This is a genomic window from Azospirillum brasilense (assembly GCF_001315015.1).
In the GTDB taxonomy this organism is placed as follows: Bacteria; Pseudomonadota; Alphaproteobacteria; order Azospirillales; family Azospirillaceae; genus Azospirillum; species Azospirillum brasilense.
In genome coordinates this window covers 732675-786199 of the sequence record NZ_CP012914.1, presented here as the reverse complement: position 1 = coordinate 786199, position 53525 = coordinate 732675, and the positions used below count along the sequence as shown (strand labels likewise).

58 protein-coding genes and 1 tRNA gene (2 of these 59 cut by a window edge) are annotated in these 53525 nt (G+C 68.5%); 32 read left to right on the top strand and 27 right to left on the bottom strand.

Going from position 1 to position 53525, the window contains the following annotated elements; genetic code table 11:
- The 3 genes from AMK58_RS03585 to AMK58_RS30820 all read right to left on the bottom strand — a co-directional run.
- Window positions 1-931, bottom strand: partial view of a hybrid sensor histidine kinase/response regulator gene (locus AMK58_RS03585; protein ID WP_059398628.1) — the 5' portion only. 632 nt of this gene lie to the left of the window's left edge; 931 of the gene's 1563 nt are visible here — the first part of the coding sequence; the start codon lies at window positions 929-931; its stop codon lies beyond the left edge, outside the window.
- A gap of 168 nt (window positions 932-1099) precedes the next feature.
- Window positions 1100-1951: a tRNA glutamyl-Q(34) synthetase GluQRS gene (gene gluQRS / locus AMK58_RS03580; RefSeq protein ID WP_035682332.1), complete on the bottom strand. Its 852-nt coding sequence runs from the start codon at window positions 1949-1951 to the stop codon at window positions 1100-1102.
- A 76-nt stretch (window positions 1952-2027) separates the two neighbouring features.
- The gene (locus tag AMK58_RS30820; protein WP_014241314.1) at window positions 2028-2195 is read right to left on the bottom strand and encodes a hypothetical protein; all 168 of its coding nucleotides are present in this window, start codon (window positions 2193-2195) and stop codon (window positions 2028-2030) included.
- A 332-nt stretch (window positions 2196-2527) separates the two neighbouring features.
- Here AMK58_RS30820 and AMK58_RS03575 point away from each other — a divergent pair, with 332 nt between their 5' ends.
- Entirely contained in the window at window positions 2528-3091 is a 564-nt protein-coding gene (locus AMK58_RS03575; RefSeq protein ID WP_014241315.1) for an HNH endonuclease, read from the top strand.
- A 42-nt stretch (window positions 3092-3133) separates the two neighbouring features.
- On the top strand, window positions 3134-3286 hold the full coding sequence (locus tag AMK58_RS29400; RefSeq protein ID WP_079285116.1) for a DUF1289 domain-containing protein: 153 nt from the start codon (window positions 3134-3136) through the stop codon (window positions 3284-3286).
- Between the two features lie 37 nt (window positions 3287-3323).
- Here AMK58_RS29400 and AMK58_RS03570 read toward each other — a convergent pair whose 3' ends face one another.
- Together AMK58_RS03570 and AMK58_RS03565 are read right to left on the bottom strand one after the other, a co-directional pair.
- The gene (locus AMK58_RS03570; protein WP_104675378.1) at window positions 3324-3938 is read right to left on the bottom strand and encodes a demethoxyubiquinone hydroxylase family protein; all 615 of its coding nucleotides are present in this window, start codon (window positions 3936-3938) and stop codon (window positions 3324-3326) included.
- The gene (locus AMK58_RS03565; protein ID WP_035682329.1) at window positions 3935-4465 is read right to left on the bottom strand and encodes a disulfide bond formation protein B; all 531 of its coding nucleotides are present in this window, start codon (window positions 4463-4465) and stop codon (window positions 3935-3937) included. Before AMK58_RS03565 ends, AMK58_RS03570 begins: the two co-directional genes overlap by 4 nt.
- A 137-nt stretch (window positions 4466-4602) precedes the next feature.
- On the opposite strand from AMK58_RS03565, the gene AMK58_RS03560 reads away from it, so the two are divergent.
- From AMK58_RS03560 to AMK58_RS03550, 3 genes are all read left to right on the top strand, one after another.
- Window positions 4603-4689 (top strand) — tRNA-Leu (locus AMK58_RS03560).
- A 109-nt stretch (window positions 4690-4798) separates the two neighbouring features.
- Entirely contained in the window at window positions 4799-5194 is a 396-nt protein-coding gene (locus tag AMK58_RS03555) for a (R)-mandelonitrile lyase (RefSeq protein ID WP_035682327.1), read from the top strand.
- 147 nt (window positions 5195-5341) lie between these two features.
- Window positions 5342-5734 carry a c-type cytochrome gene (locus AMK58_RS03550; protein WP_035682325.1) on the top strand — a complete coding sequence of 131 codons (393 nt, stop codon included), beginning with the start codon at window positions 5342-5344 and terminating at the stop codon, window positions 5732-5734.
- Window positions 5735-5749: 15 nt separating this feature from the next.
- Here the strand turns inward: AMK58_RS03550 and AMK58_RS03545 are convergent, their stop codons facing one another.
- A complete protein-coding gene (locus AMK58_RS03545; RefSeq protein ID WP_035682322.1) occupies window positions 5750-6337 on the bottom strand; it encodes a PQQ-dependent catabolism-associated CXXCW motif protein in 588 nt (195 codons plus the stop codon).
- 428 nt (window positions 6338-6765) lie between these two features.
- Here AMK58_RS03545 and AMK58_RS03540 point away from each other — a divergent pair, with 428 nt between their 5' ends.
- The 4 genes from AMK58_RS03540 (at window position 6766) to AMK58_RS03525 (ending at window position 9747) form a co-directional block, all read left to right on the top strand.
- Entirely contained in the window at window positions 6766-7752 is a 987-nt protein-coding gene (locus tag AMK58_RS03540; protein WP_079285117.1) for an ABC transporter substrate-binding protein, read from the top strand.
- Entirely contained in the window at window positions 7752-8510 is a 759-nt protein-coding gene (locus AMK58_RS03535; protein ID WP_059398627.1) for an ABC transporter permease, read from the top strand. Before AMK58_RS03540 ends, AMK58_RS03535 begins: the two co-directional genes overlap by 1 nt.
- On the top strand, window positions 8401-9210 hold the full coding sequence (locus AMK58_RS03530; protein ID WP_079285140.1) for an ABC transporter ATP-binding protein: 810 nt from the start codon (window positions 8401-8403) through the stop codon (window positions 9208-9210). The genes AMK58_RS03535 and AMK58_RS03530 overlap by 110 nt, the downstream gene beginning before the upstream one ends.
- A gap of 90 nt (window positions 9211-9300) precedes the next feature.
- Window positions 9301-9747, top strand: coding sequence for a hypothetical protein (locus AMK58_RS03525; RefSeq protein WP_035679537.1), 447 nt, complete (start codon window positions 9301-9303; stop codon window positions 9745-9747).
- A gap of 17 nt (window positions 9748-9764) precedes the next feature.
- On the opposite strand, the gene AMK58_RS03520 is transcribed toward AMK58_RS03525, so the two are convergent.
- From AMK58_RS03520 to pedF, 6 genes are all read right to left on the bottom strand, one after another.
- Complete coding sequence (locus AMK58_RS03520; RefSeq protein WP_014241328.1) at window positions 9765-10430, bottom strand: response regulator; 666 nt, start codon at window positions 10428-10430, stop codon at window positions 9765-9767.
- A 226-nt stretch (window positions 10431-10656) separates the two neighbouring features.
- Window positions 10657-12408, bottom strand: coding sequence for a methanol/ethanol family PQQ-dependent dehydrogenase (locus AMK58_RS03515; RefSeq protein ID WP_035679539.1), 1752 nt, complete (start codon window positions 12406-12408; stop codon window positions 10657-10659).
- A gap of 272 nt (window positions 12409-12680) precedes the next feature.
- Complete coding sequence (locus tag AMK58_RS03510; RefSeq protein ID WP_035679540.1) at window positions 12681-13610, bottom strand: quinoprotein relay system zinc metallohydrolase 1; 930 nt, start codon at window positions 13608-13610, stop codon at window positions 12681-12683.
- The gene (locus tag AMK58_RS03505) at window positions 13607-14407 is read right to left on the bottom strand and encodes a quinoprotein dehydrogenase-associated SoxYZ-like carrier (protein WP_035679541.1); all 801 of its coding nucleotides are present in this window, start codon (window positions 14405-14407) and stop codon (window positions 13607-13609) included. Before AMK58_RS03505 ends, AMK58_RS03510 begins: the two co-directional genes overlap by 4 nt.
- 160 nt (window positions 14408-14567) lie before the next feature.
- A complete protein-coding gene (locus AMK58_RS03500) occupies window positions 14568-15428 on the bottom strand; it encodes a transporter substrate-binding domain-containing protein (protein ID WP_035679542.1) in 861 nt (286 codons plus the stop codon).
- Complete coding sequence (gene pedF / locus AMK58_RS03495; protein ID WP_035679543.1) at window positions 15425-15868, bottom strand: cytochrome c-550 PedF; 444 nt, start codon at window positions 15866-15868, stop codon at window positions 15425-15427. Before pedF ends, AMK58_RS03500 begins: the two co-directional genes overlap by 4 nt.
- A gap of 264 nt (window positions 15869-16132) precedes the next feature.
- Between pedF and AMK58_RS03490 the strand changes: the two genes are divergently transcribed.
- The 4 genes from AMK58_RS03490 to AMK58_RS03475 are packed head-to-tail and all read left to right on the top strand — an operon-like array spanning window position 16133 to window position 19863.
- Window positions 16133-17305, top strand: coding sequence for an ABC transporter substrate-binding protein (locus tag AMK58_RS03490; RefSeq protein WP_079285118.1), 1173 nt, complete (start codon window positions 16133-16135; stop codon window positions 17303-17305).
- Window positions 17306-17343: 38 nt separating this feature from the next.
- Window positions 17344-18312, top strand: coding sequence for a YVTN family beta-propeller repeat protein (locus AMK58_RS03485; RefSeq protein ID WP_035679546.1), 969 nt, complete (start codon window positions 17344-17346; stop codon window positions 18310-18312).
- Window positions 18313-18316: 4 nt separating this feature from the next.
- A complete protein-coding gene (locus tag AMK58_RS03480) occupies window positions 18317-19057 on the top strand; it encodes an ABC transporter ATP-binding protein (protein WP_035679547.1) in 741 nt (246 codons plus the stop codon).
- A complete protein-coding gene (locus AMK58_RS03475) occupies window positions 19054-19863 on the top strand; it encodes an ABC transporter permease (RefSeq protein WP_035679548.1) in 810 nt (269 codons plus the stop codon). Before AMK58_RS03480 ends, AMK58_RS03475 begins: the two co-directional genes overlap by 4 nt.
- 95 nt (window positions 19864-19958) lie before the next feature.
- On the opposite strand, the gene AMK58_RS31220 is transcribed toward AMK58_RS03475, so the two are convergent.
- The 4 genes from AMK58_RS31220 to adh all read right to left on the bottom strand — a co-directional run bounded on the left by AMK58_RS31220 (window position 19959) and on the right by adh (window position 26257).
- Complete coding sequence (locus tag AMK58_RS31220; RefSeq protein WP_051140683.1) at window positions 19959-22676, bottom strand: NahK/ErcS family hybrid sensor histidine kinase/response regulator; 2718 nt, start codon at window positions 22674-22676, stop codon at window positions 19959-19961.
- A complete protein-coding gene (nosP, locus tag AMK58_RS03465; protein ID WP_051140684.1) occupies window positions 22673-23926 on the bottom strand; it encodes a nitric oxide-sensing protein NosP in 1254 nt (417 codons plus the stop codon). The genes AMK58_RS31220 and nosP overlap by 4 nt, the downstream gene beginning before the upstream one ends.
- A 328-nt stretch (window positions 23927-24254) precedes the next feature.
- Window positions 24255-24638 (bottom strand): DUF779 domain-containing protein, encoded by a 384-nt coding sequence (locus tag AMK58_RS03460; protein ID WP_035679549.1) that lies wholly within the window; start codon window positions 24636-24638, stop codon window positions 24255-24257.
- A 98-nt stretch (window positions 24639-24736) separates the two neighbouring features.
- Complete coding sequence (gene adh / locus AMK58_RS03455; protein WP_035679551.1) at window positions 24737-26257, bottom strand: aldehyde dehydrogenase; 1521 nt, start codon at window positions 26255-26257, stop codon at window positions 24737-24739.
- 253 nt (window positions 26258-26510) lie between these two features.
- On the opposite strand from adh, the gene AMK58_RS03450 reads away from it, so the two are divergent.
- The 6 genes from AMK58_RS03450 (at window position 26511) to AMK58_RS03425 (ending at window position 30368) form a co-directional block, all read left to right on the top strand.
- Window positions 26511-26918 carry a winged helix-turn-helix domain-containing protein gene (locus AMK58_RS03450; RefSeq protein ID WP_035679552.1) on the top strand — a complete coding sequence of 136 codons (408 nt, stop codon included), beginning with the start codon at window positions 26511-26513 and terminating at the stop codon, window positions 26916-26918.
- Between the two features lie 57 nt (window positions 26919-26975).
- Entirely contained in the window at window positions 26976-27359 is a 384-nt protein-coding gene (locus tag AMK58_RS03445) for a c-type cytochrome (protein ID WP_035679554.1), read from the top strand.
- Between the two features lie 72 nt (window positions 27360-27431).
- On the top strand, window positions 27432-27677 hold the full coding sequence (locus tag AMK58_RS03440; RefSeq protein ID WP_035679556.1) for a hypothetical protein: 246 nt from the start codon (window positions 27432-27434) through the stop codon (window positions 27675-27677).
- Window positions 27678-27786: 109 nt separating this feature from the next.
- Window positions 27787-28365 (top strand): YqaA family protein, encoded by a 579-nt coding sequence (locus AMK58_RS03435; protein WP_014241343.1) that lies wholly within the window; start codon window positions 27787-27789, stop codon window positions 28363-28365.
- 85 nt (window positions 28366-28450) lie between these two features.
- Window positions 28451-29434 (top strand): SDR family oxidoreductase, encoded by a 984-nt coding sequence (locus AMK58_RS03430; protein ID WP_035679558.1) that lies wholly within the window; start codon window positions 28451-28453, stop codon window positions 29432-29434.
- A gap of 67 nt (window positions 29435-29501) precedes the next feature.
- A complete protein-coding gene (locus AMK58_RS03425; protein ID WP_059399035.1) occupies window positions 29502-30368 on the top strand; it encodes a TrmH family RNA methyltransferase in 867 nt (288 codons plus the stop codon).
- Window positions 30369-30380: 12 nt separating this feature from the next.
- Here AMK58_RS03425 and AMK58_RS03420 read toward each other — a convergent pair whose 3' ends face one another.
- Entirely contained in the window at window positions 30381-30830 is a 450-nt protein-coding gene (locus AMK58_RS03420) for a hypothetical protein (RefSeq protein ID WP_035679560.1), read from the bottom strand.
- Between the two features lie 165 nt (window positions 30831-30995).
- Here AMK58_RS03420 and msrA point away from each other — a divergent pair, with 165 nt between their 5' ends.
- Complete coding sequence (msrA, locus tag AMK58_RS03415; RefSeq protein WP_079285120.1) at window positions 30996-31637, top strand: peptide-methionine (S)-S-oxide reductase MsrA; 642 nt, start codon at window positions 30996-30998, stop codon at window positions 31635-31637.
- A gap of 54 nt (window positions 31638-31691) precedes the next feature.
- Here msrA and AMK58_RS03410 read toward each other — a convergent pair whose 3' ends face one another.
- Both AMK58_RS03410 and AMK58_RS03405 read right to left on the bottom strand, forming a co-directional pair.
- Entirely contained in the window at window positions 31692-32837 is a 1146-nt protein-coding gene (locus AMK58_RS03410) for a hypothetical protein (RefSeq protein WP_137165185.1), read from the bottom strand.
- A gap of 106 nt (window positions 32838-32943) precedes the next feature.
- Window positions 32944-34029 carry a hypothetical protein gene (locus AMK58_RS03405; RefSeq protein WP_035679562.1) on the bottom strand — a complete coding sequence of 362 codons (1086 nt, stop codon included), beginning with the start codon at window positions 34027-34029 and terminating at the stop codon, window positions 32944-32946.
- A gap of 11 nt (window positions 34030-34040) precedes the next feature.
- Here AMK58_RS03405 and AMK58_RS30285 point away from each other — a divergent pair, with 11 nt between their 5' ends.
- The 4 genes from AMK58_RS30285 to AMK58_RS03390 all read left to right on the top strand — a co-directional run bounded on the left by AMK58_RS30285 (window position 34041) and on the right by AMK58_RS03390 (window position 37883).
- Window positions 34041-34256 carry a hypothetical protein gene (locus AMK58_RS30285; RefSeq protein ID WP_137165184.1) on the top strand — a complete coding sequence of 72 codons (216 nt, stop codon included), beginning with the start codon at window positions 34041-34043 and terminating at the stop codon, window positions 34254-34256.
- Window positions 34257-34575: 319 nt separating this feature from the next.
- Window positions 34576-35289, top strand: coding sequence for a PAS domain-containing protein (locus tag AMK58_RS31085; RefSeq protein ID WP_196813192.1), 714 nt, complete (start codon window positions 34576-34578; stop codon window positions 35287-35289).
- The gene (locus AMK58_RS03395; RefSeq protein WP_059398626.1) at window positions 35286-37358 is read left to right on the top strand and encodes a DNA translocase FtsK; all 2073 of its coding nucleotides are present in this window, start codon (window positions 35286-35288) and stop codon (window positions 37356-37358) included. The genes AMK58_RS31085 and AMK58_RS03395 overlap by 4 nt, the downstream gene beginning before the upstream one ends.
- Before the next feature lie 33 nt (window positions 37359-37391).
- On the top strand, window positions 37392-37883 hold the full coding sequence (locus tag AMK58_RS03390; protein WP_035679565.1) for a DinB family protein: 492 nt from the start codon (window positions 37392-37394) through the stop codon (window positions 37881-37883).
- Window positions 37884-37897: 14 nt separating this feature from the next.
- Here AMK58_RS03390 and AMK58_RS03385 read toward each other — a convergent pair whose 3' ends face one another.
- The 3 genes from AMK58_RS03385 to AMK58_RS03375 all read right to left on the bottom strand — a co-directional run bounded on the left by AMK58_RS03385 (window position 37898) and on the right by AMK58_RS03375 (window position 39911).
- Window positions 37898-38626 carry an MgtC/SapB family protein gene (locus AMK58_RS03385; protein ID WP_035679566.1) on the bottom strand — a complete coding sequence of 243 codons (729 nt, stop codon included), beginning with the start codon at window positions 38624-38626 and terminating at the stop codon, window positions 37898-37900.
- Window positions 38627-38694: 68 nt separating this feature from the next.
- Window positions 38695-39045 carry a hypothetical protein gene (locus AMK58_RS03380; RefSeq protein WP_059398625.1) on the bottom strand — a complete coding sequence of 117 codons (351 nt, stop codon included), beginning with the start codon at window positions 39043-39045 and terminating at the stop codon, window positions 38695-38697.
- A 59-nt stretch (window positions 39046-39104) separates the two neighbouring features.
- Window positions 39105-39911 (bottom strand): PAS domain-containing protein, encoded by an 807-nt coding sequence (locus tag AMK58_RS03375; RefSeq protein ID WP_059398624.1) that lies wholly within the window; start codon window positions 39909-39911, stop codon window positions 39105-39107.
- Window positions 39912-40242: 331 nt separating this feature from the next.
- On the opposite strand from AMK58_RS03375, the gene carB reads away from it, so the two are divergent.
- Together carB and greA are read left to right on the top strand one after the other, a co-directional pair.
- Complete coding sequence (carB, locus tag AMK58_RS03370) at window positions 40243-43494, top strand: carbamoyl-phosphate synthase large subunit (RefSeq protein WP_059398623.1); 3252 nt, start codon at window positions 40243-40245, stop codon at window positions 43492-43494.
- An 82-nt stretch (window positions 43495-43576) separates the two neighbouring features.
- Entirely contained in the window at window positions 43577-44050 is a 474-nt protein-coding gene (gene greA, locus AMK58_RS03365) for a transcription elongation factor GreA (protein WP_079285121.1), read from the top strand.
- A gap of 122 nt (window positions 44051-44172) precedes the next feature.
- Here greA and AMK58_RS03360 read toward each other — a convergent pair whose 3' ends face one another.
- Together AMK58_RS03360 and AMK58_RS03355 are read right to left on the bottom strand one after the other, a co-directional pair.
- Complete coding sequence (locus tag AMK58_RS03360) at window positions 44173-45087, bottom strand: dienelactone hydrolase family protein (protein ID WP_236778166.1); 915 nt, start codon at window positions 45085-45087, stop codon at window positions 44173-44175.
- A gap of 238 nt (window positions 45088-45325) precedes the next feature.
- Window positions 45326-45880, bottom strand: a complete 555-nt coding sequence (locus tag AMK58_RS03355; RefSeq protein WP_035675586.1) for an Lrp/AsnC family transcriptional regulator — start codon at window positions 45878-45880, stop codon at window positions 45326-45328.
- Window positions 45881-46056: 176 nt separating this feature from the next.
- On the opposite strand from AMK58_RS03355, the gene AMK58_RS03350 reads away from it, so the two are divergent.
- From AMK58_RS03350 to trxB, 4 genes are all read left to right on the top strand, one after another.
- Window positions 46057-47046 carry a mitochondrial fission ELM1 family protein gene (locus AMK58_RS03350; protein WP_035675589.1) on the top strand — a complete coding sequence of 330 codons (990 nt, stop codon included), beginning with the start codon at window positions 46057-46059 and terminating at the stop codon, window positions 47044-47046.
- A gap of 164 nt (window positions 47047-47210) precedes the next feature.
- On the top strand, window positions 47211-47867 hold the full coding sequence (locus AMK58_RS03345; protein WP_035675591.1) for a 2OG-Fe(II) oxygenase: 657 nt from the start codon (window positions 47211-47213) through the stop codon (window positions 47865-47867).
- 37 nt (window positions 47868-47904) lie between these two features.
- Entirely contained in the window at window positions 47905-48549 is a 645-nt protein-coding gene (locus tag AMK58_RS03340; protein WP_035675594.1) for a 2OG-Fe(II) oxygenase, read from the top strand.
- Window positions 48550-48708: 159 nt separating this feature from the next.
- Window positions 48709-49695 carry a thioredoxin-disulfide reductase gene (gene trxB, locus AMK58_RS03335; protein ID WP_035675595.1) on the top strand — a complete coding sequence of 329 codons (987 nt, stop codon included), beginning with the start codon at window positions 48709-48711 and terminating at the stop codon, window positions 49693-49695.
- Window positions 49696-49747: 52 nt separating this feature from the next.
- On the opposite strand, the gene AMK58_RS03330 is transcribed toward trxB, so the two are convergent.
- The 3 genes from AMK58_RS03330 to AMK58_RS03320 all read right to left on the bottom strand — a co-directional run bounded on the left by AMK58_RS03330 (window position 49748) and on the right by AMK58_RS03320 (window position 51578).
- Window positions 49748-50224, bottom strand: coding sequence for a DoxX family protein (locus AMK58_RS03330; RefSeq protein WP_236778165.1), 477 nt, complete (start codon window positions 50222-50224; stop codon window positions 49748-49750).
- A gap of 142 nt (window positions 50225-50366) precedes the next feature.
- Window positions 50367-50834 carry a Dps family protein gene (locus AMK58_RS03325; protein WP_035675596.1) on the bottom strand — a complete coding sequence of 156 codons (468 nt, stop codon included), beginning with the start codon at window positions 50832-50834 and terminating at the stop codon, window positions 50367-50369.
- A 252-nt stretch (window positions 50835-51086) separates the two neighbouring features.
- Complete coding sequence (locus AMK58_RS03320; protein ID WP_035675598.1) at window positions 51087-51578, bottom strand: cache domain-containing protein; 492 nt, start codon at window positions 51576-51578, stop codon at window positions 51087-51089.
- 244 nt (window positions 51579-51822) lie between these two features.
- Here AMK58_RS03320 and AMK58_RS03315 point away from each other — a divergent pair, with 244 nt between their 5' ends.
- Complete coding sequence (locus AMK58_RS03315; protein WP_014241373.1) at window positions 51823-52746, top strand: ketopantoate reductase family protein; 924 nt, start codon at window positions 51823-51825, stop codon at window positions 52744-52746.
- Between the two features lie 246 nt (window positions 52747-52992).
- Window positions 52993-53525, top strand: the start of a protein-coding gene (locus tag AMK58_RS03310) for an elongation factor G (protein ID WP_035675599.1). The gene runs 1507 nt beyond the window's last position; the window shows 533 of its 2040 coding nt (coding positions 1-533); it begins with the start codon at window positions 52993-52995; its stop codon lies beyond the right edge, outside the window.

Below are 53525 nucleotides of genomic sequence, written 5' to 3'. Positions count from 1 at the left end.
TGCCCGTGTCCGCCACCTCGATGCACAGCATCATCCCCCGCCGCCGGCACCCCAGGAGGACGCCACCGGACGCCGTGTAGCGCACCGCATTGTCGAGCAGGTGACGCAACAGCCGTTCCAGCAGGGCGGCGTCGCTGCGGACCTGCGCCTTCAGCGGGCGCACCCGCAGCTTCAGTCCTTTGGCGGCCGCGCGCGGGCTGTAGTCGGCCTTCAGACGCTCCATCATTTCGGCCACCGCGAAAGGCGCCATGTCGGGCGAGACGATCCCGGAGTCGAGCCGGGACACGTCCAGCAACGCGTCGAGCAGGCCGCGCATCGCCTCGATCGCCCGGTTCATCGTCTGGACCAGCGGCAACTGCGGATGATCGGCCAGCCGTTCCGCCAGGACCGCGCCGAACAGGGTGAGCGACTGGGCAGGCTGGCGCAGGTCATGGCTGGCTGCCGCCAGGAAGCGCACCTTGGTCTGGCCGGCGCGCTTCACCTCGTCCTGCGCGGCGCGCAGGCGATCCTCCTGTCCGCGCAGCCGTGCCTCCACGCCCATGCGGCGGTTGGCGTCCGCCGCGGTCATGACGATGCCGGTGGGCTCGCCACCGGGCTCCGCCGTCAGCGGCGTCAGCGCGATGTCGAACCAGTTTCCGTCACCCGTCAGGCTCAGTTCCTGGACCAGCCCCCGCCCCGCGGCGGCCATCGCCTGGGCGAAGCGCTCCGCCGCGTCCTCCCGGCCGCCCCAGACGAACGCGCCGGCCATGGGTTGCCCGATCAGCAGATCTTGCGGGCATCCGATGGCGCGCAGCATCGCCGCGTTGAGATCGGCAATGCGTCCCTGGCGATCGAGCAGGGCGACCGCCACGCCGATCGCGTCGAAAACCCGCCGCAGTCCGGCGGAGGCGGCGGGACGACGGCCGTCCCCCGCCACATCCTCCTCTCGCATCGCTTGCCCCCTTCGGATTGCAAGCCGGCCGACCATTTGGCGCCAACCATTGGGAAGTGCAAACAATCGGTCGCGATTCAAAAGATACGTGCAAGAGGAAGGAGTTTCCAGGCGACCCGCCTCAAACGGATAGATTGGCAATCATTGTAATACACAGTTGGTGGTAGATCATAACTCTTCCGGAAAGCCGGCCGAGGCGCGCACCTCCGCCGCTGTCAGCCCTGATTCCCGAAGAGATCGCAAGGTCTTGGCGTTGTCCCGCTTGGCAAGACGCTCGCCCCGCTCATTCACCAGCAAAGAGTGATGTTCGTAATCGGGAGGGACGACTCGAAGAAGTTCTTGAAGAAGACGATGCACGTGCGTCGCGAAAAAAAGGTCCTCGCCGCGCGTCACCAGGGTCACGCCCTGGAGGTGATCGTCCACGGTAACCGCCAGATGATAGCTCGTCGGGGCGTCCTTGCGGGCCAGGACGACGTCGCCCAGGATGCCCGGCGTGGCGTCCTGCCAGCCGCGCCGCCGGTCGTGCCAGCGCAGCGGTCCAGTCATCGCCATGGCCTTCTCCACATCCAGCCGCAAGGCATAGGCTTGGCCCGCAGCGACGCGGTCTTCCCGCTCAAGTTCCGATAGACCACGGCAGGTACCCGGATAGAGCGGACCATCCGGCCCGTGCGGGGCATGGCCGGCGCGGGCGATCTCCGCAGCAATGTCCTTGCGGGTGCAGAAGCAGGGGTAGACGGCGCCCAGGCCACCGAGCCGCGCCAAGGCAGCGCGGTAATCGTCGAGATGCTCCGACTGGCGGCGCACCGGCTCTTCCCAGGTCAGGCCCAGCCAGGCCAGATCCTCGCGCAGGTCGCGGTCGAACTCGGAACGGCAGCGCTGCGGGTCGATGTCCTCGATGCGCAGCAGGAAGCGCCCTCCGGCCTTACGGGCGGTGGTCCAGCCAAACAGAGCGGAATGGGCGTGCCCGAGATGGAGATGGCCGGTCGGGCTCGGCGCAAAGCGGGTGACGACGTCGGTCATTCCCGCCTTATACCCCAACCGCGCCCGGCCCGCATGTGGGTCGGGCGCCGCGGATGGAGGACGCGGATGGCGGGGGTCAGATGTAGGGATTGTCCTTGATCGGCTCGACCGGGATGTCCTCGCCCTCCAGATACATGGCGAGGCGGCGGCGCAGTTCGCGGTCGAAGGCGTCAATGCGGCGCTGGCGGTCGCGCTCTTCGCGCTCGGCGCGTTTCTCGGCAAGGTCGATGATCGTGGCGCTCATGGATGTTCCCTTTGAAAGCGTCCCCCTAGGGCGCCGTCACCATCTCAGAGCATGGTTAACGCTCAGTAACCACGATGTCGGAAAATGCATGTTCAAGGCACCACAACCAAATGTCACAGGTATCCTGTCGCCCTGCCGGAAACGCCGGAGCCCTGCCCATCGAAAGGGTTACAGGATCGTGAAGAAATGACGCAGTGCGGCGCGACATATTGAGTTCGAAGCACAAATCAACTATGTATCTGGTGTTCCGGTCACCCGGCGGCGTGTCATCCCGCAAGGGGGAGCGGAACACCAGAAAGGTTCCAGACACGTCTCAGATAAGGGAGTGGCCATTGGCTCCACCACCCGATCACTGTCCGGCCCTGGTGCTGAACGCCGACTTTCGGCCGCTCAGCTACTTCCCTCTGTCGCTCTGGTCCTGGCAGGAGGCGGTCAAGGCCGTCTTTCTGGACCGGGTGAACATCATCTCCGAATATGATCGCGTCGTCCGCTCCCCCACTTTCGAGGTCAAGCTGCCGAGCGTCATTTCGTTGAAGGAGTTCATCCCGGCGACGCGGCGGCCGGCCTTCACCCGATTCAACGTTTTCCTGCGCGACCGCTTCACCTGCCAGTATTGCGGCCACCACTTTCCCACGCAGGAACTGACCTTCGACCACGTCATTCCACGGTCGCGCGGCGGGCGCACCACCTGGGACAACGTCGTCACCTCCTGCTCGGCCTGCAATCTGGCGAAGGGAAACAGGCTGCCGCACAGTTGCGGCATGATCCCCCTCAGTCCCCCGTTCCAGCCGAGTGCCTACCAGCTTCAAGAGAACGGACGTGCATTCCCGCCAAACTTCCTTCACGAAAGTTGGCGGGATTTTCTTTATTGGGACACCGAACTCGATCCGATATAGAAACGCCGCGATCGGGAAGACTGGACCGGGAAAGATTTGGGTATGGACGACGAGAATCCCTGCGTGGGCATCTGCATCATCGGCGAGGATGGCTATTGCGAAGGCTGCGGGCGGAGCGAGGACGAGATCTACGGCACGCCGCCCGCCCCGGCACCCATCCCGGCGGAAACCGGAGCGGACGGCAAAGCCGCCTGAGTCCGCTCCGCTCGCCCCCCGGTCACACCCGCGCCCGTCACACCCGTTCGGCCACCCAGATGACCGCCTTGGTGCCGGCCTTGATGGCGGCCGACAGCACCGGATAGGCTGGGGCCTGCTCCGCGCCGTTGAGCAGGCCAATGTCGCGATGCTCCACCTCTTCCGCCTGGAATTTGAGGATGGAGGTCTTCAACTCCTCCTCTTCCGGGCCGAGGTGCTTCAGCTGCGCCTCGTAATGGCCGTCGATGACCTGCTCGACGGCAACGGTGCAGGCCATGGCCGCCCGCTCGCCCATCACCGCGGTTCCAGCGCCCAGCAGGAAGCCGGCGACGTGCCACAGCGGCTGCAGCACGGTCGGGCGAACCTGACGGGCGACAAGCTGCTTTTCGAAATACTGGAGATGCTCCAGCTCCTGATCGGCCATGTGGCGCAGGGTCTTGGCGTGCCGGCCGCGGCCCATGACGGAGAGCTGGCCTTCGTAGATGCGCTTGGCCCCATACTCGCCGGCATGATCCACGCGCACGATCCGCGCCAGCCGCTGTTCCGGAGTCGGGTCGCCGGGCAGGCGCCCGCGCGGGCGGGGCCGCGGGGCGGGCGACTCGCCGGTGGGCGGGGTGGAAGCGGTGGCGGCAGTGGCGTCGAGCGGGGTCATGCGAAGGTCCTGGAAACCGAGGTCCGGATGTAGGCGGCACGGGCCGCCGCGAAGGCGAAGGCGGACAACGCCAGCGAAATCACGACGTTGTAGCCCGCCATCGAGATCCCGAACAGCGACCACGCCACTTCGTCGCAGCGGGTGACCGGGGCGGCGAGCACCTGGGCGCGCAACTCCTCCAGCGTCTGGGGCGCGCGTCCTCCGCCAGCGCCGCAGGCCGAGGTACCGGCCCACCAATGCTGCTCCACCCCCACATGGTAGGCGGCGATCCCGGCACCGGCCAGCAGGGCCAGCCCGCTCGCCACCAGCAGCGCGTCGCCCAGCCCGCGCCACTGGCGGAACAGCAGGGTCACGATGCCGAAGGCCATGACCGCGCCGTAGGGCACGCGCTGCCACAGGCACAGGACGCAGGGCTGGTAGCCCAGCACGAACTGGAAAAACAGCGCGGCGGCCAGCACGCCGGCGCTGGCGATGGCCAGAAGCCCGGCGGTGTAGCGCGGATCGTCGATGGGGAGGCGGTTCGTCATGAGGGTGAGATTAGCGCGCCCCACAGGCTTAGGCCAGACACGCCGACGCATCCGCACAAAACACTTTGTCCCAGGGCCATTTCCCCTCTATATAGCGGGCACCGGTCGCCGCGAGCGCCGGGTCCGGCAGGCACCGTGCGGGCGTGGCGGAATTGGTAGACGCAGCGGACTCAAAATCCGCCGTCCTCACGGATATGTCGGTTCGAGTCCGACCGCCCGCACCACCTCCCCTCCTGTGCCTGCTCCACGGACCGCCGAAAGGTCACATCCGCCCTCCCTGCCTGTTTCTGCCAGACGGCCCCGGACCTGGGGCAGCGAGCGGAGGATTTGACAATGGACATCACCCGGATTGGCACGCAGCCATCCGTCACCGGACCTGCCGACTGGTTCACCGGCACCGTCCGCATCGACCCCATCATCCAGGCCAGCGCTCCGGCCCGCACGGCGGCGGCCAGCGTCACCTTCGAACCCGGCGCCCGTACGGCGTGGCACACCCATCCGCTGGGGCAGACGCTGATCGTCACCGCCGGCTTCGGCCGGGTCCAGCATGAGGGCGGTCCCGTCGAGGAAATCCGCCCCGGCGATGTCGTCTGGTTTCCCCCCGGCGAGAAGCACTGGCACGGCGCGTCGCCGACCATGTTCATGACCCACATCGCCATCCAGGAGCAACTGGACGGCAAGGCGGTGGACTGGATGGAAAAGGTCACCGACGAGCAGTATGGGGGGTGAGGCAAGAGGACCAGCCCCAAAACCTCATTGCCTGTGCGGGCTTGTTCCAAAGTCCAATTCGGCCGCCCGACCCAGCCACCTAAAATGTGCGGCATCGACCGCCGCCGCGACCGGCGCCGCGGATTTCTGGCTGGGGAGCCATCTCACATGACCGTTTCCAGATTCGTCATCGTCGCCGCCCTTCTGCTTGCCGCCGGGACGGCCAACGCCGAAAGCGGACCCGAGCCCAAGACGGCCGAGGAGGCCGCCGGCAAGCAGGTCTTTCATCAGTGCGCGGCCTGCCATTCGCTGGATTCCAGTAAGAACGCCTTCGGCCCGAGCCTGTACAACGTCGTCGGGCGCAAGGCCGGCTCGATCCCGCGCTTCGACTATTCCAACGCGCTGAAGACGTCCAACATCACCTGGACCGAGGACAACCTGCGCCACTGGATCGCCGGCAACGACAACTTCGTGCCCGGCACCCGCATGCGGCACGTCGCCATCACCGACCCGGCGGAGCAGGACTATCTGATCGCCTTCCTGAAGTCGCTGAAGCAGTAAGCATCGAAAGGCCGGTTACGGTGCGGCGACCGCAACCGGCTTCCCGTTCTCGGTCGGCAGGCCGGCCTCGGCCCAGCCGTCCGCCCCGTCGCGGTACCAGTGGACGCGGCGGTAGCCCATCTCCAGGGCGCGCTTGCCCGCGTTCCACGACATCCAGCAATCCGCCAGACAGTAGAACAGCAGGCCGCGCCCGCGGTCGCCGCCGGTCAGCCGCTCCAGGTTGGACCGGAAATAGCCGTCCAGCTCCGGCGTCAGCGCGCCGAGCCCGACGTTGGGCAGCCAGACGCTGCCGGGGATCTGCGGAAAGGGCTTCGGAACCAGCCAGGGACCGCCGGGCAGCGTGCTGCGGTCCAGCTTCATCACGTTGATGGGAAGGGCCGCACCCGACTCCACCAGAGCGCGGGCCCGCACCGTGTCCACCGTCTCGGCCCCGGGCAACGACGCCGGGGTGGGCGACCGGTATTCGGCCATCCGGTAGCCATCGGGCACCGGAACCATGTCTGCCGCGACGTCTCCCGCCGGCCCGGCCAGCAACAGCGCCAGCCCGGCGGCGCCCAGCCATCCTGCGCGCACCACCTTCCCTCCCCGATTGTTCTGCGGCATCCACGAAATCCCCCCGTGCCCGACAGGGTCAAGTTGCCCGATAGTCGAATACCGGGGACCGGTGGGCGGGGCCTAAGCTCATTGTTCGCCATCGTGGAATTCCCGCGTTCCGCTGCGCCACCGCACCGCAGAGGCCTGCCTTGCAAACGACCGCAGGACGCATCATCATCAGGCTAGGGAGACAAGGGTGGCTAGACCCCTGCCTCCCGGCCCGATCCTTAGCGGTTCAGGAGATCAAGGATGCCCTTGATCACCCGAAGCAGCAGGATCAGGAGAGTGAGGATCTTTTCCATCCTCGACGCCTCCTTGTGATTGGACATGGGGTGATGGGACACGGGCGGTGGCCAATCCGCCGCCCTGTCCACCGCGCAACCATGACGCGCCCCAGCCTCCGTACATATGCAATTTTTGACGCAAGGGGCGGTGCCATGCGCCTGATGTCCCTCGTCCGGCTGTTTCTGGTCCTGGCGCTGGTCTGCGTCGCCTCCGTGACGCATGCGGCGGACCGGCCCACGGTGACCATCGGGGTGCTGAAATTCGGCACGGTCAGCTGGGAGCTGGACGTCATCCGCCACCACCGGCTGGACGAGGCCGCCGGCTTCGAGCTGAAGCAGATGGATCTGGCGAGCGGCCAAGCCGCCCAGATCGCCCTGCAGGGCGGGGCGGTGGACATGATCGCCAGCGATTGGCTGTGGGTGGCCCGCCAACGCGCGGCGGGGGCCGACCTGACCTTCATTCCCCATTCCGCGGCGGTCGGCGCGCTGATGGTGCCGGCGGCCTCTCCCATCGCCTCGGTCGCCGACCTGAAGGGCCGGCGCATCGGCGTCGCCGGAACCCCCATCGACAAGAGCTGGCTGCTGCTGAAGGCGTTGGCCCGCGACCGCTACGCGCTCGACCTCGACGCCGCGGCGACGCCGGTCTTCGTCGCCCCGCCCCTGCTGAACCAGAAGGCCGCGACGGGGGAGCTGGACGCGGTGCTGAATTTCTGGCCCTACGCCGCCCGTCTCCAGGCGGCGGGGATGCGGACGGTCATCGGGGTGGACGGGATGATGCGGGACCTCGGCCTGTCGGCCCAGGTGCCGGCGGTCGGCTTCGTCTTCCATGAGGGCTGGGCCAAGGCCAACCCGGCGGCGCTCGACGCCTTCGTCGCCGCCTCGCGCAAGGCCAAGGCGATCATGGCGCAATCGGACGCGGAGTGGGACCGGCTGCGCCCGCTGATGACGGCGGAGGACGAGGCCACCTGGGCGGCGCTGCGCGACCAGTTCCGCGCCGGCATCCCGAACCGCTGGACGGAGGAGGAGCGGGAGGCCGCGGCCAAACTCTACGGGCTGATGGCCAAGCTCGGCGGGCGGGAGCTGGTGGGCACCGCCATGGCCCTGCCGGACGGCACCTTCTGGCCGGGGGTCCATTTCTGATGCGGTGGCGGCGGCTGGCCCCGGTCCTGTCGCTGGCTCTGCTGGTCGGGCTGTGGGCCGTCGCCGCGGAGTTGGCGGCCAGCCGCAGCCTGCCCGGCCCCGCCGCCGTGCTGTCCGTGCTGGTCCGCGAGGCGGCGGACGGCGCGTTGTTCTATCATCTGGGGATCACGCTGGCGCGCATGGCCGCGGCCTTCGTCATCGCCATGTCCATCGGCTCGGCGCTGGGCATCCTGCTCGGCCGCTCGGCCACCGCCGACCGGCTGTTCGGACTGTGGCTGACCGTGTTCCTCAACATCCCGGCGCTGGTCGTGATCGTGCTCGCCTATGTCTGGTTCGGCCTGACCGAGGCGGCGGCGGTCGGCGCGGTCGCCGTCAACAAGATCCCCAACGTCGTGGTCGTCCTGCGCGAGGGGACGCGCGCCATCGACGAGCAGTATGTCGAGATGGCGCGGACCTTCCGCATGGCGCGGTCGGACGTGCTGCGCCATGTGCTGCTGCCCCAGCTCACCCCCTACTTCGCCGCGGCGGCGCGGTCCGGCCTTGCGCTGATCTGGAAGATCGTGCTGGTGGTCGAGCTTCTGGGCCGCAGCGACGGGGTGGGATTCCAGATCCACCTCTTTTTCCAGATGTTCGATGTGGCCGGCATTCTTGCGTACACCGTCGCCTTCGTGGCCGTCGTCCAACTTCTCGAGCTCTGCGTCCTGCAACCCGTCGAGCAGCGGCTCACCCGCTGGCGGCCGGTGCGCGCTGAGGCTTGATATCCGCTCCAAGCGCTTCGCCGGGCGGGAGGTCATCCGTGGCCTGTCGCTGACGGCCGCGCCGGGCGAATTCCTGGCGCTGGTCGGTCCGTCCGGCTGCGGCAAAACGACCGCTCTGACCATCGCCGCCGGGCTGGACCGTGATTTCGATGGAACGCTCGACTTCGGCGGGCCTGAGCCGGTGCTTGGCTGCGTGTTCCAGACGCCCCGCCTGCTGCCCTGGCGCACGGTGCGGCAGAATGTGGCGCTGGTGCTGCCCAAGGCGCGGCGGAGCGACGGCACGGCGGAACGCTGGCTGGCCGCCATGGGGCTGGAGGCGGTGGCCGACGAGTACCCGGCCCGCCTGTCCGGCGGCATGGCGCGGCGGGTGGCCCTGGCCCGCGCCTTCGCGGTCGAACCGGGCCTGCTGCTGATGGACGAGCCCTTCGTCTCGCTGGACGAGCCGACGGCGCAGCGGATGCGCGCCCTCCTCACGACGATGCTGGAGCGGTCCCCGGCCACGGTGCTGTTCGTCACCCACAATCTGCGCGAGGCGATCCAACTGGCCGACCGCATCCTGGTGATGGCCCCCGGTCCGACGCGGGTGGCGGCGGAGGTGCCGCTGGAAACGCCGCGCGCCTTGCGCGACGACGCGCTGGTCGAGCGCGTGCGGGCGGACCTGCTGACCCGGCCCGATCCGGCTTTCCGGCTGCTGGCCTGACTCTTTCGCCGAAACTGTGAAGCGGCTCACACCCGCCGCCGGCCGCCGGGCGCAGTCTGTCCCGCTGCGACGAAACCGGCGGAGACGACGATGCGCACCCTGTTGCTGCCCCTGTTCAGGCCCCTGCTTCTGCTGGGCGCCGGCCTGACGCTCCTGTCCGGCGCGGCGCGCGCCGGGGAGATCGTAATCCTCGACCAGCACGGTCCCGGTCCCAACCACGCCGACCGGTCGCGCGATCTGGCGATCATCGGCGATTCAGCCACCGGCTCTTCCATCGTCATCATCGAACGGACGACGCGCGACGAACAACTCGGGCGGCGGGACCCCGGCCTGGAGGCCCGGCGCGCCACGCGCAAGGCGGAGGCGAAGCGGCGCAGCAAGGACAAGGACTGGTCGGATTGGGCGGAGTTCGACGGCCACAGCCTGGACGGCTTCGGCTGGCTCGACGGCCCGGTGCCGCTCGGCTTCGGGCGGGGCGATCCGGGGCAGGAGGCGGCGCGCGCCGCCGCGGACGCGCGGCGGATGCGGAACCGCTGAAGGAACGGCCCGCCGGCTCAGATGCCGAAGCGGGCCTTTTCCAGTTGCAGGCGGTTGGCGAAGACCACGGCCTGGGTGCGGCTGTAGACCTTCAGTTTTTGCAGGATCGCCGAGACGTGGGCCTTCACGGTGGTTTCCGTGATGCTCAGCTCATAGGCGATTTCCTTGTTCAGCTTGCCGGTGCCCAGCATCTCCAGCACGCGGAGCTGCTGCGCCGTCAGGGTGGACAGGCGGCGGGCGATCTCCGCCGTCTCCTCGTCCTCCGCCGCGGCGCCCTCCTCGACCGAGGCGGGCAGGTAGACCTCCCCGGCCAGGATCTGGCGCAGCGCGCCGGCGATGGCGTCCCGCGGCGTCGATTTCGGGATGAAGCCGGCGGCGCCGCAACGCACCGCCTCCAGCATCACCTTGCGGTCCTCGTGCGCCGAGACGACGGCGACGGGGATGGCCGGGAAGCGGCGGCGCAGGGCGATCAGCCCGGTCAGTCCGTTCATGCCCGGCATGTTGAGGTCGAGCAGGACGAGGTCCGGCTCCCCCTTGCCGCCGTGCATGGAGTCGAGGATGGAGATGGTTTCGTCCAGGCAACCGGCCTCGTGGATCTCCTGCGCCTGGCAGGAGTAGAGGACGGCGCTGCGCAGGGCGTCGCGCACCAGCGGATGATCGTCCGCAATCAGAATTCGGCTCATGGCGTGGTTTCCACGCTCATTGTTTCGGGGCGTTTCCGATGGCGATCATGCCGGACCGTTCAAGAATGCGCAAGGACTGGAACGGGTATTCCCCAATTCAGCCAATCGTAGGCAATTCCGTTCCAAATCCCGTTCCAAATCCTGTTGCAAGCGATTCGCAAGAAAAGACGGCCCAAACCCTTCGGGCCGCCCTTTCCTGGTCCGGTCACGGCACGGGGTTTCCCCGTCAGGCCTTCGGCAGCTTGAAGACCCAGAGCGAGCCGCCCTGGTTGATGTCCTTGACCAGCTTGGCCACGTCGCCGCCCCACAGCGGCACCGCACCGCCCCAGCCGGAGACCACCGCCACATACTGCTCGCCGTCCTGCTCCCAGGTGACCGGGGAGCCGACGACGCCGGAGCCGGTGTTGAACTTCCAGACCTCCTTGCCGGACTTCGCGTCGAACGCCTTCAGGTAGCCTTCCGGCGTGCCGGTGAAGACGAGGTTGCCGCCGGTGGTCAGCACGCCGCCCCACAGCGGCGCCGGGTTCTTGTATTCCCAGACGATCTTGCCGGTCTTCGGGTCGATGGCGCGCAGCGCGCCGATGTAGTCGTCGTACAGCGGCTTGATGGTGAAGCCCGCGCCCAGATAGGCGGCACCCTTCTTGTAGGTGATCGGCTCGTTCCAGATGTCCATGCCCCACTCGTTGGCCGGGACGTAGAACAGCTCGGTCGCCGGGCTGTAGGCCATCGGCATCCAGTTCTTGGCGCCGAGGAAGGCCGGGGCGGCAAAGACCGACGTGCCCTTCTCCGCACCGACCGGAGTGCCCGGACGGTTGTCGTCGTTGTAGACCGGCCGCCCGGTCTTCACGTCGATCTCCTTGGCCCAGGTGATCTTGGTGACGAAGGGCGAGGCGCTGAGCAGCTTCCCGTTGGTGCGGTCGAGCACGTAGAAGAAGCCGTTGCGGTCGGCCTTGGCGCCGGCCTTGATGGTCTGGCCGTCCTTCTTCAGGTCGAAGGACACCAGCTCGTTCACGCCGTCGAAGTCCCAGCCGTCGTGCGGCGTGGTCTGATAGTGCCACTTGATGTCGCCGTTGGCCGGGTCGATGGCCAGCGTCGAGGAGGTGTAGAGGTTGTCGCCCGGACGCAGGTGCGAGTTCCAGGGCGCCGGGTTGCCGGTGCCGAAGAACAGCGTCTTGGTTTCCGGGTCGTAGGTGCCGCCCAGCCAGGTGGCGCCGCCGCCGGTCTTGTAGAGATCGCCTGACCAGCTCGCGTTCATCACGCCGGTCATGGTCGATTCCTTGCCATTGAGGGTGCCCATGTTGCCCTCGATGGTCGGGCGCTGCCAGACCAGCTCGCCCGTCTCGGCGTCGCGCGCCTCGACCATGCCGATGATGCCGAACTCGCCGCCGGAATTGCCGGTGATGACCTTGCCGTCGACGATCAGCGGGGCGGCGGTCGCCGAATAGCCGGCCTTGTAGTCCTCGATCTTCTTCGACCAGACGACCTTTCCGGTGTCCTTGTTGAGCGCGACCAGACGGGCGTCCAGCGTCGCGAAGTAGATCTTGTCCTTGTAAAGCGCGGCGCCACGGTTCACCACGTCGCAGCAGGGCATGATGCCTTCGGGCAGGCGGTGGTCGTACTGCCACTTCTTCTGCCCGGTCTTCACGTCCACCGCGTAGAGACGCGAGTAGGAGCCGGTGACGTAGATCGTGCCGTCATGGATGATCGGCTGCGACTCCTGCCCGCGCTGCTTCTCGCCGCCGAAGGAGAAGGACCACACCGGCACCAGCCCCTTGACGGTGTCCGGGTTCAGCTTGTCGAGCGGGCTGAAGCGCTGCGCCTGAGGACCCATGCCGTAGGTCAGGACGTCGCCCGTCGACTTGGCGTCGTTCAGCAGGTCGTCGTTGCTCGGCCCATCGGCTGCCAATGCGGGGCCGCTCAGGCCAAGGCCGGCGGCCATGGCGCTCGCAAGCAGGCAGGTGCGGAAGAGACGCTTCATGGTGCGGATACCTCCCAGGGGAATGGACAGCCGGAGGCGCGGGCAGAGATCATTCGCAGACGAATTGGCGGAATCCGTCTGCCTCGTCCACCCGCCTCGGCTTCTTTTCAGAACAATCAGGGGTTCGACGCAGGGGCGCCGCGGCATCGCGAAGCCCCTATCCTTCTGACAATAAAGCAGTTTACCGGCGCCCCAATTGGGGTCCATTGGCAAATAGTCGAATGGGGGGAGCGTTCTGCTGGACGACGGGAACCGTTTCATTACGAACGGCTTCAATTCACCCGTGGCAACACGGCCTTCTCGATCCGCGGCCAGAGATGCGAGACGGAGCGCCGGTACTCCTCGCGCAGCACGCCCATCCCGGCGAAGCGCTCGGGGATCGGCGCGTCGAGCAGTTCGGCCATATCGGCCCCGGCCTCCGCCCGCTCGCGCAGCGTGCGGTCCAGCCAGCTCAGCCAGTCGCGAGTCTGGGCGATGGCCGCCATGTCGGTGCGGATGCGCCCGTGGTTGGGCACCAGAACCGTCACGTCCAGCGCGTCAAGGGCATCCAGCGCCGCCAGCCATTGGCCGATGTCGGCGTGGGGCGTCGTCGGCGTCCGGTCGGAGAAGACGACTCCGCCGGCGAACAGCACGCCCGTCGTCTCATCCAGGATGGCGAGGTCGGCGGCGGTGTGGCCCTCCAGCGGGATCAGCCGCAGCCGGTGCGCGCCGAAGACGACGGTGGAACCGTAGACCGTCTCGGTCGGGACCAGCGGCTCGGTGCCGCGCATCCAGTCGCCGACGAGGCGGTACATGTTCTCGGTCATCCCTTGCCCCTCGGTCTTGATGCCCTCGATGGTGCCGGGGAGTGCGGCGATTGGAACGTCGGCGAAGGCGCGGTTGCCCAGCCAGTAGTCGGGGTGCAGGTTGCTGACGAAGACCTTGCGGATCGGCTTGTCGGTGACCGTGGCGATGGCCGCGCGCATCTCCTCGCCGAAGCGGCGCGACGGGCCGGTCTGGATCACGATCACCCCGTCGTCGGTCACGACGAAGCCGGGGTTGAGGATGTTGCCGCCGTTGGTTCGGGTGAAATGCTCCCGCGTGCCCTCGAAGACCCAGGTGTCAGGCGCGATGGCGACGGGCTTCAGATTGTAAGTCAGCGGGCCGGCGGCCCAGCCGGGCATGGCGGACAGAAGCAGAAACAGGCAGAGGATGAATCTCATGGCAGCGCTCCCTGCACCCAGGGCAGCGGGATGGGCGCCTTGACCTCGCCGCCCTGGTTGTCGCGCCCATCGAGCGTCAGGCTGCGCGCGCCCGCTGCGGGCTGCACCTCCAACGTGAAGACGGGGTTCTCGGACAGCGGCTCCGCCGTCTGGAGCCGGGCCAGCGCCCGCCCGTCGGCGTCGCGCAGGGTCAGCGCCTCAATGAAATAGGCGGGGATGCCGGCGACCAGCCCGGTGTCCATGGGGTGGCGGACGAGGAAGCGGACGCGCGTCGCCTTGTCTTCCCCTGTCGGCGCCCAGGCGCGGCCTTGCACCTCCCCCACATGGTCGGCCCAGTCGGCGGCGGCGTAGGTCGCGGGCGGCGCGGTGCAGCCGCCGCCCGCCGCGTCGAGCAGCTTGCCGCCGATGTGCCACACCCCGTCCGGCGTGCGCGCGGCGGCGCGCAGCGGTGTCGCCTGCTGCACCTTGAAGCGCGTGGCGATCACCGGCTTCGCGGCCAGCGGCTGGAAGCGCAGGATGACCGGGAAGGGGTTGAGGTCGGCGAACAGCACCATCTCCTCCACCGCGCCCAGCGCCGTGGCGTCGGCCATCACCGGGACGGCGGCGGCGTTCTCCGCGTTGTCGGGGGCGGTGACGGTCACGCGGTCGTCGAATTGCACGGGGGCCATTCCGAACAGCTCCGGCCGCAGCACGTCCCACATGACGGAGGCCAGTGGGTCGGCGGGCTCCGGCGGGTTGGCATAAGCCGGGCTGGAGAGCGCGGCCAGGAGCGCCGCGGCGGCGAGATGGCGGTTCATGGCGGTTTTCCCCCCTCCCTTGCATCGTTGTTCTTGTGTGGGCGCTTGCCCCCTCCCTAACCCTCCCCCGCCTTTGGCGAGGGAGGGGATTTGGCAAAGGCGGCGGCAGTCCCCTCTCCCGCGAAAGCGGGGGAGGGTTAGGGAGGGGGCCGCAGCCGCATCACTCCACCGGAATCGCGTTGTGCGTCACCCCATGTTTCCGGAAAATCTCCGGCAGCGTCCCGTCCTCCAGCAGAGCGGTCACCGCGTCGCCCACCGCGTAGGCGAGATCGCGGGAGTTCTCCTTCACCGCCATGCCGATGTCCCAGCTCGATGCCATCATGCCGGGGAAGGTCACGGGCGTGATGGGGAAGCCGGCGGCGCGGTCGCCCAGCGCCGCCTCCACCTGGCTCTGCGTCGCGACGACGGCGGCGACGTCGCCCTTGACCAGGGCCTCGACCGCCTCGGGGATCGTCATGTAATGGACCAGCCGCTCGCGCAGCCGTCCGCCGAAGGCTCCCAGCAGGTAAAAGTCGGGGATGCTGTCGATCTCCACCCCCACCGGCTCGTCGGGCAGGGAGGCCAGCATCGGCTGGGTCATGCGCATCGGGTTGCGGGCCAGCGCGAAGCCCTCCCGCTGGTAGGGGCCGAACAGCACGGCTTCCGGGTTGCGCAGCCCGAACTCCTTCTGATAGGGCACATGCATCATCACGTCGGCCACGCCGCCCCCGACGACCGGGCCGCGCCACACCGCGTTGCGCAGGTCGTCCGACACGGCCTCCCCGGCGGTCAGTTCCATGAACTCGACGCCGACGCCCAGCCGCCCGGCGATGGCGCGGGCAAGGTCCACGTCCACGCCGACCAGGGCGCCGCCCTTGCGATAGGAGAAGGGCGGGTTGTCGCGGTAGACCGCGACCATCAGCCGCCCGGCGGCCACCACATCGTCCAACGGGCGCGCGCCGGCGCGCCGGGGGAGAACCCCGGCGGCCAGCGCGGCGGCGGCGAAGGACAGCAGGTGGCGCCGCGTCGGAAACGCCGTCATTCCTCGTGCACCGTCTCCAGCCACGACCGGATGGCCCACAGCGCCTCCTGGCCCAGCGCCTCGCCGAAGCGCGGCATGTAGGTGACGCCGTTGCGGATCGAGCCGTTGGTCACCCGCTCCTTGAACCACTCGTCCCCGGCATCGCCCTTTTCCAGATAGCGCAGGTCCGGGGCGATGCCGCCCGACACCGCGCCCAGCCCGTGGCAGCGCGCGCAGTTCTGGTTGAAGGCGGAGGCGCCGATCTCGATCGCCCGCGGGTTGCCGCGATAGGGATTCGCGTCGCGCCAGTCCTCGCCCAGCTTGTCGAGGCCGGTGGTGTCCACCGCCTGGGGGGTCACGTCGCCGTGGGCGAAGGCCACCGTGGGGACAACCGTGGAGGCGACGGCGGCCGCGCCGGTCAGGAAACCGGCCATCGCGAGCCGGAGAAGCCGTGCGTTCATAAGGGGCGTCCTCATTCAGAGAAGATGCGAAGGGAGCGTTGTCCGTTGCCCCGGAGCATAGCGGGCGGTCCGTGCCGCCAATAATTGGACTTTGGTAGCAACCGTGCGTCGAGCCCGCCGCGATCGGATCGAAACGCCATTTTCCGCCCGCGCAATCGTACCAAAGTTGCATTCCGGGACGCCGCCCGGCGGGGATACCCTGGTCTCCCGAAACCAGGCGAGTGCAAACCCGCGATGCGTTTCAGCCTTTGGTTACCCTCCTTGATGCAGATCGCCTTGCTGGCCGGCGGGCTGTGCGCCTCGCCGGCCGCCTTTTCGCAGGAGGCGGCGCCCGCGGACCACTCCACCGTCCGCATCGCCTACCTGACGCAGGAGGTCGAGCATCCCCCCGCCCTGTCCAACCTCGACGAACCGCCCGCCGACGAAGGGTTGGCCGGCGCCCGTCTCGCCGTGGCCGACAACAATTCCACGGGCCGCTTCCTCAAGCAGGGCTTCGCGCTGGAGGCGGTGACCGTCCCCATCGACGGCGACCCGGCGCAGGCGCTGCGCGACCTCGCCGCCGCCGGGCACCGCATCGTCGTGCTGGACCTGCCCGGCGAGACGCCCGGCGCGCTGGCCCGCCTGCCCGAGGCGGCGAACCTACTGCTGTTCAACGCCGGCTCGACCGACGACAGCCTGCGCAACGCGCTGTGCGCGCCCAACCTGCTGCACACGGCGCCCGACCGCGCCATGCTGGCCGACGCGCTGGCCCAGTATCTGGCGGTCAAACGCTGGACGAAATGGCTGCTGATCGTCGGCACCCGGCCCGAGGACCGGCTCTACGCCGCCGCCGTCAAGCGGTCTGCCAAGCGCTTCGGCGCCGAGGTGGTCGAGGAGAAGACCTGGAGCGAGGACCACGACGCCCGCCGCACCGCCCAGGCCGAAATGCCGGTCTTCACCCAGGGCAAGCGCCACGACGTGGTGATCGTCGCCGACGAGACCGGCGACTTCGGCGACTATGTGCTGTACCGCACCTGGGAGCCGCGCCCGGTCGCCGGCACGCAGGGCCTCGTCCCCACCAACTGGCACCGCGCCCACGAGGCCTGGGGGGCGGCGCAGCTCCAGTCCCGCTTTAAGGCCGCCGCCCAGCGCGTCATGTCGCCCCGCGACCACGCCGTCTGGGCCGCCATCCGCGCGGTGGGCGAGGCGGCGACCCGCACCCGCTCCACCGATCCGGCGGCGCTGGCCGCCTACATCCGCGGGCCGGATTTCACGCTGGCCGCTTTCAAGGGCGTGCCGCTGTCCTTCCGCAGTTGGGACGGGCAGCTGCGCCAGCCCGTGCTTCTCGCCGCCGACCGCTCGCTGGTGTCCGTCTCGCCGCAGGACGGCTTCCTGCACCCCAAGACCGAACTCGACACGCTGGGCCACGACCAGCCCGAAACGGGCTGCCGTCGCTGATATTTCTCAATCATTTCCGCCAAGAGGACGCCGCCCCGATGACCACCGCCCGCTCCCTTCTCCTCGCCGCCCTGCTGGCCGGCTGCGCCGTTCCCGCCCTGGCGGAGACCGTCTATGTCTCGAACGAGAAGGACAACACCCTGTCCATCATCGACGGCGCGACCCTGACGGTGACGGAGACGGTGAAGGTCGGGCGGCGCCCCCGCGGCATCACGCTGAGCGCGGACGGCAAGCACCTCTACATCTGCGCCAGCGACGACGACACGGTGCAGGTGATGGACCTCGCGACGAAGAAGATCCTGCACAACCTGCCCTCGGGCGAGGACCCGGAGCTGTTCGCCCTTCACCCCGACGGCAAGCATCTGTTCATCGCCAACGAGGAGAGCAACGTCGTCACCATCGTGGACGTGCCCAGCCGCAAGGTCGCCTATCAGGTGGATGTCGGCGTGGAGCCGGAAGGCATGGCGGTCAGCCCCGACGGAAAATGGGCGGTGAACACGTCGGAGACGACGAACATGGTCCATTGGATCGACACCGAAAAGCGCGCCGTCGTCGACAACACGCTGGTCGACGCCCGCCCGCGCTACGCCCAGTTCAACAAGGACGGCAGCCGCCTGTGGGTGTCGGCGGAGATCGGCGGCACCCTGTCGGTGATCGACACGGCCGACCGCAAGGTGGCGCAGACCATCCGCTTCAAGATCAAGGGCGTGCCCCAGGACCGCATCCAGCCGGTGGGCATCAAGCTGACCGACGACGGGCGCTACGCCTTCGTGGCGCTCGGCCCGGCCAACCATGTCGCGGTGGTGGACGCCCAAACCTTCGCGGTGAAGGACTACCTCCTGGTCGGCCGCCGCGTCTGGCAGCTCGACCTGTCGCCCGACCAGAAGCGCCTCTACGCCACCAACGGCGTGTCGGGCGACGTGTCGGTGATCGATGTGGACAGCCTGAAGGTCGTCAAGTCGATCAAGGTCGGCCGCTACCCCTGGGGCGTCGCGGTGAAGGGATAACGGAATGGAAGCGCCCGCGCTGTCGGTCGAAGGGCTGACCTACGCCTACGGGCGCGGGGCCTTCGCGCTGAAGGACGTGTCGCTGGCGGTCGGGGCGGGGTCCTTCACCGCCCTGCTCGGCCCCAACGGGGCGGGCAAGACGACGCTGTTCGCGCTGGTCACCCGCCTGTTCGAATCGCCGGGCGGCACCATCCGCATCGGCGGCATCGACCTGCGGCGGGAGCCGGCCCGGGCGCTGGGCCGCATGGGCGTGGTGTTCCAGCAGCCCACCCTCGATCTCGACCTGACGGTGCGGCAGAATCTGCTCTATTTCGCGGCCCTGCATGGCATCCCCCGCCGCACCGCCGAGGCCCGCGCGCGGGAAGCGCTGGAGCGGCTCGGCATGGCGGAGCGCATCGGCGAGACGGTACGGGCGTTGAACGGCGGCCACCGCCGCCGGGTGGAACTGGCCCGCGCCCTGCTGCACGAGCCGGCCCTGCTGGTGCTGGACGAGCCGACCGTCGGGCTGGACGTCCCGGCGCGGCGCGCCATTGTCGAACATGTCCACGCGCTGTGCCGGGAACGCGGCATCGCCGTGCTCTGGGCCACCCATCTGATCGACGAGATCGGCGAGGGCGACCGCGTGGTGGTGATCCACCGCGGTCGGGTCCGCGCCGCCGGGCCGGTGACGGAGGTGAACCGCGCGACCGGGGCGGACACCCTGACCGAGAGCTTCACCCGGCTGACCGCGAAGGAGGCGGCGTGACGGCTTTTGCCCATTACGCGCGCGCGCTCGGCGGGATCGTCGGGCGCGAGGTGCTGCGCTTCGTCCACCAGCGGGAGCGCTTCCTGTCGGCCCTGGTCCGCCCGCTGCTCTGGCTGTTCGTCTTCGCGGCGGGCTTCCGCGCGGCGCTGGGCATCGCAATCACCCCGCCCTACGAGACCTACATCCCCTACGAGGTCTACATCGTCCCGGGCCTCGCCGGGATGGTCCAGCTGTTCAACGGGATGCAAAGCTCGCTGTCGATGGTCTACGACCGCGAGATGGGCAGCATGCGGATGCTGCTGGTCAGCCCCCTGCCCCGCTGGTTCCTGCTGACGGCGAAGCTCCTGGCCGGGACGGCGGTGTCGATCCTCCAGGTCTATGCCTTCCTCGCCGTCGCCTGGATCTATGGGGTGCAGGCGCCGCCGCTCGGCTACGTGACGGTCCTGCCGGCGCTGGTGGTCAGCGGGCTGATGCTGGGCGCGCTTGGGATGCTTTTGTCCTCGGCCATCCGGCAGTTGGAGAATTTCGCGGGCGTGATGAACTTCGTCATCTTCCCGACCTTCTTCCTGTCCACCGCGCTCTATCCGCTGTGGAAGATGCAGGAGGCGGGGGAGCTGCTGTACTTTCTGTGCACCGTCAACCCCTTCAGCCAAGCGGTCGAGCTGATCCGATTCGCGCTGTATCTGGACGTGAATCTGCCGGCGCTGGGCTGGACGGTGCTGGCGCTGGCGGTGTTCCTGGGCGGGGCGGTCTACGGCTACAACCCGGCGCGGGGATTCCTGGCGCGCAAGGCGGGCGGGGAGTAGCGTTTTCCCCCTCCCCGACCCTCCCCCGCTGCGCGGGAGAGGGAGTTTGTCCCCTCCCTCGCCAAAGGCGGGGGAGGGTTAGGGAGGGGGCACGGCTACCCCAGCAACCCCGTCATCACCGCCCGCAGCTGGGCCGGCCGCACCGGCTTGTTCAGCACATGGCAGCCCTTGGCCTGCGCCTCCTCCACCACCTCGGCGGTGCGGTTGGCGGTGATGAGGACCGACGGCAAATCCGCCCCGCAGCGCTCGCGCACCCGCGCGATCTCGGTGAAGCCGATCACCCCGTCGTCCAGGTGATAGTCGGCGAACAGCACATCCGGCGCCACCGCCCCCAGCCCGGCCAGCGCCTCGTCGCCCGACGCAGCGGTGGCGACGCTGCACCCCCAGCCCTCCAGCAACGCGCGCATCCCGGCGAGCACCGCCGGCTCGTTGTCGATCACCAGCACCCGCGTGCCGGCCAGCCGGTTCGAAGCGGTCTGCACCGGCGCCTCCAGCGCACGCACCGGGCGGGCGTAGCGGCCGAAGGGCACCGTCACCGCAAAGACCGATCCCCGCCCCGGCTGCGATCGCACGGTGATGGGGTGGTCGAGCATCCGCGCCACCCGCTCCACAATGGCGAGGCCGAGGCCCATGCCGCGCACCCGCTCGTTGGCGCAGGGCGTGTCGAGGCGGCGGAACTCCTGGAAGATTTCATCCAGCTTGTCGGCGGGCACGCCGGGACCGGTGTCCCACACCTCGATCCGCAAGCCTTCGGAGGTCCGCCGGCAGCCGACCAGCACGCGCCCGGCGCCCCCCTTCGCCGCCCTTTTCGCCTGGGTGTAGCGCAGGGCGTTGGACAGGAAGTTCTGCAGAATGCGGCGGAGCAGCCGGATGTCGCTGCGCACCACCGCGTGGCTGGGAACGACGCACAGCTCAAGCCCGCGCTCCTTGGCCACCGCCGCGTATTCGGTGGCCAGCGCACCGAACAGGCTCTTGATCGGGAAATCGGCGATCTCCGGCCGCACCGCACCGGCGTCCAGCTTGGAGATGTCCAGCAACGCCGACAGCAGGTCCTCGACCGAGGCCAGGGCGACGTCGATGTTGTCGACCAGCCCGCGGTTGGGCTCCGGCTGCTCCAGGTCGCTTAGAGCCGAGACGAACAGCCGCGCCGCGTTCAGCGGTTGCAGCAGGTCGTGGCTGGCCGCCGCCAGGAAGCGCGTCTTGGACAGGTTGGCCTGCTCCGCCTCCGCCTTGGCCAGCCGCAGCGCCTCCTCCGCGGCGATGCGCTCGGCAATCTCCTGCTGGAGCTGGCTGTTGAGGCGGGTCAACTCGGCGGTGCGCTCGACGACGCGGCGCTCCAGGCTGTCCTTGGCGTCGGCCAGCGCCTCCGCCGCCATGCGCCGCTCGGTGATGTCGTGGATCAGGCCGAAATAGCCCAGCACCTCCGGTTTTCCACTCCCTCGCCGCTCGCCGAAATGCGGGATGTAGGTGGCGACGGCGTAGCGCGGCGCCCCGTTCTCGCCGGGCAGCTCCAGGTCGAAGGTCACCTCCTCGCCAGCCAGCGCCCGCAGCACGTAAGAGCGCCGCACCTCGTAATAGAGGTCGCCCAGCGCCGCCCACATGGGCTGGCCCTCGATCTCCTCGCGCTTGCGGTTGAACCAGCCCTCGTAGGCCTTGTTGACGAAGCGGAAGCGCTGCTCGGCGTCGACATAGGCGATCAGCGCCGGCACCGCGTCGGTGACCAGCCGGATGCGCTCCTCGCTGTCGCGCAGCGCCTGCTCGGCCCGCTTGCGCTCGGTGATGTCGGTGAAGGTCAGAACGAAACCGCCGCCCGGCATGGGATTGCGGCTGATCTCCAAAACCGTGCCGTCCAGCCAGGGCTGCTCGACGAGGCAGCTCGGCATCATCAGCGCCTTCAGCGACAGGCCATGGTCGCCGAGCGCGGCGTGGTGCAGCACAAAATCGGCGAAGCCCGCCCCGCGCTCCGCCACGTTGGCGGGCAGGCGCAGCAGGCCGGTGAAGCGCTCGTTCCAGGCGACCAGCCGCTGGTCGCGGTCGTACACGCCGACCCCCTGGGCGATGTTGTCCAGCGTCGCCTGGAGGAGCGCCGACTTCTCGGCCAACTCGCGCTCGCGGCGGCGGGTCTCATGCTCCTTGATGTCGGTGATGTCGGTGTAGACGCCGACCACCCCGCCGTCGCGGGTCCGCCGCTCGTTCACCTGGACCCAGCGCCCGTCGGCCAGCCGGTAGACGTAGGGACCCTTCAGCGCCCGGTGCTGGGCCAGCCGTTCCGACAGCCAGCGGTCGGGCCGCGGGTAGGCGTCGGCGATGGTGCGCGAGGACGCCGCCAGTTCGGCGATCTCCTGGAAGCGGATGCCCGGCAGGATGCGGTCGCGGATCTCCGGCCACAGGGCCAGATACTTGCTGTTGCACAGCACCAGCCGGTCGTCGGCGTCGAAGATGGCGAAGCCCTCGTTGACCGACTCGATGGCCTCCGACAGCCGGCCGCGCATGGTGTCGGCCAGCTCCTTGGCGCGGGCCAGCGCGCGGTGGCTGTCCTCCAACTCACGCAGGGCGCGCTCCAGCTCCAGCGTGCGCTCCCGCACCTTCTGCTCCAGGACGATGGCGGTCTGGAACAGGGAGAAGGCCCCCCCCTGCACGTCCATCGACCGCTCCACCCGGTCCATCAGCACCTGGTTGATGCGGCGGAGCTTGGCGTTCTCGCGCTCCAGCGCCTCCAGCCGGCCACGCTCGTCCGGTGAGGACGGGAGGGGGATTGGCGATGGGTCCGCGGGTGGGCGGGACGGTTCCCGCCAGTCGAAGATGAGCGTCATCGCGCACCTATCGCGACACCGGTGAAGGTCTGGTTGACGTGCATGGCGTTGTACTGCTCACCGTAGGCGCAGAAGCCGATGACGTTGTGCCGCGCCAGCGCCGCCGACATGACGTGTTTGAGCTGCCGCTGCTCCAGCTCCAGCCGGCGCAGGATGCAGTCGCAGCCGAGCACGAGGTCCGGCGGCCCGCCGACCTCCGCGGCCAGCTTGCGCATCATCTCCTCCAGATTCTCCACCGGATCGACGCCGCGGGCGACCGTCAGCACGATCCCCTCGTCGATGGCGCAGTAGAAGGTCAGGCTCTCGTCGTCGTTGACCTTCTGGATGGAGCGGACATGGTACTCGCCCCCGACCCGCACGACGACGGGATAGGCGGCGAAGATCAGGGGGGTCAGCGGCTCCCCCTCCAGCCCGACCATGCGGGCGTACTCGCGGCCCGCCGGCTCGGCGTTGATCTCGGTGACGATGCGGCGCTGCGGGTCGGCGCCGGTCACCACCATCTTGGCGTCGGACGCCACGAAATGCTCGGTCCGGAAGACGACGAAGCGGCGCGCCGTGGTGACCAGCATCAGCACGGCGGCATTGGTGTGGAACCGCCCCTCGTGCAGGACGAAGGTGCGCTCGAAGCGCAGTTCGTCGCCGGCGGAGCCGCCGAACAGCGGGATGTCCATCAGCACGCTGTGCAGCGCGCTGACCACCATCTCCTCCGCCCGCGACATGCCGTCGATCATCAGGAAGGCGAAGCTGCCATGGTCGGGAAAGGCGTCGGCGCGGGCGGCCAGGGCAACGTCGCGCTGCTCCATCAGGCTGCGCAGGACGCGCGGCGCCTCGGCGATGGAGAAGCGGTCGAGGTCGTCGATGCGCTGGGTGGCGATGGTGAAGTCGGCGCGCGGGAAGCCGATCCCGACCAGCGATCCGGCGGCATAGCCGAAGGGCGTGATCTCGCCCGCCGTGGTGCAGCCGACCACCGGCACCGGCCCGAACAGCTCGGCCAGGGCCGCCGCCAGTTCCACACGGTCGTAATGGGCGGAGCAGAAGACCAGCACCATCTCCAGCTCCGCCGCGGCGGCGGGGTTCCGTCCGCACAGCCCCTCGAACAGGTCACGCGCGGCGGCGCGGGCATCCTCCGCCGTCGAGACAGCCCGCGGCAGGGACGGGTTGGGCGCGGAGGAGCTGGGCGGAGCGTCGGAGAGAAGAGCGTCCGAGGCCGGATGGCTGGTCACAATGCGGGTCCCGAAAAGCAACGGCATGGCATCCAACACCCCAGACAGCCACCCGACGCCCGAAGGCCGGCCGGGAAACATGGGCGGATGACCTATAGGTTACTTCAGCGACGCCCGCCGGGCAAAGCCGGCGCGGAGGTGCGGGCATGCGACCATGGTCTAAGGTCCGGCGCGGGACTGTTTCCCACGCAACGAAAAAGGCGCCTTCCGCCGTCGCGGAAAGCGCCTGAGTTCGGTTCCATATGCACCACCACGCGGGGGAGCCGGTCTGAACACGGATCAGACCGCCCGGAGGCCGTGCCGACTGGGAAAGTCCCAAAGTCGAATCCTGAATACCGCATTCCACGAAACAGCGCTATGCCTTTTTCATCATATCGCCAGGATCGGAGCGTAGCGCCTCCACCTCGCCATCGGAGAACAGCCGGGAACGGGTGAGGAAGCGCACGCCCTCCGGCGCCTCCAGCGAGAAGCTGGCGCCGCGGCCCGGCACCACGTCGATGATGAGCTGGGTGTGCGACCAGTATTCGAACTGCGCCGCTCCCATATAGAAAGGACAGCCCCCGATCTCCCCCAGCCGGACGTCCTGCCCGCCGGGGCGGAACTCCCCGTCCATGAAGCACATCGGCGCGCTGCCGTCGCAGCAGCCGCCGGACTGGTGGAAGAACAGCGGCCCGTAGAGCCCGCGCAGTTTATCGATCAGCGCCAGGGCCGCCGGTGTGGCGACGACTCGTTCGACCATGGGCGGACACTCCCGAGTGAATGGCCCGTCGGATGAGAAAAAGGGCCGGAGGCCGAATGGCCGCCGGCCCAAAGGTCGTCAGGGAGGAGACAAAACGCTTAGAAGAAGCCCAGGGCCTTCGGGCTGTAGCTGACCAGCAGGTTCTTGGTCTGCTGGTAGTGGTCGAGCATCATCTTGTGCGTTTCACGGCCGATGCCCGACTGCTTGTAGCCGCCGAAGGCCGCGTGGGCCGGGTAGAGGTGGTAGCAGTTGGTCCACACGCGGCCGGCCTGGATGGCCCGGCCCATGCGGAAGGCGCGGTTGCCGTCGCGGCTCCACACGCCGGCGCCCAGGCCGTAGAGCGTGTCGTTGGCGATGGCGAGCGCCTCTTCCTCGGTCTTGAAGGTGGTCACGGACACGACCGGCCCGAAGATCTCCTCCTGGAAGACGCGCATCTTGTTGTGGCCTTCGAAGACCGTCGGCTGGACGTAGTAGCCGCTCTCCAGCTCGCCGCCCAGATGGGCGCGCTCGCCGCCGATCAGCACCTTGGCGCCCTCGGCCTTGCCGATGTCGATGTAGGAGAGGATTTTCTCGAGCTGGTCGATGGACGCCTGGGCGCCGATCATCGTCGCCGGGTCGAGCGGGCTGCCCTGCTTGACGGCGGCGACGCGGGCGACGGCCTTCTCCATGAACTTGTCGTAGATCTTCTCCTGCACCAGGACGCGCGAAGGGCAGGTGCAGACCTCGCCCTGGTTCAGCGCGAACATGGCGAAGCCTTCCAGCGCCTTGTCCAGGAACTCGTCGTCGTCGGCCATCACGTCGTTGAAGAAGATGTTCGGCGACTTGCCGCCCAGCTCCAGCGTGACCGGGATGATGTTCTCCGCCGCGTACTGCATGATCAGGCGGCCGGTCGTCGTCTCGCCGGTGAAGGCGATCTTGGCGATGCGCGGGCTCTGGGCCAGCGGCTTGCCGGCCTCGATGCCGAAGCCGTTGACAACGTTGAGGACGCCGTCGGGCAGCAGGTCGCCGATGATCTCCATCAGCACCATGATGGCCATCGGGGTCTGCTCGGCGGGCTTCAGCACGACGCAGTTGCCGGCGGCCAGCGCCGGGGCCAGCTTCCACACGGCCATCAGCAGCGGGAAGTTCCACGGGATGATCTGGCCGACGACGCCCAGCGGCTCATGGAAGTGATAGGCGTAGGTGGTGTGGTCGATTTCCGCGATGGTGCCTTCCTGGGCGCGGACGCAGCCGGCGAAGTAGCGGAAATGGTCGATGGCGAGCGGCAGGTCGGCGTGGGTCGTCTCGCGGATCGGCTTGCCGTTGTCCAGCGTCTCGGCCAGCGCCAGGACGTCCAGGCGCTCTTCCATGCGGTCGGCGATCTTGTTCAGGATGCGCGCGCGCTCCGCCGGGGAGGTGCGGCCCCAGGCGTCCTTGGCCTTGTGGGCGGCGTCCAGCGCCTTCTCGATGTCTTCCGCGGTGGAGCGGGCGACCTCGCACAGCGTCTTGCCGGTGATCGGGGTCAGGTTGGTGAAATACTGGCCCTTCGTCGGCGCCACCCACTGGCCGCCGATGAAGTTGTCGTAGCGCGGCCGGATGGCGACCTGCTTGCTGAGCGTTTCCAGGGCCTGATGGATCACGGCGGTTTCCTCCCGAAGCGGATTGCCCGAACTGAATGTCGTGGAATGACGTTTGGCGGGTTGTGCGCCCTGTGTCCGTTCGTCCGATGATCGGTATCCGTCACAGCGCCCCGCCGTTATCGCGGTTTCGGGGAAGGCCGGTAAATTCGACTTTGGTTGCAGACGCGCAGGCCCCCAGATTCGGGACTGACCGTTGGCCGACAGATGATACCTTGGGCGGAGACCCTTCCGTTTCCCGGCGAGACTTCAGGACATGACGACCGACATCCGGCTGCGCTTCCTCCACCCCTCCGGCGCCATCGGCCCCGGCAAGGTGTCCCTGCTGGAGGAGATCGACCGCACCGGTTCCATCTCGGCGGCGGCGCGGGCGCTCGGCATGTCCTTCCGCCGCGCGTGGTTCCTGGTGGAGACCATGAACTCCGCCTTCCGCGAGCCGGTGGTGCGGACCAACGTCGGCGGACGCGAGGGCGGCGGGACCGGCCTCACCGCCTTCGGGCAGGAGGTGATCGCCCGCTACCGCCGCATGGAGGAGGAGGCCCGCCGCGCCGCGGCACCCCACCTCGCCTGGCTGGACGAGGCGCTGAAGCCGGAGGCGGCGCTTGAAAAAGGCGCGGACTCCGCTGATCCAAAGTCCAATGGCCCGGACCCCGGCGATCCGTAAAGTCTCCATCGACGCCGCGACCTTCCGCCGCGGCGAAACGAAGGAGGCCCCTGACCCATGCGCACCGCCGCCCCTATAGCCTTGGCCACCCTGCTCCTTCTCGCCGCGGCGCCGCTCCCGGCCCTGGCCGACGGCGACCCGGCGAACGGCGAGAAGCTGTTCCGCCAATGCAAGGCCTGCCACACGGTGGAGGCGGGAAAGAATCGCGTCGGCCCCACGCTGCACGGGCTGTTCGGGCGCAAGGCCGGCACGGTGGACACCTACGCCAACTACTCCGAGGGGCTGAAGGCGTCGGGCATCGCGTGGGACGCCAAGACGCTCGACCCCTATCTCGCCAACCCGAAGGCGGTCATCGCCGACAGCCGCATGGCCTTCGCCGGGGTGGCCAAGCCGGAGGACCGGGCCGACCTGATCGCCTATCTGGAATCCGCGACGAAGTGAGCGTCAGCGGAACGGGAACCGGGACCGCGCCAGCCTGTTGCCCGGTTTCCTTCCCGCAGCCGGAGACCGGCCATGACCGACGACACCGCAAGGCAAAAGGACGCCGAGCCCAAGGACATTCACAAGACCGACATCGAGCCTCTCTGCGACGAGCAGAGCGGCGGCGGCGGGTCCAACCCGGACACCCGCTACCGCGGCATGCCGGGCGGCCATCCCGGCGGTTCCCGCGACGGCGACTGCGATCCGGTGTCGCGCGCCGACCCTGAGAAGGCGGAACCGGACACCGCCGAATCCGGGAGCAAGCCTGCGTCCCGCTAGGCCGATGGCGTAGCCTTTCCGGGGCCGTCCCGAATTGGTCGTAGCCGCTGGCCCGGTCCCCCGCTAAAACAGGGGCTCCCTCACCGGCACAACACGGGCTGCGACCGGCATGCTGAAGCGCCTTTACGACTGGACGATGGCCAAGGCGGCCTCGAAGAACGCCACCACCTGGCTGGCGGGGGTGTCCTTCGCGGAAAGCTCCTTCTTCCCGATCCCGCCGGACATCCTGATGGTGCCGATGGTGCTCGCCAACCGGCAGGCCGCGTGGCGGATCGCGACGATCTGCACGCTGGCCTCGGTGGTGGGCGGCGTCGCCGGCTACATGATCGGCTACTTCCTGTACGAGGCCATCGGCAAGGCGGTCATCGACTTCTACCACCTGGAAGCCCAGTTCGAGACGCTGCGCCATACCTTCGTCGAATACGGCGCGGAAATTCTCATCATCAAGGGCATGACGCCCATCCCCTACAAGCTGCTGACCATCACCGCGGGTGTGGCGAAGCTGAACATCTGGGTGTTCATCGGCGCCTCGATCCTGTCGCGGGCCATCCGCTTCTATCTGGTCGCCGCCCTGCTCTACTGGTTCGGGGAGCCGGTGCGCGCCTTCATCGAGAAGCGGCTGACGCTGGTCACCACCGCCTTCGCCGTCGCGCTGATCGGCGGCTTCCTGGCGATCAAGCTGATCTGATCCACGGCAACCCAGCCACGGCACCGCGACGCCGGGCCATCCCGTCCTGTTGATGCCGCAGAAGGCATTGATTGGGAGAGGATGGATGGACAGCGTGCGCGGGGCCGTGGTGGTCGTGACCGGAGCGTCGAGCGGGATCGGGCGGGCCACCGCCCTGACCTTCGCGCGGGAGGGTGCCCGGCTGGTGTTGGCCGCCCGGCGGGAGGCTTTGCTCGGAGAGGTGGCCGAGGAATGCCGGGAGTTGGGCGGCGAGGCCGAGGTGGTGCCCACCGACGTCACCGACGCTCAGGCCGTCCTCCGGCTGGCCAACCGGGCGATGCAGCTGAACGGCGGCATCGACGTCTGGGTGAGCAACGCCGGGGTCGGCGCCGTCGGGCGGTTCGAGGACACCCCGCTGGAAGCGCACCGCCGCGTCGTCGAGACCAACCTGTTCGGCCCCTTGTATTCCGCCCACGCCGTGTTGCCGCTGTTCCGCCGGCAGGGCCATGGGGTGCTCATCAACACCGTGTCGGTCGGGGCCTGGGCGCCCGCCCCCTACGCCGCCGCCTACGCAGCCAGCAAGTTCGGGCTGGAAGGGCTTCTGGAAAGCCTGCGGGCTGAGTTGGTCGACGCGCCGGGCGTCCATGTCTGCGGCGTCTATCCCTTCTTCACCGACACGCCGGGGATGTCCCACGGCGCCAACTACACCGGCCATCAACTGGACGCGGAAAGCCCCTTCTACGACGACCCGCAGGACGTGGCGGACACCGTGCTGTCCCTCGCCCTGCGCCCGCGCGCTCAGGCGATGGTCGGGGCGATGACCCCGCTGACCCGGCTGGGGCACGCGGTGGCGCCGCGCCTGATGGAGAAGATCGCCGGCTACGGCGCCCACCGCCATTTCAGCCGGACCCCACCCGCCGCGCCGAGCGACGGAAACCTGTTCAGCCCGGTGGAGCGCGGCCGCGGCGTCACCGGCGGCTTCCGCACCCCGCCGCCCGGCTGGGTGTCGCCCCTGCTCGTCGCCGGGGTCGCGGCGGCTGCCGCTGCGGCCTATGCCGGCTACGCGCGGAGCAAGAACGGAAACCACTGAGGGCTTTGCGTCCGGGAACGGGTTGGTCCAGAATGCCGGCCCGTTCCCGCAAGCCCCCGAGACCATCATGCCGAAGCCGACGACCCCGCGCGGCCGTCCGCCTGTCCCGTCCCCTGCCCGCTCCCCCCGTCCGGGTCCGGCCCGCGCCGGCAAGGAGGTGCGCCGGGAGGAACCACCGCGCGAGGAGCCGGGCAAGCTGTTCCGCGTCGCCGGCCTGTCCGCCGTGTCCGCCCTGTTCGCCCATGATGCGGCGCGGGTGGAGCGGCTGTTCTTCGAGGAGCGGCTGAAGGCGAAGACCGGCGACTTCTGCAAGGCGATGGCGGCGGCGCGCAAGCCCTACCGCATGGTGGAGGCCGACGAGCTGGCGAAGGTCGCCGGGACGGTGCTGCACGGCGGCGTCGTCGCGCTGATCGCGCCGCGCCCGGTCCCCGCCTTCGACACCGAGGCGGCGAAGCGCTGGGCGGCGGACGGACAACCGCTGCTGATCCTGGACGGGGTCGGCAACCCGCACAATCTGGGCGCCATCCTGCGCACCGCCGCCTTCTTCGGCCTGCGGCGCGTCGTGGTGTCGGACCATCCCGGACAGGCCCTGCCGTCGGAGTCCGCCTACCGCGTGGCCGAGGGCGGCTTCGAGTGGGTCGAGCTGTACCGGGCGGCCAACCTGCCGGCGGTCCTGAAGCGGCTGCGCGAGTCCCACCGGGTGGCCGGAACGGCGCTGGGCCGCGGCCGGACGGTGGTGACCGACCCGGCGGCGCTCGCCATGGGGGATCGACCCGCCGCCGTCGTGCTGGGCAACGAGGAGGACGGGCTTCCCCCCGCCACCCTCGCCGCCTGCGAGGACATCCTGACCCTGCCCGGCACCGGCCGCATCCAGTCGCTGAACGTGGCGGCGACCGCGGCCATCCTCATCCACGCGCTGGCCAAGCCGGGCTGACGGCCTGATCGCTCAGCCGCCCAGGGCGATGATCAGCACCAGCGCCACCACGATGACCGAGACGACGGGCAGCATGTCCACCCCGCCGCGGTCCCAGGTTGGCGCCCGGCGGGAGCCGTGATGCCCGCCGTGGGCGTGGCCCAGCCCCTCGTCGGCCCAGCCATGTTCGGACGGGCGGGCGCCAGGGGCGGACACGGCGGGGGCCGCCGGGCTGGCGATGGTGACCACGCCGGCCCCGCGCTGGTAATCGCCACCACCGCCGCCGCGCGGGCGCTTCAACCGCTCGTCGGTCAGTTCCACGTCGATGCCCGCGGCCTCCAGCCGCTCCACCACCACGGCGACTTCTTCCGGGGTCATGGTTTCCACCGGCACATCCTGGCCGAGTTGCTCGACGCTGAGCCGGTTGTTGTGCTGGCGCCCCTTGCCGATCAGGCGCTGGAGGGTGGCGTCGTCGATCGTCATCGTTCTCTCCCCGCGGTTCCACCTTGGACTGAACATTCCGAAGGGTAAACACGCGGGGCCGCGGAAGGCTCCCGCGCAAAGGCGACGACTTGCCTCCGGGGCGGGGCGACCCGACATAATCCCCAAATCCCCATCCCCAACTCCTACGCCATCGGAGAGGCCGAGATGCTCGGAATGTTCATGCGCAAGCCCCTGGCGCTGCCCAGCGCGGCGGAGGCGCTGCCCGGACGCGACACGCCGGTTCCCGTGCCGCCGCGCCACCACGTCAACGGCAACCCGCTGACCCCGCCCTATCCGGAGGGGCTGGAGATCGCCGACTTCGGGCTCGGCTGCTTCTGGGGGGCGGAGCGCAAGTTCTGGAAGGTGCCGGGCGTCTGGTCGACCATGGTCGGCTATCAGGGCGGCCATACGCCCAACCCGACCTACGAGGAGGTCTGCTCGGGCCGCACCGGCCACACCGAGGTGGTGCGCGTCGTCTACGACCCGGCCAAGGTCGGGTTCGAGGAACTGCTGCGCGTCTTCTGGGAGGCGCACGACCCGACCCAGGGCATGCGCCAGGGCAACGACGTCGGCACCCAGTACCGCTCGGCCATCTACACCCACACGGACGCCCAGCGCGCCGCCGCCGAGGCCAGCCGCGAATCCTATCAGGCCCGCCTGGAACAGGCCGGCTTCGGCCCGGTGACGACGGAGCTTCGCGAGGCCCCGCCGTTCTACTACGCCGAGGACTACCACCAGCAGTATCTGTCCAAGAATCCCGCGGGCTATTGCGGGCTGGGCGGCACCGGAGTGACCTGCGCGGCGTGAGGGGGACAGGATGAGAGGGGGCGGATCGCGGCGCGGCGCCCTCCTGTCGGGTGCCTACCCCCCGGCCCCCAGGAAGGTGCCGATGGGCTGGACGTTGCCGCCCAGAACCACCGGCATGCCCGGCGTCGAGACGGTCCGGATGGTCATGCCCGAGGACGCCCCGAAGTTGACGGTGGTCTGCGCCATGCCGCTCGGCAGGTAGAAGGGCCAGAGGCCGAGGGGGGCGAAGGTTTCGATGATGGCTTGGTCCAGGGGCGAATAGACCGCATCCGAGGTGACGGTTATGTCGATCCCCTTCGCCGCCGCCAGCGACGCCATGACGCGCGGCAGGCTACCGTCGGCGCCGAAGACCGCGTCCCAGGCGGTTTGCGCCGGATCGGGCCAAGGCGGCGTGCAGGGATTGGCGTAAGCCGTCGCGATCATCGAGGAGTTGTACCAGGGCCCCGGCGTGAGCGGCCACGTGATCAGTCCCGACACGGTGACCGACGCCTGCACGTGGCTGCGCGAGAACAGCAGGCTTTGCCGGTTGCCTGGAACGGCACCGCTCCAAAGCCCATTGTCGATGGTGTCGACACCGCCGGTCCATGTTCTGGAAACATCGCCGCTGGCGGTCTTGCTGTCGAAATGGAAGGATTTGGCGATGCCATGGGCAAGGCTTTGGACCAGCTGCGCGTAGCTTCCCCCGAAATCCGCAGGCTGCCCGTTCGGGCCGACATACGGCTCCAGCACCGCCTGGGCCGAGCCGATCAGAGCCATCACCGCAAGATCCTGCTGCCCCACGTTGGCAACCGTCGGCGCGTTGATCATCGCCCACATCAGGAACAGCGACGGCAACTGCTGGGCGGACGGCTGCGGGCTGAGCGTCGCAAGATAAGCGGTCCACGCCTCATAGGTGTCGCCGCCGATGTCCTCCCTGAAGCAGGATTCGGGAAAGCTCAGCTGGCCGATGACGGATGCATAAATGTCGAAGAAACGGTCCAGGCTCATGTCGTAGGCGTTTGCCGTAAGGGAACGCGGCGGAATTTCCTGACCGTAACGCCACAACCCCAGATCCGTCAGTGGAACGACGAAGGACGGCTGAAGAAGCTGGAACGCGGCGGACGTGAGATTGAGCGATTGGACGACGGAATTGTACCAGCGGTTCTGAAGCCCTTCCATGCCGGCTGGCGTCTCCGCAGCGGCTTCGTGTTGGCGTAACATCGCGTTCTCCCGAGTTCCGTCCGGAGCGTCATGAAGCGAAGGGAACCGGCCGCAGGCACGGCCGGTCCCCACTCGCCGCGGTCTCAGCGGGCTGCGCCCCCAGCCATCAGGCCAGGGCCAGCGTCTTGTCCGACACGGCCTTCAGGGCGGCGGTCGAATGGCCCAGATAGGTCTGGACCGGCAGGACGTTGCCGCCCAGGACGATCGGAACCCCGGGTTCGCTGGTGATGGTGACGGTCATGTTGCCGTTCTGGTTGAAGGACACCGACGTCGAGGAGCCGCTGCCCGACCCGCTGGTGTAGAACGGCCACAGGCCGGACGACTTGTTGCTGTTGATGACGCTCTGGTCGTTGGCATCGAACTTGGCGTCCGACGTGACCTCGATGTACATCGTGTCGGCCACGATCAGGTTGACCATGAACCGGGTGGTCGTGCCCGTCGACGGATCGAACACCGTCTTCCAGCTGGGGAGCGCCCCCTTCTTCCACGGCGGCGAATCGGAGCTGGAATAAGCGAGCCCCATCGCCGAGGAACTGTACCAGTTGCCCGGCGACGCGGCGAAGGTCAGGACGTGCCGGAAGGTCGCCTTGGTGATCTGCACGTTGCTGGAGGCGAATTTCGTGCTCTGGGAAGAGGTCGAGCTGCTGCCTCCCCACAGTCCGAAGAAGCCCGAATTGCCGCCCTTCGACCAGCTGCTCGACACATTGCTGTTCATGGTCGAGCTGGAGAAGGTGAACGAGCGGGACGGGGCCTGCGACAGCTGCTGGGCAAGCACAGCATAGCCGGCGTTCCAATCCGGCGGCGGGGCCGGCGGCGTCTGGAAGGGCACGCTGGTGTAGGGCATCAGCGCCAAGCTGGCGGCGCTGACGGTTTCCAGCAGCATCGCCGACAGGTCCTGCGCACCGATATTCGCCACCGACGGCGCGTTGATCATGCCCCATTGGAAGAAGGTGCTGGGCAGCTGGTTGGCCGCCGGCGTGGGCACGATGCCGGCGATGTAGCTCTTCCAGGCCTTGTAGTTGTCCGGTCCGATGTCTGACTCGAAGGTGTTCGGCGGCGCGATCAGCGAACTGATGATGCCCTTGTAATTGGAAAAGAACTGGTTGCCGCCGCTCGCGATGTAATTCTGCGTCAGCGACAGCGGCGGGATGTTGTTGAAGTAATCCCACAGCAAAGCGTTGTTGTTGGCCACCAGAGGCGGCGATGGCTGAAGAATTTGGAACGTGTCCTGCGACAGGCCGAGACCCTGACACAAACCGTTATAGAAACCATTCTGAAGATCAAGAAAAGTTGACACCGCTTCCTCCTTTGTTTTGTGGTCAGATTGCAGCAAAACAATCGCGACAAGAATTTTGTATCACCGATGCTCAAAGCAATCAACCGCTAAGAATCATTTTTTTAAAGAGTACAACCGCATGATTCATTATTATCTTTTATGATTATCTACTGATCTTTCCTTCGCATATTAACGTATGATTCCGTGAAAAACCCTTCGAATATGAATTATCGACTGAATTCAGAACGTTTCTTTACTGAAACACCTTGTGGCACGACGCCCGCGCACAGAAAGGATCGGGACCCACGGACACACCCGCTCGGGAATCCTTGCCAGGCCCTTAAGCGACGTCGCCCTTGCGGTTGCGCCTGCCCGTCCCTTCCGGGTATGGTTCCGGCGGTCCATGAAAGCTCCAGGGGGTAGCCCCGCGGGGCGCCGCCCGAGACATTCCGCGCCCAATCCATGATCAAGGAAAGAACCGAGCTGGCGACGCCGCACCTGAGCGGCCTGCTTGACTTCTGGCTCACCAAATGCATCGGCGGGAAGCCGCCGGTGTCCAGCACCGTCGCCCCGGCCGATCTGCGGCCGTGGAAAGATAATATTGTGATTTTCGAGGTCATCGGCGACGATGACTTCGTTTATTCCTATTACGGCCAGTCGCTCGCCGCGGCCTTCGGGCATTCGCGCCTGGGCGCCACGCTGGACGATCTGCCGGAGGAGCAGCGGGCGATCCTGCGCCCCGAATACGCCTCGCTCCTGCGCGAACGGCTGCCGGTCGCCCGTGTCTACACCGCCGATTTCAGCGGCGTCATGCGGACCTGGGAGCGGCTGGCGCTGCCGATGTCCAGCGATGGGGAAACCATCGACAAGATCCTGGTCGCCGCCTACGAACTGCCGCCGGACGAATCGCCCTACGCCGCGCTCATCCCCACCACGGAGGATGAGGAGACGGACGAGGAAGCCGAGTTGGACGTCGACGTGCCGGATGACGACGAACCGGATGCGGGCGGCACGACGGCCCCCGACCCTGAGGCCCTTGCGGACAAGGACGCCGAAACGGACGGCGAAACGGACGGAATTGCGGACGCCGTGGCCGAAACCGACAACGACACCCCCGACGACGCCGAAGACGGCAAGTCCTTCTCCACCGAACAGAAACCGGGAGCCCCGGCATGACGCCGCGCACGCCCCACCTGACCGCGCCCGCGACCCAGTCGGGAGTCGTCACCGCCGACGAGTTCAATCTGTGGTGCGCGCTGAACGGCCGCCCCTTCAACCTGATCCCCAACACGCGCCCCGACGGGCGGCTGCTGTGGGACGTTGAGGTGCTCCCCGGAACCCCGCGCGCCGGCACGGTCTATTCGACCAACCTCGGCGACGAGGCGCTGGCGGTGGTCGCCGGATTCGCCTTCCTGTCCGGCGTCGAATGGGCCTACGAGGCGCGCGCCGCAGAAACCATCGCCCCGCCCCCGGCTTCGGACGCGGCCGTGGATGCGCCGGAAGAGGTGGAAGACGTCCTCATTCCCGACGCCGAGGATCTGCCCGGGGCGCTGTCTGAGGAAGCGGAGCCGGAAGAAGCCGAGGACGACACCTTGGCCTACGAGGACGACGCGGCCTACGAGGACGACGCGGCCTATGACGACGACGCGGACGGCGTCGACGACACCGCTGCCCTCGACGATGACGAAGAACCCGAATCCGACGAGGCTGCGCTGTCCATCGGCGAGGACGATCCCTACGCCCTGCCCGGCACCACGCTCCTCCAGAACCCGCCGCCGCGCCCGCCGCAGCAACATGACGAGACGGTCCTGGCCCGCAACGCGCGGATGCTGGAGACGGTGCTGCGGAACTTCCGCGTTCGCGGCGAGATCATGGACGTGCGCCCCGGCCCCGTCGTGACGCTCTACGAGTTCGAGCCGGCGCCGGGCACCAAGTCGGCGACGGTCATCAACCTCACCGACGACATCGCCCGCTCGATGAGCGTGGTCACTGCCCGCATCGCCATCGTGCCGGGCCGCAGCGTGATCGGCGTGGAGCTGCCGAACCCGGTGCGCGAGATGGTCTATCTGCGCGAGATGTTCGACCATGCGGCCTTCGCCGAATCGCAGGCCCACCTCGCCATCGCGCTCGGCAAGGACATCAGCGGGGAGCCGGTGGTCGCCGACCTCGCCCGCATGCCGCACCTGCTGGTCGCCGGCACCACGGGCTCGGGCAAGTCGGTCGCCATCAACACGATGATCCTGTCGCTGCTCTACCGGCTGCCGCCCGACCGCTGCCGCTTCATCATGGTGGACCCGAAGATGCTGGAGCTGTCGGTCTATGACGGCATCCCGCATCTGCTGACCCCGGTGGTGACCGACCCGAAGAAGGCGGTGATCGCGCTCCGCTGGGCCGTGCGCGAGATGGAGAGCCGCTACGAGGCGATGTCCAAGCTCGGCGTGCGCAACATCGAGGGCTACAACGCCCGCATCGCCGAGATGATCGCCAACGGCGAGCCGATGCCCCGCCGCACCGTCCCCGGCGAGGCCGAGGCCGTCTTCGACCTGACCCCGCAGGAGCCGACGCCGCTCCCCTACATCGTGGTCATCGTGGACGAGATGGCCGATCTGATGCTGGTGGCGGGCAAGGAGATCGAGGCGGCGATCCAGCGCCTCGCCCAGATGGCCCGCGCCGCCGGCATCCACCTGATCATGGCGACGCAGCGCCCGTCGGTGGACGTCATCACCGGCACCATCAAGGCCAACTTCCCGACCCGCATCAGCTTCCAGGTCACCAGCAAGATCGACAGCCGCACCATTCTGGGCGAGGCCGGGGCGGAGCAGCTCCTCGGCCAGGGCGACATGCTCTACATGGCCGGTGGCGGCCGCATCACCCGCGTCCACGGCCCCTTCGTCTCCGATTCGGAGGTCGAGGAGATCGTGCAGTTCATCAAGTCGCAGGGCGCCCCCAACTACGTCACCGCCATCACCGAGGAAGAGGATGAGGCGGTCGCCGACGAGGACGACGAGAGCGGCGGCGGCAACTCCGGCGACGACCTCTACATGCAGGCCGTCAACCTCGTGGTGCGCGAGGGCAAGGTGTCGGTCAGCTTCATCCAGCGCCAGCTCCAGATCGGCTACAACCGCGCCGCCCGTCTGGTCGAGCGGATGGAGACGGAGCGGGTGGTCGGCCAGGCCAACCACCAGGGCAAGCGTGAGGTGCTGCTGTCCCCCGCCGGCCTGTCGGCCAAGCGCGCCGGGGTCTGAAAACAGGAGCCTTCGAACACAGGAGTCGGGGCAATGAAGGCGCATTTCGAACGGTTCGCGCGCTACAACCGCTGGGCCAACCGCCGCCTCTACGCGGTGGCGGCCGAGCTGTCGGACGCCCAGTACCGCGAGGACCGCAGCGCCTTCTTCCGCTCCGTGCGGGGAACGCTGAACCACATCCTGGTCGCCGACCGGGTGTGGCTGCGCCGCATCGAGGGGGACGGGCCGACGCCCTTCGCCCTGGACGAGATCCTGTATGACGGCTTCGACGATCTGCGCGCCGCCCGCGAGGCGGAGGACGAGCGCCTCATCCGCGTCGTGGCGGAGCAGGAGGAGGCACGCTTCTCCGCGGACCTCCACTACCACTCACTGGCCGGGCAGGCCTTCACCATGCCCTTTTCCGCGGTGCTGGCCCATGTCTTCAACCACCAGACCCATCACCGCGGGCAGGCGCACACCCTGCTGACGCAGTTCGGGTTGGCCGCGCCCAGCATCGACTTCGCCTATTTCCTGTTGGAAAAGTAAGAAGCGCCGGGCTTTCACATGCGCGACGGCGACAGGCGGAACTCCACCACGCGGCTGGTGTGGGCGAGCTTGTCGATCAACTCCATCGGGTCCGGCGTGCCGTTGGCCTGGAGCGTGAGCTGATACTCCAGGTGGCCGCTGCCGTTGCGCAGGTGGAAGGCCCAGGACACGATCTCGTAGCCGTGCTCCAGCGCCTTGGCGCGGATCGTTTCCGCCGGGGGAGCGTGCGCGCGTTCGAACACCAGCATCACCTGGACCACCGTGTGGTGGGGCAGCACCGCCTCCAGCCTTTGGAAGGCGCTCATCACCAGGATGACCAGCAATGCCGCGCCGATGGCCGCGGCGTAGAAGCCCAGCCCGATGGTCACCCCGATCGCCGCCGCCGTCCAGATCGACGCCGCGGTGGACAGGCCGCGGATGGAGAAGCCCTCCCGCATGATGACCCCGGCGCCGAGGAAGCCGATGCCGGTCACGATGCCCTGGATGACCCGCGTCGGGTCGCCGCCCCCGCCGGTTCCGCTCCCGATGCCGCCGTACCACAGGCCGGGATAGGCGTTGACCACGGTCAGCGCCGTCGAGGCGAGGCAGACCAGGGCGTAGGTCCGCATCCCCGCCGCCCGCCCATGGAAGGAGCGCTCGTAGCCCATGAGGATGCCGAGCCCCAGCGCTCCGACCAGATGCAGCAGGATGACGCCGTTGACGGCCAGTTCGGCCGGCGACCAGTAGGCGGACAGATTCTGCATGGCCTCTCCACAGGACGACCGGTTCCGGGATGCCCAGTGTAGCGCCGATTGGTTGGCGAAGGATCACCCTACCCCAGCGCGCCCAGCGTCCAGCGGGCGAGCAGGGCCACCAGCATGCCCTCCGCCGTGGCCAGCATCAGCCGCAGCATCAGGCTCACGAGGTCGGTGAAACGGTCGCGGCGGGGAAACACCTCGGCCAGCATGCCGGCAACGGCGCGGCGCAGGTTCAGACTGATGAGGCCGATCACCAGCGCCACGACGGCGGTGCCGACCACATAATAGAGCGCGCCCTTCCAGCCGGCGAAGCTCTGCGGGTTCTCCAAATAGAAGAGCGTGCCGACGACGATCCACACGCCGGACGGCCAGACCCCCACCATGTCGGCGCCGCCAGCCGGCCTGGCACCGCCGGGCGCCGGCATCGAAGGCTCCGGTGGGGGCTCCGGCGGAGGCTGCACGCTCCAGGGCACCGCGGCCTCCGTCAGCCCCCCGGCACGTGCCGGAAGGCCAGCACGTGGGCCGGGCGGCCGTCCTCGTCAGACAGCGGCAGCAGCAGTTCGACGAAGCGCGCCCCCGGCAGCATCGGGTCGTCGCGCACCAGGAGGCCGCGCGGCTCCCCCACCTCCAGGCAGGCGCGCAGGTCGGCGTTGAAGCGCACCGCCGCCTCGGCGGGGTGGCAGTCGCCGACCGGACGCGGCACCGCGCGCTGCCCGATCCGCCGCTGCACCGCCCGCCCGCAGGCGCGGTAGAGGAAATCCTCGCCGCCGCGCAGCGGCTCCATCAGGCACAGGCGCGGCACGCATTCGCGGATCTGCGCGGTGTCGATGTCGCGCGCCTCCGGCATCGGGCGTCCGCGGAGGACGCGCCGCCAGTGGACGTAAAGCAGGCTGGCGATCTGCGGAAGCTGGTCGAGATCGAGCGGCTCCGACCGGCAGACCGGCGGCGCGGGCGGCGGTGGCGGAACAGCGGCGGCAACCACGCGCACGGGCGCGGGTCCCACGGCCTCCAGGACCGGTTTCGGTGCGGGCGCCGGGCGGCTGGCGAAGACCGGCTGGCGCTCCGGCCGGCCACCGTGCTTCTTCAGCATCGGCAGCGGCGCCCAGGTCGCGCAGGTGTGGTAGGAGCGGGTGACCTTCCGGTAATCCTGGCTGGTCGCCGTCCGGCACTCCCCCTCCGCGCTGTAGCGGTCGACATGGACGAGCGTGTTGTCATCCGACAGGGCGCGGTCGCCCCCCCACGAAACGCAGGCGGCGCAGGCGCGGCTGTCCTTGGCGAAAGCGTGGGTCATCGTCGGGCGCGAACTCCAAGGCGGTCAGGGACGGCGGTCAGAACGGGTGTGCGGGCTTCTCCCGCTGGCGAGGATCGGGAAACGCCGGGTTTCCGGCGCACCCCGATTGATGACGCCCTTTCGGCGCAGGTTCAAGCCTTGCCTCGCCGCCCGCTGGCGATGTTTCAGACATGTGGCCCGCGCATCATCCCACCCCTTCCCCCGCGCCGCCTTGTTCCCTATAAAGGGGCCTCGCAACGACATATTGATCCGTGCCCCCTCACACCCGCGCCCCGAAAGGGGCCAATGGCGCGAGGGGGCTTTTGCTGCACGAACGTCGAGAAGCGGACCCATGCCCAAGCGCACTGATATCAAATCCATCTGCATCATCGGCGCGGGGCCGATCGTCATCGGCCAGGCTTGCGAGTTCGATTACTCCGGCGTCCAGGCGTGCAAGGCGCTGCGCGAGGAAGGCTTCCGCGTCATCCTGGTGAACTCCAACCCGGCCACCATCATGACCGATCCGGGTCTGGCCGACGCCACCTACATTGAGCCGATCACCCCGGCCGTGGTGGCGAAGATCCTGGAGAAGGAGCGCCCCGACGCCCTGCTGCCGACCATGGGCGGCCAGACCGCGCTGAACACCGCCATGGCCCTGTCCGACGACGGCACGCTGGAGCGGCTGGGTGTGGAGATGATCGGCGCCAAGCGCGACGTCATTGCCAAGGCCGAGGACCGCATCCTGTTCCGCGACGCCATGGACAAGCTGGGCCTGGAATCGCCGCGCTCGCGCCTCGTGCGCAACATGCAGGAGGCGACCGAGGCTCTGGAGTTCGTCGGCTTGCCCGCGATCATCCGCCCCAGCTTCACGCTGGCCGGCACCGGCGGCGGCATCGCCTACAACCGCGCCGAGTTCGAGGACATCGTGCGCGGCGGCCTGCGCGCCAGCCCGGTCGGCGAGGTGCTGATCGAGGAATCGGTGCTGGGCTGGAAGGAGTATGAGATGGAGGTCGTCCGCGACAAGGCGGACAACTGCATCATCGTCTGCGCCATCGAGAACATCGACCCGATGGGCGTGCACACCGGCGATTCGATCACCGTCGCCCCGTCGCTGACGCTGACGGACAAGGAATACCAGATCATGCGCAACGCCTCGATCGCGGTGCTGCGCGAGATCGGGGTGGAGACCGGCGGGTCCAACGTCCAGTTCGCGGTGAACCCGGCGAACGGCCGCCTGATCGTCATCGAGATGAACCCGCGCGTGTCGCGCTCCTCCGCGCTGGCGTCGAAGGCCACCGGCTTCCCGATCGCCAAGATCGCCGCGAAGCTGGCCATCGGCTACACGCTGGACGAGCTGACCAACGACATCACCGGCACCACCCCGGCCAGCTTCGAGCCGACGATCGACTACGTCGTCACCAAGATGCCGCGCTTCACCTTCGAGAAGTTCGCCGGCACCGAGCCGCTGCTGACCACCTCGATGAAGTCGGTGGGCGAGGCCATGTCGATCGGCCGCACCTTCCAGGAGTCGGTGCAGAAGGCGCTGCGCTCCATGGAGACCGGCCTGACCGGCTTCAACGAGGTGCGCATCGGCGACAGCGACACGCCGGACGCCGCGGCCATCCGCGGCGCGCTGGCCCGCCCGACGCCGGACCGCCTGCTGGTCATCGCCCAGGCCTTCCGCCACGGCTTCACCGTCGCCGAGGTCCAGCAGGTCTCCAAGTACGACCCGTGGTTCCTGGAACAGATCAAGGCGCTGGTGGACCGCGAGCAGGCGATCCGCAGCGGCGGTCTGCCGACCGACAAGGCCGGCTGGCAGGCGCTGAAGCAGATGGGCTTCTCCGACGCCCGTCTGGCCGAGCTGGCCGGCACGTCCGAGGCCGAGGTCGCCGAGGCCCGCCGCGCCGCCGGGGTCACGCCGGTCTTCAAGCGCATCGACACCTGCGCCGCCGAGTTCGCCTCGCGCACGCCCTACATGTACTCGACCTACGAGACCGACGGCACGGGTGCCGCCGAGTGCGAATCGGACCCGACCGACAAGCGGAAGGTGGTCATCCTGGGCGGCGGGCCGAACCGCATCGGCCAGGGCATCGAGTTCGACTATTGCTGCGTCCACGCCGTCTACGCCCTGCGCGAGGCCGGCATCGAGACCATCATGGTCAACTGCAACCCGGAAACGGTGTCCACCGACTACGACACCGCCGACCGCCTGTATTTCGAGCCGCTGACCGCCGAGGACGTGATCGAGCTGGTCCGCGTCGAGCAGCGCAACGGCACGGTGCTCGGCTGCATCGTGCAGTTCGGCGGCCAGACCCCGCTGAAGCTGGCCGACGCGCTGGAGAAGGCCGGCATCCCGATCCTCGGCACCTCGCCGGACGCCATCGACCTCGCCGAGGACCGTGAGCGCTTCCAGAAGCTGCTGCACCAGCTCAACCTGCTGCAGCCGGCCAACGGCCTCGCCCGGTCGCTGGAGGAGGCGGAGACGGTCGCCGCGCGGATCGGCTTCCCCGTGGTCATCCGTCCGTCCTACGTGCTGGGCGGCCGCGCCATGGAGATCGTCCACGACATGGCCGGGCTCAAGCGCTACATGGGCAACGCCGTGAAGGTGTCGGGCAAGAACCCGGTGCTGATCGACAGTTACCTGCAGGACGCCATCGAGGTGGACGTGGACGTGGTGGCCGACGCCACCGGCCAGGTCTACATCGCCGGCATCATGGAGCACATCGAGGAGGCCGGCATCCATTCCGGCGACTCGGCCTGCGCCCTGCCGCCCTACTCGCTGCCCGCCGAGACCATCGCCGAGATCGGCCGTCAGGGCGAGGCGCTGGCCCGCGCCCTGCACGTCGTCGGCCTGATGAACGTCCAGTTCGCGGTGAAGGACGGCACGGTCTACATCCTGGAGGTCAACCCGCGCGCCAGCCGCACGGTGCCCTTCGTCGCCAAGGCCACCGGCACCGCCATCGCCAAGGTCGCCGCCCGCGTCATGGCCGGCGAGAAGCTGGCCGACTTCACGCTGAACGGCCCGACCCCGCCGCACACCGCCGTGAAGGAGGCCGTGTTCCCCTTCGCCCGCTTCCCCGGCGTGGACATCGTGCTCGGCCCGGAGATGAAGTCGACGGGCGAGGTGATGGGCCTCGACCACAACTTCGCGCTGGCCTTCGCCAAGTCGCAGCTCGGCGCCGGCGTCACCCTGCCGGTCCAGGGCACCGTCTTCATCTCGGTGAAGGAACGCGACAAGCCGTCGGCGGTGCAGATCGGGCAGAAGCTGCACGCCATGGGCTTCCGCGTCCTGGCGACCACCGGCACCGCGGCGGCGCTGCGTCAGGCCGGCGTCCCGGCGGAGTCGATCAACAAGGTGGTGGAGGGCCAGCCGCACATCGTCGACGCGATGATCAACGGCGAGGTGCATCTGGTCATCAACACCACGGACGGCGCGCAGGCCCTGTCCGACAGCTTCAGCCTGCGTCGCACGGCGCTGACCTACAACCTGCCTTACTACACCACCATGGCCGGTGCACGCGCGGCGGTGGAAGCGATTGCCGCACTCCGGAACGGCAGCCTTGAAGTCGCGCCGTTGCAGTCGTACCTTAGCGGTTCCTATTAGGACGGTTTACGGCGCGGCGGACCTCCTCCGCCGCGCCGTAGCTTTCCCAGGGCGCTGCGTCGGCATGGTGATGGATTGAACGATGGAAAAAGTTCCAATGACTGCGGCGGGATACAACCGCCTGCAAGAGGAGTTGAAGCACCTCAAGACTGTCGAACGGCCCAACGTCATCAAGGCGATCGCCGAGGCGCGTGAGCACGGGGACCTGTCGGAAAACGCCGAATACACCGCCGCGCGTGAACGCCAGAGCTTCATCGAGGGCCGCGTCGCGGAGCTGGAGGACAAGATCAGCCGCGCCGAGGTCATCGACCCGACGAAGCTGTCCGGCAGTTCGGTGAAGTTCGGTGCCACCGTCACGCTCGCGGACGAGGACACCGACGAGGAGATCACCTACCAGATCGTCGGCCAGGACGAGAGCGACATCAAGAACGGCATGCTGTCCATCCAGGCGCCGCTGGCCCGCGCGCTGATCAACAAGTCGGTCGGCGACAGCGTGGAAGTCTCCACACCGGGCGGGTCCAAGGTCTACGAGATCGTCACCGTCGCCTTCAAGTAAGCGCGGGTCCAAGCTTCAGGGGCCGGTTCGCAAGACTCAGCCCCACCACCGACCGCGAACCGAAACGCCCCGCACCGACAACCGGTGCGGGGCGCTTTGTTTTTCACCCGTGACCCGCCCTCCTACCCCCGCAGCCGCTCCGCCAGGAAGGCGCTGACCCGCTCGATGGCGTCCTTGCGGGCGGACTCGTCGGTGCCGACCGTCGCCTCGCCCGCCGGGGCGGTCGCTAGATTGCGGCGCTTGCGCAGCGGCGCATGGGGGGAATCGAAGCCGTGATGGGCGTCGGGATAGACCACGACCTCGGTGCGCTCCTTCACCGGCTCGCGGCTCGCCAGCTCCAGGCAGCGCTCCGCCGGCGTCCATTCATCCTTGCCGCCCAGCAGCATCAGCAGCGGGCCCTCCGGCTGCCAATCGGCGTCGCTCAGCGGCGTCCGGCAGCCGGGATAGAAGGCGATGGCGGCGCGGAAGCCGTTCCCCTGCCCGCCCGGCCCATAGGCGGCCAGCACCGTGCCCGCCCCCTGCGACCAGCCCATCAGGGCGATCCGGTCGCTGTCCACGTCGCTGCGCGCGCGCAGGTAGGCCAGCGCCGCCCAGGCGTCGCGCTTGCGCTCCTCCGTCGCCCGGACGGGACGGTCCTTGACCGTGCAGACCTCAGCCACACCCCGCGGACCGAAGCTGTCCACCATAAGCACCGCATAACCCTGTTCGCGCAGCGTCAACGCCCAGTCGATGTGCCGGGACGCCACCCGCCCGGTCTTGGCGTAGAGGCCGCTGCAGCCATGCAGCAGGACGACGGTGGCATAGGGGCCGTCAGCCTTGGGGCGCAGGAAGCGCCCGGTCAAGGGCGTCGGGGCACCGCTGGTCAGATCGGCGTCGAGCGAGGGGAAGCGGACGATCTCCTCCGCATGGACGCCCGGCGTGGCCGCCACCGCCGGCTGGGAGCCGAGCAGGGGCGGCAGGGCCAGCGCGGCGGCAAGCGCCAGCGTCGGCAGGAAAAGGCGCGGCGGAAGGGCACGGCGGCGGGGTAGGGCCATCATCGTCTCCCGGTCACGGGCAAAATCGGCGAAATCGGTGTCGCACGAGTTTAGCACCTTCGCCGTGGAAAGCATCGCACGTGCGAAGACGGGCAGAAATCCATTTTCGGAAACGCTCAGCGTCATAAAATTGCGCAAGGGCCGTGTTTCCGAAACACGAACAGCCGGCACCACATCCCATACGCTGGGTGCGGTGCCGGCTGTCCGGAGAAAGGGCTACCCGTTTTAGTGCGGCGCCGCCTCAGCGGCGCGCCACCCGGGTCGAGGATTCGCCCTCGTCCTCTTCGTCGTCATCCTCCAGCGAGTCGGGGATGTCCGGCGAGTCGACGTCGATCGGCACACCGGGCGTGTGCTTCGACGTGCGGATCGACAGAGCCGACTTGACGTGCGCCACGTTGGGCGCCGCCGTCAGCTTCGTGGTCAGGAAGCGCTGGTAGTCGTCCCAGTCCTCCGCCACGATCTTCAGCAGGAAATCATATTCACCGGCCAGCATGTTGCACTCACGCACCATGGGCCAGGAGTTGACGAGTTCCTCGAATTTCTTTAGGTCCACTTCAGCTTGGCTGGACAGGCCGACCTGGGCGAACACGGTGACACCGAACCCGAGCGCGTCGGGGTTGATGTCGGCGTGATAGCCGCGGATGAAGCCCGCCTCTTCCAAGGCGCGGACACGCCGCAAACACGGAGGGGCAGAGATGCCGGCACGCCTCGCGAGTTCTACGTTGGTCATCCGGCCGTCATTTTGCAGGTCGCGCAAAATCCGCCGGTCAATTCGGTCGAGTTTGACCCGCCGCATGGTTTGCTCGGTCGCTCCGGGGGTGATTTGAAGAAAGGATATTACACGGCGCAGCCATCCACGCCAAGCAAGAAACCCGTATCGGCGTTGGTGGAAAAACTTTCTATCGATGTATCCAGCCCAGACGCCCACCCAGACGCGACAACCAGCCGCACCCCCAAACCACTCGTGTGACGATGCAGTTCTCCCTTTCCGGTTCCCTCACCTGCTGGGTCGTGTCGGACGGCAAGCCCGGCATGGAAAACCAGTGCATCGGCCTTGCCGAGGCGCTGGGCCTCACCCCCGTCGTGAAGCGCGTGCGGCTGCGCAGCCCGTGGCGTCAGCTCAGCCCCTTCCTGCGGCTGGGCAACCGCTTCGCCGCCGGGCCGGAGGGCGACCCCATCCGCGCGCCCTGGCCCGACCTGATGATCGGCTCGGGTCGCCAGGCCATCGCGCCGCTGCTGGCCGCCAGCAAGCAGTCGCGCGGGCGGACATTCACCGTCTACATCCAGGACCCGCAGATCAACCCGCGTCATTTCGGCCTCGTCGTGGTGCCCCGGCATGACCGGCTGCGCGGCCCCAACGTCATGGCCACCCGCGGCGCCCTGCACCGCGTGACGCCCAAGCTGCTGACCGAGGCCGCGCAACGCCACGCCCCCCGGCTCGCCGACCTGCCGCACCCGCGCGTCGCCGTGCTGATCGGCGGCACCAACGGCGTCTACGCCCTGACCCCGACCATTATGGGCGACGTCGCGGAGAAGCTGTCGGAACTGGCCCGCGGCAAGGGGGCCGGGCTGATGGTCACCCCGTCGCGCCGCACCGGCGCCGACAACGAGGCGATCCTGCGCGCCCGCCTGAACGGCCTGCCGGCGGAGGTGTGGGACGGCACGGGGGAGAACCCTTATTTCGCCTATCTCGGCTTGGCTGACGCGGTGGTGGTGACCTGCGACAGCGTGTCCATGACCTCGGAAGCCTGCTCCACCGGAAAGCCGGTCTATGTGATCGAGCTGGAAGGCGGCTCGCCCAAGTTCCGCAGCTTCCACGAAGAACTCTACAAGGAAGGCATCACACGCCCCTTCACCGGCGCCCTGGAACAGTGGACCTACCCAACGTTGGACGACACCCGGCAAGTCGCCGAAGAGTTGCGCCATCGTCTTTTGGCCCACCGCGCCAAGCACAGCGCCTGAAATCCGGTGTGCACCACACTCCGCAACGCCGCGGCGTATTATCGCATGCTTATGCTGTTCAGGCAGAAATCCTGTCAAAAGGTTCATGAACGCTAATTCATTTAGCGCGTGTGCCGCCCTGTGGTAATTCGCTTTTACCGCTGGGACGCATTGGATCTTTTCGCATGGTTTCGCCTGACGCGGTCCAGGATGCCTTCATCCGCTGCCTGGACGATGCTCCGACCAAGGATGCCCCCTACCGCCACTGGCTGTTGTCGCGCGCGCTTCCCGACGAGGCGGCGGACGGCATCGCCGCCCTGCCCTGGGCACCGCCGCCGGTCGGCGACACCATGGGCAAGCGCGACACCAACAACGCCACCCGCAGCTATTTCTGCGCCCGCAGCCGGGCCGAGCATCCCGTCTGCGACGCGGTCGCCACGGCCTTCCAGCGGCGGGCGGTGACGGAGGCGATCGAGCGGACCTGTGGCGTCGCTCTGGCCGGCACCTCGCTGCGCATCGAATATTGCCAGGACACCGACGGCTTCTGGCTGGAGCCGCACACGGACATCGGCGTCAAGAAGTTCACGATGCTGATCTATCTCTCCAAGGGGCCGGACTGCGCCGACTGGGGCACCGACGTGCTGGACGCCACCCGCACCGTCGTCACCCGCGCGCCCTACGCCTTCAACGGGGGATTGGTCTTCGTTCCCGGAACGAACACGTGGCATGGCTTCGCCCCGCGCCCGATCCGCGGCGTGCGCAAGTCGATCATCGTGAATTACGTCGGCCCGGAATGGCGCGCGCGCCACGAGCTGGCCTTCCCCGACACGCCTGTCGCCTGAATTGCCGTGGCCTGAATTGCCGCCTGGAGACCGCCCCATGTCCACGCCCACCACCATGCTGGATCTGGACCGCTTCCGCGCCACCCCGCTGCAGCACGAGCCGTTCGACTTCCTCTGCGTCCCCGGCTTCGTGAAGCGGGAGCATCTGGAGGCCCTGCACCGCGACTACCCCAAGGTGGACAAGCCCGGCTCGATTCCGCTCGGCGTCTTCCCACAGGGGCCGGCCTTCGACGCTCTGATTGAGGAGCTGCGCAGCGAAGCGGTCTGCCAGGCCTTCTCGGAGAAGTTCGGACTCGACCTGTCGCGCTACCCGACCATGTTCACCGCCCGCGGCATGTGCCGGGCGACCGACGGGAAGATCCACCCCGATTCGGCCAGCAAGATCGTCACCGTCCTGATCTACATGAACCCACCCTGGGAGGCGTCGGGCGGGCGCCTGCGCGTGCTGCGCAGCCCGAACCTGGAGGATTACGCCGCCGAGGTGCCGCCGGACGAGGGCACGCTGCTGTGCTTCCGCCGCACCGACACCTCCTGGCACGGGCACCATTCCTTCGAGGGCCGGCGCCGCGCCGTGCAGATGAACTGGGTCCGCAACAGTGTCTACATCTGGCACGAGCAGTGGCGTCACCGCGTCGGCGCCTGGCTGAAGAACCGGACGGGGGCCGCGCCGGTCCATTATTGAGGGGCATTCCCCGGGTGGTCCCCCGGGTGGTCGGGGCGAGGCATCGTCACCATGATGGGCCGGCATGGCAGGCTTTCCGATGACAGCGCGTCGGAACTGGACCATATGTTCGGCGCGGCCCTATGGTCCGCATCAGATCAGATCGTGACGGACAGAGCGATGCCCAGCACCCACCACACCAAGGTTCTCATCATCGGCGCCGGTCCTGCCGGCTATACCGCGGCCATCTACGCGGCGCGCGCCAACCTGCAGCCGCTGATGGTGCAGGGCATGCAGCCGGGCGGCCAGCTCATGATCACCACCGACGTCGAGAACTATCCCGGCTTCGCCGACCCCATCCAGGGACCGTGGCTGATGGAGCAGATGCAGAAGCAGGCCGAGCATGTCGGGACCAAGATGGTCTTCGACCTGATCACCGATGTCGACTTCAGCCAGCGCCCCTTCGTCTGCAAGGGCGACTCGGGCGACACCTACACCGCCGACAGCGTCATCATCGCGACCGGCGCGCAGGCCCGCTGGCTGGGCATCTCCAGCGAGGAGATCTACCGCGGCTTCGGCGTGTCGGCCTGCGCCACCTGCGACGGCTTCTTCTTCCGCGGCAAGGAGATCGCGGTCATCGGGGGCGGCAACTCCGCGGTGGAGGAGGCGCTGTACCTCACCAACCACGCCTCCAAGGTGACGGTCATCCACCGCCGCGACAGCTTCCGCGCCGAGCGGATCATGCAGGACCGGCTGTTCCGCAACCCCAAGATCGAGGTCGTCTGGGACAGCGTGGTCGAGGAGATCGTCGGCGAGGGCGACGGCTCGCTGGGCAACCCGCGCGGCGTCACCGGCGTGCGCGTGAAGAACGTGAAGTCGGGCGAGGAGCGGGTGATCCCGGTGGCCGGCGTCTTCGTCGCCATCGGCCATGTCCCCGCCACCGCCGTCTTCCAGGGCAAGGTGGAGACCGACTCCGAGGGCTACATCGTCACCGCCCCCGACTCGACGGCCACCAACGTGCCGGGCGTCTTCGCGGCGGGTGACGTGAAGGACAAGATCTACCGGCAGGCCGTCACCGCCGCCGGCATGGGCTGCATGGCCGCCCTGGAGGCCGAGCGCTGGCTGGCCCACCACGAGGGCGAGCCGAGCCCGGCGGGCAACTGGTAAGCCTGTTTTGGCGGGGGCCGGGCGACCGGTCCCCTTATCCCGCCCCGGTTGGTCAGCGCCGGTTCATCATCCCGTCGACGCTGAACCGCCCGGCCCCGGCGGCGATCAGCGCGAGGAAGCCGCCGATGATGGCGAGGTTCTTCATGAACTGGATGCGCTGCATCCCCTGGGCCTCCGGCGGGTAGGTCCAATAGCGGTGGGCGATCAGCGTCGCCATGATGGTGAAGAGCACCACCGCCGCCGCGGCCAGCCGCGTCCAGGCCCCCAGCACCACGGCCAGCCCGCCGAAGCACTCCACCGCCCCGCCCAGCGCGGCCAGCAGCATCGGCATGGGCAGCCCCTGCCCTTCCAGGCTTCCGGCGAACGCGCCGAGGTCCATCAGCTTGCCGAAGCCGCTCTGCACGAAAATCGCCCCGATCAGCAGCCTTGCGGCCAGCAGCAGGACATCCTGCCCGCCCGTCGCCGCCCGGTCCGCTCCCCGCACCCGGTCGTAATTGTAGGAGGCCATGGCGCCCTCTCTCACGTCCATCGGACATCCAAGGAGAACGCGCGCAGCCACCCTGTTGTTTCGCCCCCTGTTCTTTTGTCCGACCCCAAAAGGACGGGGCGCCGCCCCGAAGGACGGCGCCCCGTCGAAACACCAAGTCGAATCACAAACCGCTCAGCGCCGACTACTCCAGCATGGAGCGCAGCATCCAGGCGGTCTTCTCGTGGATCTGCAGGCGCTGGGTCAGCAGGTCGGCGGTCGGCTGGTCGTTGGCCTCCTCGGCGGTCGGGAAGACCTTCCGGGCGGTGCGGGCGACGGCCTCGTGCCCCTCGACGAGCTGGCGCAGCATCTCCTGCGCGTTCGGAACGCCCTGCTCCTCCTTGATCGAGGCGAGCTTGGTGAACTGCGAGAAGCTGCCCGGCGCCGGATAGCCAAGGGCGCGGATGCGCTCCGCCACCTCGTCCAGGGCGGTCCACAGCTCCGTGTACTGGGTCATGAACATGGTGTGGAGCGTGTTGAACATCGGCCCCGTGACGTTCCAGTGGAAGGAATGCGTCTTCAGGTACAGGGCGAAGGTGTCGGCGAGCACGTTGTTCAGGCCCTCGGCAATGGCCTTGCGGTCGGCTTCCGCGATCCCGATGTCGATCTGCATGGTTTCTCAATCCTCCGTGGGGTTGTCTTCCATTCTTGGCTGCAATCGAGGCTACGCCTCGCTGCGCCCCGGGTAAAGACCCTACTTTAGAAACTTTCTAAGAAGCAGCCCTGCGCAACCCGCATGCCCCGGCATGCCGTGAAGGCCTCCCCGACAAGCTTGGGCGCGCCCGGTGCGGGTCAAGATGTGCGCCGCAACAGCATCCGTATCAAGCATCGGTATCGGGCGCCCCGGACACATGGCCGCGCGGCGTCAATGGTACAGCCCGACATAGGCGACCAGGTCCTGGCCCGGCACCCGCTTCACGAAGGTGGTTTTCGGCTCGATCCGGTCGCTGGCGGGGTTCAGCCAGCGATACTCCACCCAGCCCTCGCCCGAGTCCCGCGCCACCGACAGGATGTCGCGGACGATGTCGCGCCCGTCCGGGTCCTTCACGTTGATCACGCTGACCCCGACCCCGGCGGGCCGGGGCGGATAGACCTTCCACACCCCGGCGAAGTCGATGACCGTGACGTAAAGCGCCCCGTGCCTGAACTCGCCGTCGCGGTTGAACGCCGCCGCCGCCGCCTCCAGCCCCCGGGTGGCGATCAGCTCCGCCGCCTTCAGCGCGACGGCGCGGACCTGCTCCCGCTCCGGATCGCCGGACTGCGCGCGGGCACCCGCGGGGTGGAGCGCTGCGATCAGAAGGGCGGCCAGCAAAACCCACAAGACGCGGAGCGGCGGCCTTTGGACGAAGACGCTCATGGCAAATCCCCCGGACCGGCCAATGCGGGAACATCATGCGGAAAAGGGCGCCGATCGGTTCGCCCACTGTCGAAAGAAAGTCGGCCTCCGGCAATCCGCAATCCTGCGGCCTATTGCCGCAAAGTTCCGCGCGGGCCACACTGTCCCCAGCGTCCGGCACCAAAGGCCCGCCCGGCCTCCGCCGATCGATCGGCTCCATCCAACGGTGCGCGCCGGCCCGGACCGCATTTGGGAGGAGCAACGCATGCGCATCGCAATCATGGGGGCGGGCGCGGTCGGCGGCTATTTCGGCGCACGCCTCGCGGCGACCCACGGAGCCGAGGTGCATTTCATCGCCCGCGGCCGGCATCTGGAAGCCATCCGCCGCGACGGCCTGCGCATCGAGAGCGAGGCCGCCCCTCTGCATCTGACCGACGTCCGCGCAACCGACGACCCGGCGGAGGTCGGGCCGGTCGACCTCGTGCTGTTCGCCGTCAAGCTGTGGGACACCGACCGCGCCGCGGAGGCCTGCCGCCCGCTGGTGAAGCCGGGCACCGTGGTCGTCACCGTGCAGAACGGCGTCACCGGGATGGACACGCTGTGCCAGATCCTGGGGCGGGAGCATGTGGCGGGCGGCGTCGCCCACATCGGCGCCACCATCGCCGCCCCCGGCGTGATCCGCCACACCGGGACGCTGGCCCGCCTGACCTACGGGGAACTGGACGGGCGCCCCTCGCCCCGGCTGACCGCCTTCCACGCGCTGGCCGAGGCGGCCGGGTTCGAGGCGGTGCTGTCCGCGGCGATCCTGCGCGCGCAGTGGGAGAAGTTCGCCTTCCTGGCGCCCTTCAGCGGGGTCACCGCCCTGACCCGCCAGCCCGCCGGGGTGATCCGCCGCGTTCCGGAAAGCCGCGCCCTGTTCCTCGACGCGGTGGCGGAAGTCGCCCGGCTGGCCCGCGCCCGCGACATCGATCTGGGCACCGGCATCGTCGCCCGCGTCGAGGCGCTGCTCGACGGTGTGCCGCCCGCCATGACCTCCTCCATGCTGAACGACCTGACGCGGGGCGGGCGGCTGGAGCTGCCCTGGCTGTCCGGGGCGGTGGTGCAGCTCGGCTCGGAGCTGGGGGTGCCGACGCCCGTCCACCGGGTGGTCGCGGCGGCCCTGGCGCCCTACGCCGACGGACCGCCCTAAGGAAGGACACCCCGGCGGGGGCGGCGTGACGTCATGCCGCCCCTTTTTTCCATCGACAGGTCCCCCGCCACGGGTGGACCATAACCTTGAAAAGGCACTGTTTTTAAAGCACCGGACCAGTCCGGCACCCTGTCAGGGCCATGCGCGCCGCCGGTGATTCCGGCCACAGCGTCCCACCCGGCCCACCCAGGCCACCCGGCGTTCCGGCCGATGCCCACACGGGAAGACGCCATACGGGAGGTGTGCATGACCCATACACAGATCCAGACGGCCCGCTGCGCTGCGCTGGTCGGCCCCTATCTCAGCGGCAAGACATCGCTTCTGGAAAGCCTGTTGTCCGCCGCCGGGGCGACCACGCGCAAGGGCAGCGTCCGCGACGGCAACGCGGTCGGCGACAGCTCCCCCGAGGCCAAGGCCCGGCAGATGAGCGTCGAAGTCAACGTCGCCTCCTTCGAGTTCCTGGGCGAGCGCTGGAGCGTGCTCGACTGCCCCGGCTCGGTGGAGCTGGCCTGCGAGACGCAGAGCGCCCTGATGGTGGCGGACGTCGCCGTGATCGTGGCCGAGGCGGCGCCGGAAAAGGCCGTGCTGCTCGCCCCCCTGTTCAAGTTCCTCGACGATAACCGCATCCCCCACCTGCTGTTCATCAACAAGGTGGACAGCCTGGGCGACCTGCGGGTGCGCGACGTGGTGCAGGCCTATCAGGCGGTGTCGGCGCGCAAGCTGGTGCTGCGCGAGGTGCCGATCCGCGAGGGGGGGAAGATCACCGGCTTCGTCGATCT

Excerpts from the sequence above, each read along its gene's own strand:
- gluQRS (WP_035682332.1), bottom strand. The coding sequence starts at position 1,951 with ATGACCGACGTCGTCACCCGCTTTGCGCCGAGCCCGACCGGCCATCTC.
- AMK58_RS30820 (WP_014241314.1), bottom strand. The coding sequence starts at position 2,195 with ATGAGCGCCACGATCATCGACCTTGCCGAGAAACGCGCCGAGCGCGAA.
- AMK58_RS29400 (WP_079285116.1), top strand. The coding sequence starts at position 3,134 with ATGGACGACGAGAATCCCTGCGTGGGCATCTGCATCATCGGCGAGGAT.
- AMK58_RS03570 (WP_104675378.1), bottom strand. The coding sequence starts at position 3,938 with ATGACCCCGCTCGACGCCACTGCCGCCACCGCTTCCACCCCGCCCACC.
- AMK58_RS03565 (WP_035682329.1), bottom strand. The coding sequence starts at position 4,465 with ATGACGAACCGCCTCCCCATCGACGATCCGCGCTACACCGCCGGGCTT.
- AMK58_RS03555 (WP_035682327.1), top strand. The coding sequence starts at position 4,799 with ATGGACATCACCCGGATTGGCACGCAGCCATCCGTCACCGGACCTGCC.
- AMK58_RS03550 (WP_035682325.1), top strand. The coding sequence starts at position 5,342 with ATGACCGTTTCCAGATTCGTCATCGTCGCCGCCCTTCTGCTTGCCGCC.
- AMK58_RS03545 (WP_035682322.1), bottom strand. The coding sequence starts at position 6,337 with ATGCCGCAGAACAATCGGGGAGGGAAGGTGGTGCGCGCAGGATGGCTG.
- AMK58_RS03540 (WP_079285117.1), top strand. The coding sequence starts at position 6,766 with ATGCGCCTGATGTCCCTCGTCCGGCTGTTTCTGGTCCTGGCGCTGGTC.
- AMK58_RS03535 (WP_059398627.1), top strand. The coding sequence starts at position 7,752 with ATGCGGTGGCGGCGGCTGGCCCCGGTCCTGTCGCTGGCTCTGCTGGTC.
- AMK58_RS03525 (WP_035679537.1), top strand. The coding sequence starts at position 9,301 with ATGCGCACCCTGTTGCTGCCCCTGTTCAGGCCCCTGCTTCTGCTGGGC.
- AMK58_RS03520 (WP_014241328.1), bottom strand. The coding sequence starts at position 10,430 with ATGAGCCGAATTCTGATTGCGGACGATCATCCGCTGGTGCGCGACGCC.
- AMK58_RS03515 (WP_035679539.1), bottom strand. The coding sequence starts at position 12,408 with ATGAAGCGTCTCTTCCGCACCTGCCTGCTTGCGAGCGCCATGGCCGCC.
- AMK58_RS03510 (WP_035679540.1), bottom strand. The coding sequence starts at position 13,610 with ATGAGATTCATCCTCTGCCTGTTTCTGCTTCTGTCCGCCATGCCCGGC.
- AMK58_RS03505 (WP_035679541.1), bottom strand. The coding sequence starts at position 14,407 with ATGAACCGCCATCTCGCCGCCGCGGCGCTCCTGGCCGCGCTCTCCAGC.
- AMK58_RS03500 (WP_035679542.1), bottom strand. The coding sequence starts at position 15,428 with ATGACGGCGTTTCCGACGCGGCGCCACCTGCTGTCCTTCGCCGCCGCC.
- pedF (WP_035679543.1), bottom strand. The coding sequence starts at position 15,868 with ATGAACGCACGGCTTCTCCGGCTCGCGATGGCCGGTTTCCTGACCGGC.
- AMK58_RS03490 (WP_079285118.1), top strand. The coding sequence starts at position 16,133 with ATGCAGATCGCCTTGCTGGCCGGCGGGCTGTGCGCCTCGCCGGCCGCC.
- AMK58_RS03485 (WP_035679546.1), top strand. The coding sequence starts at position 17,344 with ATGACCACCGCCCGCTCCCTTCTCCTCGCCGCCCTGCTGGCCGGCTGC.
- AMK58_RS03480 (WP_035679547.1), top strand. The coding sequence starts at position 18,317 with ATGGAAGCGCCCGCGCTGTCGGTCGAAGGGCTGACCTACGCCTACGGG.
- AMK58_RS31220 (WP_051140683.1), bottom strand. The coding sequence starts at position 22,676 with ATGACGCTCATCTTCGACTGGCGGGAACCGTCCCGCCCACCCGCGGAC.
- nosP (WP_051140684.1), bottom strand. The coding sequence starts at position 23,926 with ATGCCGTTGCTTTTCGGGACCCGCATTGTGACCAGCCATCCGGCCTCG.
- AMK58_RS03460 (WP_035679549.1), bottom strand. The coding sequence starts at position 24,638 with ATGGTCGAACGAGTCGTCGCCACACCGGCGGCCCTGGCGCTGATCGAT.
- AMK58_RS03450 (WP_035679552.1), top strand. The coding sequence starts at position 26,511 with ATGACGACCGACATCCGGCTGCGCTTCCTCCACCCCTCCGGCGCCATC.
- AMK58_RS03445 (WP_035679554.1), top strand. The coding sequence starts at position 26,976 with ATGCGCACCGCCGCCCCTATAGCCTTGGCCACCCTGCTCCTTCTCGCC.
- AMK58_RS03440 (WP_035679556.1), top strand. The coding sequence starts at position 27,432 with ATGACCGACGACACCGCAAGGCAAAAGGACGCCGAGCCCAAGGACATT.
- AMK58_RS03435 (WP_014241343.1), top strand. The coding sequence starts at position 27,787 with ATGCTGAAGCGCCTTTACGACTGGACGATGGCCAAGGCGGCCTCGAAG.
- AMK58_RS03430 (WP_035679558.1), top strand. The coding sequence starts at position 28,451 with ATGGACAGCGTGCGCGGGGCCGTGGTGGTCGTGACCGGAGCGTCGAGC.
- AMK58_RS03425 (WP_059399035.1), top strand. The coding sequence starts at position 29,502 with ATGCCGAAGCCGACGACCCCGCGCGGCCGTCCGCCTGTCCCGTCCCCT.
- AMK58_RS03420 (WP_035679560.1), bottom strand. The coding sequence starts at position 30,830 with ATGACGATCGACGACGCCACCCTCCAGCGCCTGATCGGCAAGGGGCGC.
- msrA (WP_079285120.1), top strand. The coding sequence starts at position 30,996 with ATGCTCGGAATGTTCATGCGCAAGCCCCTGGCGCTGCCCAGCGCGGCG.
- AMK58_RS03410 (WP_137165185.1), bottom strand. The coding sequence starts at position 32,837 with ATGTTACGCCAACACGAAGCCGCTGCGGAGACGCCAGCCGGCATGGAA.
- AMK58_RS30285 (WP_137165184.1), top strand. The coding sequence starts at position 34,041 with ATGGCTGAAGAATTTGGAACGTGTCCTGCGACAGGCCGAGACCCTGAC.
- AMK58_RS31085 (WP_196813192.1), top strand. The coding sequence starts at position 34,576 with ATGATCAAGGAAAGAACCGAGCTGGCGACGCCGCACCTGAGCGGCCTG.
- AMK58_RS03395 (WP_059398626.1), top strand. The coding sequence starts at position 35,286 with ATGACGCCGCGCACGCCCCACCTGACCGCGCCCGCGACCCAGTCGGGA.
- AMK58_RS03390 (WP_035679565.1), top strand. The coding sequence starts at position 37,392 with ATGAAGGCGCATTTCGAACGGTTCGCGCGCTACAACCGCTGGGCCAAC.
- AMK58_RS03385 (WP_035679566.1), bottom strand. The coding sequence starts at position 38,626 with ATGCAGAATCTGTCCGCCTACTGGTCGCCGGCCGAACTGGCCGTCAAC.
- AMK58_RS03380 (WP_059398625.1), bottom strand. The coding sequence starts at position 39,045 with ATGCCGGCGCCCGGCGGTGCCAGGCCGGCTGGCGGCGCCGACATGGTG.
- AMK58_RS03375 (WP_059398624.1), bottom strand. The coding sequence starts at position 39,911 with ATGACCCACGCTTTCGCCAAGGACAGCCGCGCCTGCGCCGCCTGCGTT.
- carB (WP_059398623.1), top strand. The coding sequence starts at position 40,243 with ATGCCCAAGCGCACTGATATCAAATCCATCTGCATCATCGGCGCGGGG.
- greA (WP_079285121.1), top strand. The coding sequence starts at position 43,577 with ATGGAAAAAGTTCCAATGACTGCGGCGGGATACAACCGCCTGCAAGAG.
- AMK58_RS03360 (WP_236778166.1), bottom strand. The coding sequence starts at position 45,087 with ATGATGGCCCTACCCCGCCGCCGTGCCCTTCCGCCGCGCCTTTTCCTG.
- AMK58_RS03355 (WP_035675586.1), bottom strand. The coding sequence starts at position 45,880 with ATGCGGCGGGTCAAACTCGACCGAATTGACCGGCGGATTTTGCGCGAC.
- AMK58_RS03350 (WP_035675589.1), top strand. The coding sequence starts at position 46,057 with ATGCAGTTCTCCCTTTCCGGTTCCCTCACCTGCTGGGTCGTGTCGGAC.
- AMK58_RS03345 (WP_035675591.1), top strand. The coding sequence starts at position 47,211 with ATGGTTTCGCCTGACGCGGTCCAGGATGCCTTCATCCGCTGCCTGGAC.
- AMK58_RS03340 (WP_035675594.1), top strand. The coding sequence starts at position 47,905 with ATGTCCACGCCCACCACCATGCTGGATCTGGACCGCTTCCGCGCCACC.
- trxB (WP_035675595.1), top strand. The coding sequence starts at position 48,709 with ATGCCCAGCACCCACCACACCAAGGTTCTCATCATCGGCGCCGGTCCT.
- AMK58_RS03330 (WP_236778165.1), bottom strand. The coding sequence starts at position 50,224 with ATGGACGTGAGAGAGGGCGCCATGGCCTCCTACAATTACGACCGGGTG.
- AMK58_RS03325 (WP_035675596.1), bottom strand. The coding sequence starts at position 50,834 with ATGCAGATCGACATCGGGATCGCGGAAGCCGACCGCAAGGCCATTGCC.
- AMK58_RS03320 (WP_035675598.1), bottom strand. The coding sequence starts at position 51,578 with ATGAGCGTCTTCGTCCAAAGGCCGCCGCTCCGCGTCTTGTGGGTTTTG.
- AMK58_RS03315 (WP_014241373.1), top strand. The coding sequence starts at position 51,823 with ATGCGCATCGCAATCATGGGGGCGGGCGCGGTCGGCGGCTATTTCGGC.